Source organism: Bradyrhizobium sp. USDA 4510 (assembly GCF_054059095.1).
Map to the genome: position 1 here is coordinate 5,500,002 of NZ_JBSSBT010000001.1, position 56,291 is coordinate 5,556,292.

General features: G+C 65.6%; 51 protein-coding genes, 1 other RNA gene and 1 pseudogene (1 of these 53 only partly in view). 21 read left to right on the top strand and 32 right to left on the bottom strand.

Annotation, left to right across the window (positions count from 1 at the left end):
• Together ACVMDN_RS25640 and ACVMDN_RS25645 are read right to left on the bottom strand one after the other, a co-directional pair.
• On the bottom strand, positions 1-694 hold the 5' portion of the coding sequence (locus ACVMDN_RS25640; protein ID WP_076824172.1) for a Spy/CpxP family protein refolding chaperone. It extends 686 nt beyond the left edge of the window; 694 of the gene's 1,380 nt are visible here — the first part of the coding sequence; it begins with the start codon at positions 692-694; the stop codon falls past the left edge of the window.
• A gap of 124 nt (positions 695-818) precedes the next feature.
• Entirely contained in the window at positions 819-2,243 is a 1,425-nt protein-coding gene (locus ACVMDN_RS25645) for an FAD-binding oxidoreductase (RefSeq protein ID WP_076824170.1), read from the bottom strand.
• Between the two features lie 160 nt (positions 2,244-2,403).
• On the opposite strand from ACVMDN_RS25645, the gene ACVMDN_RS25650 reads away from it, so the two are divergent.
• Positions 2,404-2,892: a thioesterase family protein gene (locus ACVMDN_RS25650; RefSeq protein WP_028332516.1), complete on the top strand. Its 489-nt coding sequence runs from the start codon at positions 2,404-2,406 to the stop codon at positions 2,890-2,892.
• A gap of 42 nt (positions 2,893-2,934) precedes the next feature.
• Here the strand turns inward: ACVMDN_RS25650 and ACVMDN_RS25655 are convergent, their stop codons facing one another.
• Complete coding sequence (locus tag ACVMDN_RS25655; protein ID WP_016846258.1) at positions 2,935-3,108, bottom strand: DUF1328 domain-containing protein; 174 nt, start codon at positions 3,106-3,108, stop codon at positions 2,935-2,937.
• 292 nt (positions 3,109-3,400) lie between these two features.
• Here ACVMDN_RS25655 and ACVMDN_RS25660 point away from each other — a divergent pair, with 292 nt between their 5' ends.
• The 5 genes from ACVMDN_RS25660 (at position 3,401) to ACVMDN_RS25680 (ending at position 9,314) form a co-directional block, all read left to right on the top strand.
• Positions 3,401-5,992, top strand: a complete 2,592-nt coding sequence (locus ACVMDN_RS25660; RefSeq protein WP_076824168.1) for an ATP-dependent helicase — start codon at positions 3,401-3,403, stop codon at positions 5,990-5,992.
• A 90-nt stretch (positions 5,993-6,082) separates the two neighbouring features.
• Positions 6,083-6,496, top strand: a complete 414-nt coding sequence (locus tag ACVMDN_RS25665) for a hypothetical protein (RefSeq protein WP_057015016.1) — start codon at positions 6,083-6,085, stop codon at positions 6,494-6,496.
• Positions 6,493-7,185: an OmpA family protein gene (locus ACVMDN_RS25670; RefSeq protein WP_076824165.1), complete on the top strand. Its 693-nt coding sequence runs from the start codon at positions 6,493-6,495 to the stop codon at positions 7,183-7,185. The genes ACVMDN_RS25665 and ACVMDN_RS25670 overlap by 4 nt, the downstream gene beginning before the upstream one ends.
• A 447-nt stretch (positions 7,186-7,632) precedes the next feature.
• The gene (locus tag ACVMDN_RS25675) at positions 7,633-8,556 is read left to right on the top strand and encodes an ABC transporter ATP-binding protein (RefSeq protein WP_076824162.1); all 924 of its coding nucleotides are present in this window, start codon (positions 7,633-7,635) and stop codon (positions 8,554-8,556) included.
• Positions 8,553-9,314, top strand: a complete 762-nt coding sequence (locus ACVMDN_RS25680) for an ABC transporter permease (RefSeq protein WP_076824160.1) — start codon at positions 8,553-8,555, stop codon at positions 9,312-9,314. Before ACVMDN_RS25675 ends, ACVMDN_RS25680 begins: the two co-directional genes overlap by 4 nt.
• A gap of 282 nt (positions 9,315-9,596) precedes the next feature.
• On the opposite strand, the gene ACVMDN_RS25685 is transcribed toward ACVMDN_RS25680, so the two are convergent.
• Positions 9,597-9,926, bottom strand: a complete 330-nt coding sequence (locus ACVMDN_RS25685; RefSeq protein ID WP_076824157.1) for a hypothetical protein — start codon at positions 9,924-9,926, stop codon at positions 9,597-9,599.
• Positions 9,927-10,229: 303 nt separating this feature from the next.
• Between ACVMDN_RS25685 and ACVMDN_RS25690 the strand changes: the two genes are divergently transcribed.
• Together ACVMDN_RS25690 and ACVMDN_RS25695 are read left to right on the top strand one after the other, a co-directional pair.
• Positions 10,230-11,024: a L,D-transpeptidase gene (locus ACVMDN_RS25690; protein WP_076824155.1), complete on the top strand. Its 795-nt coding sequence runs from the start codon at positions 10,230-10,232 to the stop codon at positions 11,022-11,024.
• Positions 11,025-11,341: 317 nt separating this feature from the next.
• A complete protein-coding gene (locus ACVMDN_RS25695) occupies positions 11,342-12,190 on the top strand; it encodes an alpha/beta hydrolase (protein WP_244558643.1) in 849 nt (282 codons plus the stop codon).
• Between the two features lie 92 nt (positions 12,191-12,282).
• Here the strand turns inward: ACVMDN_RS25695 and ACVMDN_RS25700 are convergent, their stop codons facing one another.
• On the bottom strand, positions 12,283-12,840 hold the full coding sequence (locus tag ACVMDN_RS25700; RefSeq protein WP_076824153.1) for a DUF308 domain-containing protein: 558 nt from the start codon (positions 12,838-12,840) through the stop codon (positions 12,283-12,285).
• A 134-nt stretch (positions 12,841-12,974) separates the two neighbouring features.
• Here ACVMDN_RS25700 and ACVMDN_RS25705 point away from each other — a divergent pair, with 134 nt between their 5' ends.
• Positions 12,975-13,562, top strand: a complete 588-nt coding sequence (locus ACVMDN_RS25705; RefSeq protein ID WP_141341106.1) for a TetR/AcrR family transcriptional regulator — start codon at positions 12,975-12,977, stop codon at positions 13,560-13,562.
• A 46-nt stretch (positions 13,563-13,608) separates the two neighbouring features.
• On the opposite strand, the gene ACVMDN_RS25710 is transcribed toward ACVMDN_RS25705, so the two are convergent.
• Positions 13,609-15,873, bottom strand: coding sequence for a spermidine synthase (locus ACVMDN_RS25710; RefSeq protein ID WP_076824150.1), 2,265 nt, complete (start codon positions 15,871-15,873; stop codon positions 13,609-13,611).
• 179 nt (positions 15,874-16,052) lie between these two features.
• Between ACVMDN_RS25710 and ACVMDN_RS25715 the strand changes: the two genes are divergently transcribed.
• A complete protein-coding gene (locus ACVMDN_RS25715; RefSeq protein ID WP_456843659.1) occupies positions 16,053-16,625 on the top strand; it encodes an FAD-dependent oxidoreductase in 573 nt (190 codons plus the stop codon).
• Positions 16,564-17,655, top strand: coding sequence for a phytoene desaturase family protein (locus tag ACVMDN_RS25720; protein ID WP_456843693.1), 1,092 nt, complete (start codon positions 16,564-16,566; stop codon positions 17,653-17,655). The genes ACVMDN_RS25715 and ACVMDN_RS25720 overlap by 62 nt, the downstream gene beginning before the upstream one ends.
• A gap of 262 nt (positions 17,656-17,917) precedes the next feature.
• Here ACVMDN_RS25720 and ACVMDN_RS25725 read toward each other — a convergent pair whose 3' ends face one another.
• Positions 17,918-18,082: a Flp family type IVb pilin gene (locus tag ACVMDN_RS25725; RefSeq protein WP_016841571.1), complete on the bottom strand. Its 165-nt coding sequence runs from the start codon at positions 18,080-18,082 to the stop codon at positions 17,918-17,920.
• Between the two features lie 170 nt (positions 18,083-18,252).
• On the opposite strand from ACVMDN_RS25725, the gene ACVMDN_RS25730 reads away from it, so the two are divergent.
• Both ACVMDN_RS25730 and ACVMDN_RS25735 read left to right on the top strand, forming a co-directional pair.
• A complete protein-coding gene (locus tag ACVMDN_RS25730; RefSeq protein WP_076824146.1) occupies positions 18,253-19,137 on the top strand; it encodes a 50S ribosomal protein L11 methyltransferase in 885 nt (294 codons plus the stop codon).
• A complete protein-coding gene (locus tag ACVMDN_RS25735) occupies positions 19,134-19,640 on the top strand; it encodes a hypothetical protein (protein WP_076824235.1) in 507 nt (168 codons plus the stop codon). The genes ACVMDN_RS25730 and ACVMDN_RS25735 overlap by 4 nt, the downstream gene beginning before the upstream one ends.
• 18 nt (positions 19,641-19,658) lie before the next feature.
• On the opposite strand, the gene ACVMDN_RS25740 is transcribed toward ACVMDN_RS25735, so the two are convergent.
• Complete coding sequence (locus ACVMDN_RS25740; protein WP_057015008.1) at positions 19,659-19,844, bottom strand: hypothetical protein; 186 nt, start codon at positions 19,842-19,844, stop codon at positions 19,659-19,661.
• Between the two features lie 190 nt (positions 19,845-20,034).
• Between ACVMDN_RS25740 and ACVMDN_RS25745 the strand changes: the two genes are divergently transcribed.
• Both ACVMDN_RS25745 and ACVMDN_RS25750 read left to right on the top strand, forming a co-directional pair.
• Positions 20,035-21,864: an aminopeptidase P family protein gene (locus ACVMDN_RS25745; RefSeq protein WP_076824144.1), complete on the top strand. Its 1,830-nt coding sequence runs from the start codon at positions 20,035-20,037 to the stop codon at positions 21,862-21,864.
• Between the two features lie 319 nt (positions 21,865-22,183).
• Positions 22,184-23,461, top strand: coding sequence for a multidrug effflux MFS transporter (locus tag ACVMDN_RS25750; protein ID WP_076824142.1), 1,278 nt, complete (start codon positions 22,184-22,186; stop codon positions 23,459-23,461).
• A gap of 95 nt (positions 23,462-23,556) precedes the next feature.
• Here the strand turns inward: ACVMDN_RS25750 and ligA are convergent, their stop codons facing one another.
• On the bottom strand, positions 23,557-25,707 hold the full coding sequence (gene ligA, locus ACVMDN_RS25755) for an NAD-dependent DNA ligase LigA (RefSeq protein ID WP_076824140.1): 2,151 nt from the start codon (positions 25,705-25,707) through the stop codon (positions 23,557-23,559).
• A 124-nt stretch (positions 25,708-25,831) separates the two neighbouring features.
• On the opposite strand from ligA, the gene ACVMDN_RS25760 reads away from it, so the two are divergent.
• Complete coding sequence (locus ACVMDN_RS25760; protein WP_057015104.1) at positions 25,832-26,119, top strand: GIY-YIG nuclease family protein; 288 nt, start codon at positions 25,832-25,834, stop codon at positions 26,117-26,119.
• 95 nt (positions 26,120-26,214) lie between these two features.
• Here the strand turns inward: ACVMDN_RS25760 and recN are convergent, their stop codons facing one another.
• From recN to rsmH, 19 genes and pseudogenes are all read right to left on the bottom strand, one after another.
• The gene (gene recN / locus ACVMDN_RS25765) at positions 26,215-27,888 is read right to left on the bottom strand and encodes a DNA repair protein RecN (protein ID WP_076824138.1); all 1,674 of its coding nucleotides are present in this window, start codon (positions 27,886-27,888) and stop codon (positions 26,215-26,217) included.
• Between the two features lie 13 nt (positions 27,889-27,901).
• The gene (locus ACVMDN_RS25770; RefSeq protein WP_028332540.1) at positions 27,902-28,810 is read right to left on the bottom strand and encodes an outer membrane protein assembly factor BamD; all 909 of its coding nucleotides are present in this window, start codon (positions 28,808-28,810) and stop codon (positions 27,902-27,904) included.
• A gap of 258 nt (positions 28,811-29,068) precedes the next feature.
• The gene (lpxC, locus tag ACVMDN_RS25775) at positions 29,069-30,031 is read right to left on the bottom strand and encodes a UDP-3-O-acyl-N-acetylglucosamine deacetylase (RefSeq protein ID WP_076824136.1); all 963 of its coding nucleotides are present in this window, start codon (positions 30,029-30,031) and stop codon (positions 29,069-29,071) included.
• Between the two features lie 350 nt (positions 30,032-30,381).
• Positions 30,382-32,172, bottom strand: a complete 1,791-nt coding sequence (gene ftsZ, locus ACVMDN_RS25780; protein ID WP_057015002.1) for a cell division protein FtsZ — start codon at positions 32,170-32,172, stop codon at positions 30,382-30,384.
• An 89-nt stretch (positions 32,173-32,261) separates the two neighbouring features.
• Positions 32,262-33,578: a cell division protein FtsA gene (gene ftsA / locus ACVMDN_RS25785; RefSeq protein ID WP_028332543.1), complete on the bottom strand. Its 1,317-nt coding sequence runs from the start codon at positions 33,576-33,578 to the stop codon at positions 32,262-32,264.
• Positions 33,575-34,585 carry a cell division protein FtsQ/DivIB gene (locus ACVMDN_RS25790; protein ID WP_057015001.1) on the bottom strand — a complete coding sequence of 337 codons (1,011 nt, stop codon included), beginning with the start codon at positions 34,583-34,585 and terminating at the stop codon, positions 33,575-33,577. The genes ftsA and ACVMDN_RS25790 overlap by 4 nt, the downstream gene beginning before the upstream one ends.
• A pseudogene (locus ACVMDN_RS25795) lies at positions 34,525-34,819 on the bottom strand (D-alanine--D-alanine ligase); the annotation flags it as partial. The pseudogene ACVMDN_RS25795 and the gene ACVMDN_RS25790, both read right to left, overlap by 61 nt.
• Before the next feature lie 98 nt (positions 34,820-34,917).
• On the bottom strand, positions 34,918-35,904 hold the full coding sequence (locus ACVMDN_RS25800) for a D-alanine--D-alanine ligase family protein (protein WP_057015000.1): 987 nt from the start codon (positions 35,902-35,904) through the stop codon (positions 34,918-34,920).
• 107 nt (positions 35,905-36,011) lie between these two features.
• Positions 36,012-36,932 carry a UDP-N-acetylmuramate dehydrogenase gene (murB, locus tag ACVMDN_RS25805; RefSeq protein WP_076824233.1) on the bottom strand — a complete coding sequence of 307 codons (921 nt, stop codon included), beginning with the start codon at positions 36,930-36,932 and terminating at the stop codon, positions 36,012-36,014.
• Positions 36,933-36,934: 2 nt separating this feature from the next.
• Positions 36,935-38,338: a UDP-N-acetylmuramate--L-alanine ligase gene (murC, locus tag ACVMDN_RS25810; protein WP_076824133.1), complete on the bottom strand. Its 1,404-nt coding sequence runs from the start codon at positions 38,336-38,338 to the stop codon at positions 36,935-36,937.
• Between the two features lie 120 nt (positions 38,339-38,458).
• On the bottom strand, positions 38,459-39,559 hold the full coding sequence (gene murG / locus ACVMDN_RS25815) for an undecaprenyldiphospho-muramoylpentapeptide beta-N-acetylglucosaminyltransferase (protein ID WP_076824131.1): 1,101 nt from the start codon (positions 39,557-39,559) through the stop codon (positions 38,459-38,461).
• A 35-nt stretch (positions 39,560-39,594) separates the two neighbouring features.
• On the bottom strand, positions 39,595-40,746 hold the full coding sequence (gene ftsW, locus ACVMDN_RS25820; protein ID WP_076824129.1) for a putative lipid II flippase FtsW: 1,152 nt from the start codon (positions 40,744-40,746) through the stop codon (positions 39,595-39,597).
• A 247-nt stretch (positions 40,747-40,993) separates the two neighbouring features.
• Positions 40,994-42,394: a UDP-N-acetylmuramoyl-L-alanine--D-glutamate ligase gene (murD, locus tag ACVMDN_RS25825; RefSeq protein WP_076824127.1), complete on the bottom strand. Its 1,401-nt coding sequence runs from the start codon at positions 42,392-42,394 to the stop codon at positions 40,994-40,996.
• Between the two features lie 109 nt (positions 42,395-42,503).
• Positions 42,504-43,610: a phospho-N-acetylmuramoyl-pentapeptide-transferase gene (gene mraY / locus ACVMDN_RS25830; protein ID WP_016846578.1), complete on the bottom strand. Its 1,107-nt coding sequence runs from the start codon at positions 43,608-43,610 to the stop codon at positions 42,504-42,506.
• Between the two features lie 10 nt (positions 43,611-43,620).
• The gene (locus tag ACVMDN_RS25835; protein WP_456834843.1) at positions 43,621-45,054 is read right to left on the bottom strand and encodes a UDP-N-acetylmuramoylalanyl-D-glutamyl-2,6-diaminopimelate--D-alanyl-D-alanine ligase; all 1,434 of its coding nucleotides are present in this window, start codon (positions 45,052-45,054) and stop codon (positions 43,621-43,623) included.
• Positions 45,051-46,508 carry a UDP-N-acetylmuramoyl-L-alanyl-D-glutamate--2,6-diaminopimelate ligase gene (locus ACVMDN_RS25840; protein WP_076824125.1) on the bottom strand — a complete coding sequence of 486 codons (1,458 nt, stop codon included), beginning with the start codon at positions 46,506-46,508 and terminating at the stop codon, positions 45,051-45,053. Before ACVMDN_RS25840 ends, ACVMDN_RS25835 begins: the two co-directional genes overlap by 4 nt.
• Positions 46,509-46,557: 49 nt before the next feature.
• Entirely contained in the window at positions 46,558-48,315 is a 1,758-nt protein-coding gene (locus ACVMDN_RS25845) for a peptidoglycan D,D-transpeptidase FtsI family protein (protein ID WP_050385389.1), read from the bottom strand.
• Between the two features lie 11 nt (positions 48,316-48,326).
• The gene (gene ftsL / locus ACVMDN_RS25850; protein WP_057014992.1) at positions 48,327-48,776 is read right to left on the bottom strand and encodes a cell division protein FtsL; all 450 of its coding nucleotides are present in this window, start codon (positions 48,774-48,776) and stop codon (positions 48,327-48,329) included.
• Between the two features lie 2 nt (positions 48,777-48,778).
• Positions 48,779-49,774, bottom strand: coding sequence for a 16S rRNA (cytosine(1402)-N(4))-methyltransferase RsmH (rsmH, locus tag ACVMDN_RS25855; RefSeq protein ID WP_076824123.1), 996 nt, complete (start codon positions 49,772-49,774; stop codon positions 48,779-48,781).
• Between the two features lie 580 nt (positions 49,775-50,354).
• Here rsmH and ACVMDN_RS25860 point away from each other — a divergent pair.
• On the top strand, positions 50,355-51,221 hold the full coding sequence (locus tag ACVMDN_RS25860; RefSeq protein WP_076824121.1) for an N-acetylmuramoyl-L-alanine amidase: 867 nt from the start codon (positions 50,355-50,357) through the stop codon (positions 51,219-51,221).
• 120 nt (positions 51,222-51,341) lie between these two features.
• Positions 51,342-51,569 carry a hypothetical protein gene (locus ACVMDN_RS25865; RefSeq protein WP_016840052.1) on the top strand — a complete coding sequence of 76 codons (228 nt, stop codon included), beginning with the start codon at positions 51,342-51,344 and terminating at the stop codon, positions 51,567-51,569.
• Positions 51,570-51,649: 80 nt separating this feature from the next.
• On the opposite strand, the gene ACVMDN_RS25870 is transcribed toward ACVMDN_RS25865, so the two are convergent.
• Both ACVMDN_RS25870 and ACVMDN_RS25875 read right to left on the bottom strand, forming a co-directional pair.
• Complete coding sequence (locus ACVMDN_RS25870; protein WP_076824119.1) at positions 51,650-52,885, bottom strand: RNA polymerase sigma factor; 1,236 nt, start codon at positions 52,883-52,885, stop codon at positions 51,650-51,652.
• Between the two features lie 94 nt (positions 52,886-52,979).
• Positions 52,980-53,333 carry a YciI family protein gene (locus ACVMDN_RS25875; RefSeq protein ID WP_057014988.1) on the bottom strand — a complete coding sequence of 118 codons (354 nt, stop codon included), beginning with the start codon at positions 53,331-53,333 and terminating at the stop codon, positions 52,980-52,982.
• Between the two features lie 229 nt (positions 53,334-53,562).
• Between ACVMDN_RS25875 and ACVMDN_RS25880 the strand changes: the two genes are divergently transcribed.
• Entirely contained in the window at positions 53,563-53,718 is a 156-nt protein-coding gene (locus ACVMDN_RS25880; protein ID WP_176937094.1) for a hypothetical protein, read from the top strand.
• 7 nt (positions 53,719-53,725) lie between these two features.
• Positions 53,726-53,926, top strand: coding sequence for a hypothetical protein (locus tag ACVMDN_RS25885; protein WP_057014987.1), 201 nt, complete (start codon positions 53,726-53,728; stop codon positions 53,924-53,926).
• 236 nt (positions 53,927-54,162) lie between these two features.
• On the opposite strand, the gene ACVMDN_RS25890 is transcribed toward ACVMDN_RS25885, so the two are convergent.
• A complete protein-coding gene (locus ACVMDN_RS25890; protein WP_057014986.1) occupies positions 54,163-54,597 on the bottom strand; it encodes a PAS domain S-box protein in 435 nt (144 codons plus the stop codon).
• 105 nt (positions 54,598-54,702) lie between these two features.
• On the bottom strand, positions 54,703-55,602 hold the full coding sequence (locus ACVMDN_RS25895) for a LysR family transcriptional regulator (protein WP_076824117.1): 900 nt from the start codon (positions 55,600-55,602) through the stop codon (positions 54,703-54,705).
• A gap of 146 nt (positions 55,603-55,748) precedes the next feature.
• Here ACVMDN_RS25895 and rnpB point away from each other — a divergent pair.
• Positions 55,749-56,164, top strand: an RNA gene (rnpB, locus tag ACVMDN_RS25900) — RNase P RNA component class A.
• Positions 56,165-56,291 lie beyond the last annotated feature (127 nt).

Genomic DNA, 56,291 nt, shown 5'->3' on the forward strand with positions numbered 1-56,291 from the left:
TGCGCCCACCGCCGCGGTAACGGCGGCCCGTCCGGCGCTCCGGCAGATAGGCCCTGAGATCGTCATACCCATAGGGCCCGAAGATGCCGGCATAGATGTCCGGATAGCCGTAGCCCCAGAATCCGATGTCGTCGCCCCAGATCGCGTAGTCGTAGATGTCGTTGTACGCGAACGGCCAGAACAGCGGGCCGACCCAGCCATAGCCGCCGCCGGGATGCTGCCACCAGCCGTTGGCCACCGCCCCGCCGTGCCAGCCGGCGAGCGCCGCGGCCGCGGCGATCTGCGCACGCGCCGCCGGGTTGCTCAACAGCCGGCCGTTGCGCAATGCGCCGTTGCGCGACAGCGAGCTGAACGCATTGCGCATATGGCCTGGTGCGATTGCGGCATTGCGCATCCGGCCGAAATTGCCACCCCCGCGCGATGCGAAGGCGCCATGGCCGGCGAAGCCTGATCGCGAGATCGCGTGCGAGCGGCCGAACCCGCCATGATGGCCGCCGCCGAAATGCATGTGGCCGAAGCCATGCCCGCCGCGTCCATGGCCACCACCGTGGCCATGGCCACCACCATGCCCATGGCCGCCACCATGTCCTCCGCCATGGCCGCCGCCGTGTCCGCCGCCGCCTCGAGCGATCGCATCGCCCGACAGCGCCATCGCAAGCACCACGACCGCAATTCCGATTGCCCGTCCGATCACGGCGTTCCCTCCGCGCACCGCACATATCGCGGCAACACAAGAGAGACGCCGGGCGGGCAGAAAAGTTCCGCGCGTGACACGCGCCGCGCGCGGGCTCGCGAACGCTGCGCGGCGTGACGACGCCTCAAGCGGCCGGGACGATCTTTCCGGGATTGAAGATGTTTTGCGGGTCGAGGGCCTGCTTCAGCGCCCGCATCGCGTCGAGCGCCTCCGGCCCGAGTTCGGCCTGCAAGTACTTCTGCTTGCCCTGCCCGATGCCGTGCTCGCCGGTGCAGGTGCCGTCCATGGCCTGGGCGCGCTCGACCAGGCGGTGCATGAACTCCTCGCCGCGCGCCATCTCGCCGTTGTCGTTGACGTCGCAGAGCAGCGAGCAGTGGAAGTTGCCGTCGCCGACATGGCCGACGATCGGCGACAGCAGGTTGAGCCGCTGCAGATCCTCCTCGGTCTCGGTGACGCAGTCGGCAAGCCGCGAGATCGGCACGCAGACGTCGGTGGCGACAACGCCGATGCTGTCGCCGGGGCGCAGCGCCTTGACGGACCAGTAAGCATCGTGCCGGGCCTGCCACAGCTTGGTGCGGTCTTCCGGCTTGGTGGTCCAGGTGAAGTCGCCGCCGCCGCATTCGGCGGCGATGTCGCGGAAATTCTTCGACTGCTCGGCAACCTCGACCTCGCTGCCGTGGAATTCCAGCAGCAGCAGCGGCGTCTCCGGCAGCGACAGCTTTGAGTAGCTGTTGCAGGCTTTCACCTGCGCGGCATTGAGCAGCTCGATCCGGGCGACCGGAATGCCGGTCTGGATCGCAAGGATCGTGGCCTGGCAGGCGCCACGCACCGTGTCGAACGAACAGGCCGCCGCCGCGATGGTGTCGGGAATGCCGCGCAGGCGGATGGTCAGTTCGGAGATGATCCCGAGCGTGCCCTCGGCGCCGACGAACAGATGCGTCAGGTCGTAACCGGCCGACGACTTCTTGGCGCGCGTGCCTGTCGTGATGATCTCGCCGTCGCCGCGCACCACCTTCAGCGCCAGCACGTTCTCGCGCATGGTGCCGTAGCGCACCGCGTTGGTGCCAGAGGCACGGGTCGAGGTCATGCCGCCGAGCGAGGCATCGGCGCCGGGATCGATCGGAAAGAACAGGCCCTGGTCGCGCAGATGCTCGTTGAGCGCCTTCCGCGTCACGCCGGGCTGGATTACGCAGTCGAGGTCCTCGGCATGGACCTCGAGCACCTTGTTCATGTCGCGCAGATCGATGCAGATGCCGCCCGCGGGCGCGTTGACCTGCCCCTCGAGCGAGGTTCCGGTGCCGAAGGCGATGACCGGCACGCGATTGGCGGCGCAAATCCGCACCACGTCCTGGATGTCAGCGGTTTCCTGCGCCATCACGACGGCGTCCGGCGGCTGGGTCGGCAGCCATGTGGTGGTATGGGCGTGCTGCTCGCGCACCGCCTGCGACGTGACGAGCCGGTTGCCGAACCGCGCCGCCAGCGCGTCGATCGCGCGCTTCAGGGCCTGCGGATCAGGTCGCGTCACATAGCCCGAAATCGTTGTCGCCACGTCAAATTTCCTCCCACCCTTAGCCGACCGTGGCAAAGCTTGTATAAGGGGTCAAGAGAGCCTGACTTGAAAAAGTGGACGCCGGAGTCACAGAAAAGCTCATGCTCGAACGCCAACGAACCGGGGACGGATCATGACTTCAGCGACTGCCACCAGCGAGATGCCGCTTCCATCGGCCCCGTTCAGATCCTCGGTGATGCAGATCGAGCCGCAATGGATCGACTACAACGGCCATCTCAACATGGCCTACTACAACGTGATGTTCGACCGCGCCATCGACGAGATGTGGCTGCAGCTCGGCATCGGGCCGGACTACATGAAGGCGCGGCACTGCTCGACCTTCACCGCCGAGTGCCACGTCCGCTATCTCCGCGAGATTCATCTCGGCGATCCCGTGCAGGTCCAGGTCTACCTGCTCGGCGCTGACGAGAAGCGGCTGCACACGTTCGAGGAGCTGCGCCATGCCACCGAAGGCTGGCTCTCCGCGACCTCGGAAAATCTCACGCTGCACATCGACATGGAGGCGCGCAAGGTAGCGCCGTTTCCGCCCGATATCCGCGCCCGCGCGCAAGCGATCGTGGACAGCTATGTGGGCGTATCGCGTCCCGAGGGCATCGGCCGCAACGTGGCGATGCCCTCGGCGAAATAACTTGCCGTTTTCAAGCGAAGCGGCCGCCGGTTCGCGGCCTCGCTAGACCCTTGTGCGGCCGCGTACCAATCCGACCACCGCCGACACCAGAAACAGGATGACGGCGATGAAGAAGATCGCCTTGGCGATTTCGACGGAGGCGCCGGCGATGCCGCCAAAGCCCAAAATGCCCGCGATCAGGGCGATGACCAGGAACGTGACGACCCAGCTCAGCATGATCAAAACTCCGCTTCGTTTTCCCTGTTGTTGCTCGGCGCGAACCTCTGCCCGGCGCCGCACCTGTTGAAACAATCCGGCGGGGAAATGCTGGTTCCTGAGCATGAAACCGCGAAATTTTCGCCGATTTCCGGAACCGCGATTGACTGCGGGCTGCTGCCAAAGCGTTCCTGTCGATCGCGATAAAACCTGTCAAAACGGCCGATCAGGCCCTATATGGCCTTCAATCCCTGTTAAGAAGGCTCCCCTTCACCATCCTGCGGTGCCATCGTGGGGCCGAGACGATTCGCCAATGACCGAGCCGAGCAAATTGCCCCATCACGGCGTTCCCGAGCACCAGCCGGCGGCTGGCGGCATCGCCGCGCGTGCGCGGGCGGCGGCCGGTCCGCAATATCTGAACGGCCTCAATCCGGAGCAGCGCGAGGCGGTCGAGACGCTCGACGGTCCGGTGCTGGTGCTTGCCGGCGCCGGCACCGGCAAGACACGCGTCCTGACCACGCGCATCGCGCATATCCTGAGCCAGGGCCGCGCGCGGCCGCATGAGATCCTGTCGGTGACCTTCACCAACAAGGCGGCGCGCGAGATGAAGCTGCGGCTCGGCCAGATGCTCGGCCAGGCGGTCGAGGGCATGCCGTGGCTCGGCACCTTCCACTCGATCGGCGGCCGCATCCTGCGCATCCATGCCGAGCTGGTGCAGCTCAAGTCCAACTTCACGGTGCTCGACGTCGACGACCAGGTGCGGCTGCTGAAGCAATTGCTGCAGGCCGAGAACATCGACGACAAGCGCTGGCCAGCGCGGATGCTGGCCGGCCTGATCGACGGCTGGAAGAACCGCGGCCTGTCGCCGTCGCAGGTGCCGGCGGGCGAAGCGGCCTCGTTCGGCAACGGCAAGGGCGGCAAGATCTACGCGACCTATCAGGAGCGGCTGAAGATCCTCAACGCGGCCGATTTCGGCGACCTGCTGCTCGAGAACATCCGGCTGTTCCGCGAAAATCCGGACGTGCTGCGGCAGTACCAGAGCCGCTTCAAGTTCATCCTGGTCGACGAATATCAGGACACCAACGTCGCGCAGTATCTGTGGCTGCGCCTGCTGTCGCAGGCGCCGTCGCGGCCGGGCCAGCCGCTCTCGGCGGTGATCCCGGGCGAGCTCACCTCGCCCCGCTTGCGGGGAGAGGTCGGCGCGCAAGGCGCGCCGGGTGAGGGGGACTCTCCGCGGACTGAGCTCGAGGATAGAGCCCCTCACCCCGACCCTCTCCCCGTGAAGGACGGGGAGAGGGAGCAGACCGTTCTCAAGAACATCTGCTGCGTCGGCGACGACGACCAGTCGATCTATGGCTGGCGCGGCGCCGAAGTCGACAACATCCTGCGCTTCGAGCACGATTTCCCCGGCGCCAAGGTCATCCGCCTCGAGCGCAACTACCGCTCCACCGGCCACATCCTGGCCGCGGCCTCGCATCTGATCGCGCATAATGAAGGCCGCCTCGGCAAGACGCTGCGCACCGAGGATGTCGACGGCGAGAAGGTCACCGTCACCGGCTCCTGGGATTCGGAAGAGGAAGCGCGCGCGATCGGCGAGGAGCTCGAGGAACTGCAGCGCGCGGGCGAAAACCTCAACGACGTCGCCATCCTGGTGCGCGCCTCGTTCCAGATGCGCGAGTTCGAGGACCGCTTCGTCACGCTCGGCCTGCCCTACCGCGTGATCGGCGGGCCGCGCTTCTATGAGCGCGCCGAAATCCGCGATGCGCTGGCCTACTTGCGCACCATCAATTCACCCGCCGACGATCTCGCCTTCGAGCGCATCGTCAACGTGCCCAAACGGGGGCTCGGCGACGCCACCGTGCAGCTGCTGCATGACCATGCCCGCAAGCGCCGCATTCCGCTGTTCGAGGCGGCGCGCGCCGTGGTCGAGACCGACGAGCTGAAGCCGAAGGCGCGCGGCTCCTTGCGCGATCTCGTCATGCAGTTCGACCGCTGGCGCGCCCAGCGCGAGGTCACCTCGCATACCGAGCTCGCCGAGATCGTGCTCGACGAGAGCGGCTACACCGAGATGTGGCAGAAGGACCGCTCGGCTGATGCCGCGGGCCGGCTGGAGAACCTCAAGGAGCTGGTGCGTTCGATGGAGGAATTCGAGAACCTGCAAGGGTTTCTCGAACATATCTCGCTGGTGATGGACCGCGACGGCGAGGCCGGCGACGAGGCGGTGTCGCTGATGACGCTGCATTCGGCCAAGGGCTTGGAATTCGACAACGTGTTCCTGCCGGGCTGGGAGGAAGGCCTGTTTCCGAGCCAGCGCACGCTGGACGAACAGGGCCGCGCCGGGCTCGAGGAGGAGCGCCGCCTCGCCCATGTCGGGCTGACCCGGGCGCGCCGCCGCGCCAAGATCTATTTCGCCACCAACCGCCGCATCCATGGCACCTGGTCGACCACGATCCCCTCGCGCTTCCTCGACGAGCTGCCGGCGCACAATGTCGAAATCACCGAATCCAAGGGCGGATCGGGCTGGGGCGGCAGCGGCGGCTATGGCGCCTCGCGCTTCGACAACCTCGAATCATTCGGCTCGAGCTATTCGACCCCGGGCTGGCAGCGCGCCCAGGCCAACCGCAACCGCGGCGGCGGGGGCCGTAGCGGCAGCGGCTTCGAGGAGCGGCAATCCTCCTTTTCCTCCGAAAGCTTCAATCGCACCAAGCGCGGCCCTGTCGTGATCGAGGGCGAGCTGGTGGCGAAGTCCACCGGCACAACGTCGGATTTTTCGCTGGACGACCGGGTATTTCACCAGAAATTCGGCTACGGCCATGTGGTGAAGATCGACGGCAACAAGCTGACCATCGCCTTCGAAAAGGCCGGCGAGAAGAAGGTGGTCGACAGCTTTGTGCAACGGGTGTGACATAGCGACCTTTCTTTGGCGACCTTCTTTGGCGGTCTTCTCTGTTGGTAGCCCTTGACCCCAGTTGATTTCATGGGTTGAGATGGATCCATGGTCCGGGGGAGGTTTTTCCTTTTTGTCATCGCGCTCACCGCGCCGTCGCTGGCGGTCGCGGAGACGATGAGCTTTGGCGATTCGGCAGCCCAGCTCGCCAAGGCCTGCGGCGCAGACATCACCGCGAACTGCCGCGGCGTCAATCTCGACTCCAACCGCCTCAAGGAATGCCTGTCGCGCAACCGCGACGTGATCTCGCCGCAGTGCAAGGAGAGCTACTTCTCCACCCTCGATGCGATCCAGAAGCGGATCGCGGCGCGCGTCACCGTTGCGAATGCCTGCACCCGCGAGATCGTCAAGGTCTGCGGCGGCTCGACCAAGGAGACCAGCAAGTCGGTGCCCTGCCTCGTCAGCGCCAAGGGCCTCAGCCGCAATTGCACCCAGGCGATCAATGACGCGGGGTATCAATGATGCGGCTGTCGAGGCGAGGCTTGCGCGATCCTGGCCTTTTGGCCCTGCTGGGCACGCTGGCTTTGCTGGCGATGTCGATTGCGCCAGCGCCGGCGCAGACCGCCATCACACGCGACGACGTCATCGCCAAGCTCAATCATTTTGAGACAGATGCCGAGGTCGATGTCCCTGCGCTGCGCCAGCAGGTGGCCGAACGATCGAAGTCGCGATCGAAGAACGAGCCACCGCCCTCGAAGCGGCCGCCGATCGCTCCCGACCTGACCAAGCTGCCGACGTTTAACGTCGACATCGCGTTCGACGTCGACACGCCGATCGTGCTGCCGGAGTCGTATCAGACGGTCGGGCGGATCGCCGATGCGCTGACGCACTCCTCGCTGCTGCCCTACACCTTCCTGATCGTCGGCCACATCGAATCGACCGGACGACGCGAGAACAATGTGCTGCTGAGCCAGCGGCGCGCCGACGCGATCCGCGACATCCTGGTCAACACCTTCAAGATCACCGCGAAGCGCTTGCAGTCGGTCGGGCTCGGCGAGGAGCAGTTGCTCGACCCGACCAAACCCAACGCGCCGGTCAACAACCAGGTGCAGATCATGCTGGTCGCGAAGGTCGCCGACAGCGCGCCGCCCGCGCACCCTGCCCCGACGGCCGCCGCCAAGAAGCCGGCGAAATCAGCCAAGAAGCACTGATTGGATTGAATATCGGGGCGTCGGAACTGCGTCCCCTCCCGCCCGTATACGATGTCCCCGGGGCGAGCGGCGCCTCCACGATTTCGGAATAATAGAAGATTACCGCTGATTTGCCCGACGGGTCAAGTTGCAATATGCGCCGCCGGCCGCCGGCTCCTTTGCATGGGGTTGTTTTCGATATTTTGGTAGTGCGCCCCTGAGGCGGCAGGCTATCAGCCTCGTTCGAGCCCGGCCTCGATACGTGGACACGTGAGTTGCAGAGGCCGCAAGCGCCGTATGCAATGGCCCTGCCCGCAAGCGGGAGCGGTGCACGCTGCAGAATAAATTTCTCCCTCGCCGACCGATTGCAGAACGGACCGTGCGTTCCTATCTGGGCTGAACCCGCATCACGCGCCTGCCCGGGCCCCAATCCGCGCGCGCCCCCTCCCTCACGCTCACCGACTCTCCATGTCGCCGATCATCTCCGTATCCAATCTTTCGAAAACCTATGGCTCCGGCTTCAAGGCGCTGAAGGGCATCAATCTCGATATCGTCAAAGGCGAGATCTTCGCGCTGCTCGGGCCGAACGGCGCCGGCAAGACCACGCTGATCAGCATCATCTGCGGCATCGCCAATCCGAGCGAGGGCCGCATCACGATCGGCGGGCACGACATCATCGCCGACTATCGCGCGGCGCGGTCGATGATTGGGCTGGTTCCGCAGGAACTGCACACCGACGCGTTCGAGTCGGTGTGGGCGACCGTCAGCTTCAGCCGCGGCCTGTTCGGCAAGCCGAAGAACCCCGCCCATATCGAGAAGGTGCTGCGCGACCTGTCGCTATGGGACAAGAAGGACGACAAGATCATCACGCTGTCCGGCGGCATGAAGCGCCGCGTGATGATCGCCAAGGCGCTGTCGCACGAGCCGCAGATCCTGTTCCTCGACGAGCCGACCGCCGGCGTCGACGTCGAATTGCGCAAGGGCATGTGGGAGGTGGTCCGCACGCTGCAGGCTTCCGGCGTCACCATTATCCTGACCACGCACTACATCGAGGAAGCCGAGGAGATGGCCGACCGCATCGGCATCATCAACAAGGGCGAGATCATCCTGATCGAGGACAAGGCGACCTTGATGCAGAAGCTCGGCAAGAAGGAGCTGACCCTGCAGTTGCAGAACAAGCTCGAGGCCATTCCCGATGTTCTGTCTGCCTACAATCTCGAATTGTCCGACGACGGCCGCACCGTGACCTACGACTACGATACCAAAGGCGACCGCACCGGCATCACCAGCCTGCTCAACGATCTCCGCAATGCCGGCATCCGCATCTCGGACCTCGATACCAAACAAAGCTCCCTCGAAGACATCTTCGTCAGCCTCGTGAGGGCGCCATGAACTACCGCGCAATCCGGGCCATCTACCTGTTCGAAATGGCGCGCACCTGGCGCACGCTGCTGCAGAGCATCGTCTCGCCGGTGGTGTCGACCTCGCTGTACTTTGTGGTGTTCGGCGCCGCGATCGGCTCGCGCATCACCGAGGTCGAGGGCGTCAGCTACGGCACCTTCATCGTGCCGGGGCTCGTGATGCTGTCGGTGCTGACTCAGAGCATCTCCAACGCCTCGTTCGGCATCTACTTCCCGAAATTCGTCGGCACGATCTACGAGATCCTGTCGGCGCCGATCTCCTATTTCGAGATCGTCATCGGCTATGTCGGCGCCGCCGCCACCAAGTCGATCATCCTCGGCCTGATCATCCTGGCGACGGCCGGGCTTTTCGTACCCTTGCATATCCAGCATCCGGTGTGGATGCTGACCTTCCTGGTGCTGACGGCGGTCACCTTCAGCCTGTTCGGCTTCATCATCGGCATCTGGGCCGATGGCTTCGAGAAGCTGCAGATGATCCCGATGCTGGTGGTGACACCGCTGACCTTCCTCGGCGGCAGCTTCTATTCGGTGAACATGCTGCCGTCGGGCTGGCGCACCATTACGCTGCTCAATCCCGTGGTCTATTTGATCTCCGGCTTCCGCTGGAGCTTCTACGAGATCGCCGATGTCAGCGTGCCGCTGAGCCTCGGCATGACCGTGGGATTCCTCGTGGCCTGCATCGCCATCGTGGCGTGGATCTTCAGGACCGGCTACCGGCTGAAGAACTGACTTGCAAGCGAGTCATTCCGGGGCGCGCCTTAGCGCGAACCTCAGATGCGCAATTGCGCATCGGGGAATCTCACGCCGTCACTTCGAGATTCCGGGTTCATGCTTCGCATGCCCCGGAATGACGCTCGCCCGTAGCCCGGATAGAGCGAAGCGCAATCGGGACCCTATCGCCAAGCCTGCAGAACCCGGATTTCGCTTCGCTCCATCCGGGCTACGCGTCTGTCGAACTGCGGCGCAAGATTCCGGGTTCATGCTTCGCATGCCCCGGAATGACAATCCCAATCAATAGCAGTGGAAATGACCGTGGCGGTAATAGCCGCGGCAGCGGTGGCCACGGCGGTAACCGCGATCCGGGATGCCGAACACGCCCTTGACCGCGCCCATGGCGCCACCGACACCGGCGCCGACGGCGCCGCCAACCACGCCGCCCACCGGGCCGGCGACCCGGTTGCCCTCATAGGCGCCCTCATGAGCGCCGCGGACGATGCCTTGGGCATGGCCGGCGTGGGGGACTGCGACCAGCGTCAAAGCGAGGGCTGCGGCCGCAAGCAGGAGCGGCGCGGAGAGGCCGGCTGGGACGACGGCCGCGGTCTTCACCTTGGTGTTGTTCATCTGGATTCCTTGATGCGCGGCGCGAACGCGCCGCCGGGCGGGGATTTGTTAAACGCCCATGCGGCCAAATGGTTGCGCGTCGGAGGCCAACTGGGGCCGTGGTCGCGGCCTGCTCGCGAAAAAGTCAGCTCGCCGTGACAGGCAAGCCCGGCTCCGGCCTTGTTTGCGCCGCGCGCGGGATTAACCATGGCGATTGATCACGGCCTTGGCCCGCCACTGGAACCAAGTTCGGATTCCGTGCATATTGATTGCCGGGGACGGAGAGCCGCGGCTTCGCGAGCAGGCCTGGAGGCCAAAGGTAAAATGCGTTCGTTCCTCATTGCGTTCACGTCCGTGATGCTCTTCACCGCCGGCGCCGCACAGGCCAAGGTCGATATCACCATCGACAAGGACAACCAGCAGATGACCGTCGCGGTCGACGGCGTCGCGCGCTATCACTGGCCGGTCTCGACCGGCATCCCGTCGCGCGAAACGCCGAACGGCAGCTTCCGCGCCTTCCGCATGGAAGAGGATCACTACTCCAAGGAATTCGACGACGCGCCGATGCCGCACTCGATCTTCTTCACCAAGATCGGGCACGCGATTCACGGCACCGACTCGGTGAGCCGCCTCGGCTCGCCGGCCTCGCATGGCTGCGTGCGGCTGTCGCGCGACAACGCAACCACGCTTTACTCCCTGGTCCAGAAGGAAGGCGTGCTCAACACCACCGTGACGCTGACCGGCTCGTCGCAGGTCGCGCTGGCGCGCAATCCGCGTGGGCGCAATGGCACCGCCGTCGCCCGCCGCGCGCCGCAGCAATATGACGAGCAGTACGGCACCGCCGCCGCCGGCGATCCGGTCGTGCTGACGCCGCAGCCGCGAGACTATCCGGCGCAGGCCCGCACCGATGACGGCTACATCTATCCGGCCGACGGCAGCTCGACCGATCGCCGCTATCCTGCACCGCCGTCAAGCCGCCGCGTCTACGATGCGCAGGCCTATGGCCAGCAGCAGCAGTACTACGGCAATCAGGGCTACGCACCGGCGCCGCAGGGCTACTACCAGCCGCGCCCCGCCTATCAGCCGCGCGGCTTCTACGGCAACACCTATCAGGATTAGAGCGTTTTCGAGCGAAGTAGGCGCCGGTTCGCGTGAAGAAAACGCGTCAAAAGAAATCTGCCGCACGCTCTTGATCCGTGACGGCGCCGCAGGCAGGGCGCCGTCAGTTCACGCTCCCCTCACCCGCTTGTGACCGTCGCAAAGGGCGCCCGTCATCGTGCGCCGTGGCCCGTCGTCGCGTCGTCATCTGATTGTAAAACTAGCCCGATATTCGGCGGCACAAGCGCCCGCCTGGCCCCTGGAGGCCGATTCACGCGGCATGCCCGATGAAATCAGGGCGAGAAGCGCGGGTCACGCAGACTAGATCAGAGGTCGACATGAAACGGGGCATCATTGTCCTTTGCCTGTGCATCGTGGCGATGGCCGCTTATTTCACGACGGACAGATGGGCCATCCGTCACACGACGCTGACGTTCCACGACGTTCTGCGCGACGACCGCGACGTCACGGTCGAGGTCGCGGTGCGCCGCGACCGGCAAATGCAGGCGATGGCCGAGATGATCGAGCTGCCGGTCGCGATCCTGAGCCACGGCAACACCGTCAAGAACACCGAGTACTCGTTCCTCACCAATTTGTTCGCGTCGCGCGGCTACCTCGTGGTCAGCATTCAGCATGATCTCGACACCGACGCGCCGATGGTCACCAAGGTCGGCGAGGAATATGTCGGCCGCCGCATGCAGTACAATCGCGGCGTCTTCAACATCATGTATGCGATCGACGAGCTCAAGAAGCTCTACCCGAACGCAAACTATCGCCAGCTGACGTTGATCGGCCATTCCAACGGCGGCGACATCTCGATGTTCTTCGCCAAGCAGCATCCCGACCTGGTGAAGAAGGTCGTCACGCTGGACAATCTGCGCGTCCCCTTCATCGCCGACGGCAGGATAAAGATCCTCTCGTTCCGCTCCAGGGATCCGGTGTTCAAGGCCGATCCGGGCGTCGTGCCCGACGACGAGACCTGTGCGAGACTCGGCATCAAGGTGGTCAGAACCGAATTCCAGCACAACGATCTCAGCGACCGCGGCCCGGACAGCGCGAAATCGTCGATCCAGGCCGGCGTGGAGCAATTCCTCGACGAGGATGCCGGCGAGAGCACGCCGACGATGCCGCTGCTCGCTGCCTCGACGCCCGCCTCCGCGAGTACAGCGCCGCCAGAGAACAAATAGTCGCGTCGCGCTGAAGGCGAGCTGGCGCTCTCCGTCGGACAGCTCTCCGTTCCGATTGAATCGGAACGGAGCTCCAGCTTCTTGCTTTGACTCTAGGCGCGCGCGTGGCGATAGCCGGTGGCAACGAGCCAGATTGCGGAAAGCAGGAAATAGAACGCGCCGAAGCCCGCATAGGGAGCGACGTCGAGAATGGTCGGCGCAACGGTGCCGATGGACTGGCTGATCATGTAGCCGCCGGCGAGTGCCGACTGTGCGCCACTCAGGATCATCGCCCATTGCGCGCCATAATGACGCCAGCGCCTGACGCCGGTGTACAATTGCAGCACGCCCGCGAGGATCGCCCAAACCCCGAACACGGCGAGGACGGCATAGCTGCTGTGGCGGAGCGCCACGATCACGGCGAGCGTCGTGATCGCGCTGACCACGACATTCAGGGCCTGGGATGGGTTGGCCTTCAGGCCGCCATTGACCCGGGCATCAGCCAGATTGGCGATGCCGTCCCACGCCGGGTAGATCACGAGCAGAACCGCGGCAGGGCCGGCTTGACCGCTGAACAGAACGGCGGCGGCGACCCAGGCGACCGAGAAGATGGCGCGCCCGAGATAATAGGATCGCAGCCAGGTGGATTGGGTCGAAAGGTGGCTTTGCATTGACAGGGCTCCTTGTTGTCTTCCTACTAGTAGGTAGTTGATGGATTCCAGTCAATCTGGCGCTCGGACGCCCTGTGCGGAGAGGAAGGCCTTGATTTACCTTTGTAATTTACCTACTGGAAGGTAGGCATGACGTGAACGTGATGACTTCGACTTCTGAAAAAATTCTCGACGTCGCGCAGCCCCTCATCGTCGCGGGGGGCTATAACGGCTTCAGCTATGCCGACATCTCGGATGCCATCGGCATCCGGAAGGCGAGCATCCACCATCACTTCCCGACCAAGGCCGAGCTGGTCTCGGCGCTGGTGGATCGCTACCGGCAGCAGACCGAGCTGGGCCTGAAGTCGCTTCGGGAGCAATTCGCAAGCCCGGCTGACCAACTGCAGGCTTACGTGAACTTCTGGCAGGCGTGCATCGGCGATGCCTCGCTGCCGTTCTGCGTCTGCGCGATGCTTGCCGGCGAGATGCCGATGCTGCCGGACGAGGTCGCATCGCGCGTCCGCGCCCATTTCCATCATCTTGCGGGATGGCTCACCTCGGTGCTGCAGGCCGGCGCGGAACAGCATCTGTTCCGGCTGGACCAGCGGCCGCACGAGGAGGCCCAGATGCTGATGGCATCGGTTCATGGGGCAATGCTCTCGGCGAGGGCTTTCGACGATCCCGGAATGTTTGCCGCGATCGTCAAGCCCCAGTTCGCCAGACTGCTGGTAGCCGATCGCTAGAGAATTATCGCGCGGAAGCCGCCGCGATTGGCTCGGCTTGCAGGTCCTACTGCTCGCCGTCGCGCAGTCGGCGGTACACTGCACCCAGCACGTTCGAATAGTCGTCGGTCCAGACCCGTTGCTTCTCGTCGGCTTCGGTCTCGGTCCAGACATCAGACGATGCGAGCTTGCCGACGTCTTCCTCCTCGCGCGCGGAGACCACGACCGAGGTCGAGAAGATGTACTCGTTGTCGCGGCCGGAATCCTCGCTATAGACCCAGCTCTTCATGTCGTTGGCGTCGGCGATGCCGACCACGACGCTGGCAAGCTCGAGGTGACGGTTGGAGACGTGCATCACGACCGCGCCCTGCGGCGCCAGCTTCTCCTTGTAGATCGCCATCGCCTCCTCGGTCGCGAGATGGATCGGGATCGCGTCCGACGAATAGGCGTCGACGATGATCAGATCGTAGAGGCCGTCCGGCTCCTTGGCGAAGGTCAGCCGCGCGTCGCCGATGACGGGCTTGAGGTTCGGCTCGCAGTTCTGGATGTAGGTGAAGTATTTCGGATCGCGCGCGGTATCGACCATCGACTGGTCGATCTCGAAGAAGCGCCAGTCCTCGCCGGGGGCCGACGCGCAGGTCAGCGTCCCCGAACCGAGCCCGATCACCGCCACTTTCAGCGGCGCGCCCTTGCGCTCGCGGATTGCAGTGATCGCCCGCCCGATGCCGCCATCCTTGTAATAGTAGCTGATCGGTTCGGGCTTTCCGGCGACCGGCGTGCCGTCATCGTTCTTGAACTTCTCGGCGCCATGGATCGTGGTGCCGTGCATCAGCACGTGATACTGCCCGTTCGGCGTCACCACGATCTTGTGCACGCCGAAGAAGCTGCGCACGGTTTCGACGCGGCCGTCGTCGGATGGATAGGCGCGCAGCACCACCAACGCGACCACGACGGTGGCGAAGATCTTCCAGCGATTGGCGTTCAGCGCGAGCGCAAGCAGCGCCGAGAGCACGCCGACCGCGCCGATCACCCAGACCCGGTGCACATCGAACCAGTTGAAGATGTCGCCGGCCGAATAGCTCGGCGCGATCAGCGCCACCGCCAGCACCGCAAGGAACGGCCAGTACCAGGCGCTCCAGCGCGGCAGCCGCTCCGCGCCGCCGGGCGGACGGCATAGCGCCGCGAGCGCCAGCAGGATCGGATATTCGGCGACCCACGAGAAAGTAAAAGGCGCTACAAGCCCCGCGAACAGGCCGCCGACCATGCCGCCGAACGACAGCGCGACGTAGAAGCCGGTGAGATATTTCGCCGCCGGGCGGGTGCGCGCGAGCTCGCCATGACAGGCCATCGCGACGATGAAGAAGCAGAGCTGATGGCCGCCGAGCGTGAGCAGCAGGTTCTGCTCGCCGCCGACCGCAAGCAGGATCACGACGCCGGCAATCGCCAGCGGCTGCGCCCGCAGCATCCATTTGTGCGGCAATAGCGGCCGCGACTGGAACACCAGCACCCAGGTCAAGAGATACAGCGACAGCGGCAGCACCCACAGAAGGGGCGCGGCGGCGACGTCGGTCGAGATATGCGCCGTCACCGCGATCAAGAGGCCGGACGGCACCGCGGCGAGGAAGATCCAGCGCGCCCGCAGCGGCCAGGACGGCGCCGGCGCATTGGCGTCATCGACCTGCATGTCAAGCGCGGCGGCATTGGCCGGCGACCGCAACAGCAGCACGCCGCAACTTGCGATCAGAATAATCAGCAGACCATAACCACCGGTCCAGATCAGATTCTGGATGCGCAACGTGAACATCGGCTCGAGCAGCACCGGATAGGACAATAGCGCGAGGAAGCTGCCGATGTTCGAGGATGCGTAGAGGAAATACGGATCGGGACCATTGGGATGTCCGGTGCGCACGAACCAGGCCTGCAGCAGCGGATTGTTGGCGGCGAGCGCGAAGAACGGCAGGCCGATCGAAACCGCGAACAGGCCGAGCAGCCAGATCGCATAGCCGGACGTCGGCGGCTCGCCCCAGCCGCTCCTGATCGCCAGCGGCAAGGTCAGCAACGCGACGACGAGCAGCACCAGATGCACCACGACCGGCGCAATACGGCCGTTCAGCTTCATCAGGAGATGCGCATAGGCGTAGCCGCCGAGCAGCAGCGACTGGAAGAACACCATCGCCACCGACCACACCGCCGGCGAGCCGCCGAGCCGCGGCAGCACCATCTTGGTGAACAGCGGCTGCACCGAGAACAGCAACAGGGCACTGACGAAGATCGCGGCGGTGTAGACAACCAGCACCAGCCGGTTGCGCGAGGCGGTCGGCTCAGACGTCATGAAAGCTCCGGCATGGACCCGGCGGGCGCCGGAGGCGGACAGTCCGGTGGCACCCCACCGGAGGATTTCAGTTGAGCATACGGCACTATCACGGACAAGAAACGGCGGTCACGCGGACTTGACGACGCGGCGCTGCGGCGCCACAGCACATGCTCTAATCACTGCTTCTTGAAGCGGACATGAACGAAACAGACGTCGTCATCATCGGTGCGGGGCACAACGGCCTCACCTGCGCGGCCTATCTCGCGATGGCCGGGCTGCGCGTGAAGGTCGTGGAACGCCGCAAGGTGGTCGGCGGCGCTGCGGTCACCGAAGAATTTTGCCCGGGCTTCCGCAATTCGGTCGCCGCCTACACGGTGAGCCTGCTCAATCCGCAGATCGTGTCTGACCTGAAACTTGCCGATCACGGCCTCAGGATCGTCGAGCGGCGCGCGCAGAACTTCCTCCCCGCGCCCGACGGCAGCTATTTGCTGACGGGCGAAGGCCGAACCCGGGAGTCGGTCGCAAAGCTCAGCCGCAAGGACGCCGCCCGCAATCGGCGTGTTCTCAGGGGAACTCGAAGCCATCGCCGACGTGCTGCGGCAATTCGTGCTGCGCGCACCGCCGAACCTCGTCGAGGGCTTTGGCATCAGCGCGATCAGCGAGGCCTTCAACGCGCTCGGCACCGCCAACATCCTGCGCCGGCTGTCGATGGATCAGCAGCGCAATCTGCTCGACCTGTTCACGCGATCGGCCGGCGAGATGCTCGATGAGCGTTTCGAGAACGACCTCGTCAAGGCGCTATTCGGCTTCGATGCCATCGTCGGCAATTATGCCAGCCCCTACGCGGCGGGCTCGGCCTATGTGATGCTGCATCATGCGTTCGGCGAGGTGAACGGCAAGAAAGGCGTCTGGGGCCACGCGATCGGCGGCATGGGTGCGATCACCCAGGCGATGGCGCGTGCCGCGCGCAGCCATGGCGTCGAGGTCGAAACCGATGTGGCCGTCCGCGAGGTGATCGTCGAGAAGGAGCGCGCCGTCGGCGTCGTCCTCGACAATGACGAGGCCGTGCGCGCCAAATACGTCGTCTCGAACGTCAATCCGAAGCTGCTGTACACACGCCTGGTGCCGGAAGGCGCATTGGCGCCCGAGTTCCGCGCGCGCATCTCACGATGGCGGAACGGGTCCGGCACGTTCAGGATGAACGTGGCGCTAAATGCCCTGCCCTCGTTCAGCGCGCTGCCCGACCCGGGGGATCACCTCACGGCGGGGATCATCATCGCTCCGAACCTCGGCTACATGGATCGCGCCTGGCACGATGCGCGCGAATTCGGCTGGAGCCGCGCGCCGGTCGTCGAGGTGCTGATCCCCTCGACGCTCGACGACAGCCTGAGCCCGCCGGGCCAGCATGTCGCGAGCCTGTTCTGCCAGCACGTCGCGCCGCAACTGCCCGACGGCAGATCGTGGGACGATCATCGCGAAGAGGTCGCCGATCTGATGATCGCAACCGTCGATCGCTACGCCCCCGGCTTCGCAGGCAGCGTGATCGGCCGCCAGGTCCTGTCGCCTCTCGACCTCGAGCGGCAATTCGGCCTGCTCGGCGGCGACATCTTTCACGGTGCGCTGACACTGAACCAGTTGTTCTCGGCGCGGCCGATGCTCGGCCATGCCGACTATCGCGGACCGCTGAAGGGTCTCTACCATTGCGGTTCCGGCGCTCATCCCGGCGGCGGCGTCACCGGCGCCCCCGGCCACAATGCCGCGCGGGCGATTTTGGCCGACCATCGCGCGCTGTTCTCGTAGACGACACACCGCGCCCGCGGGACAAGCTGTGGACAGGCGTGTTGAGAAGCTGTGGGTCTGCGGTGGGCAGCGGCCTTGTCTCAAGACGGGATAACCGGTGGACGCCGCTGTGGAGCGGCTGTGCGACAGACGCTGACAATCCCGGGACAACGTTGTTGACGTCTTGTCGAGAAGCTGCGCGTGGCTCTGTGGACAACCGGCCAAAAAGAAAACACCGGGCGACAAGTCGCCCGGTGCTTCCCTGAGAACGCCGTTCGAGAAATTACTTCAGCGAGCCGCTGATCGAGTTGAAGGTCCCGCTCAGTGCCGTGCCGACGCCATTCACCGCAGCGATGATCGCGATGGCGATACCGGTCGCGATCAGTCCGTATTCGATGGCGGTCGCGCCGGATTCATTCCGCAAAAACTTAACGATAAAAGCCTTCATTGCAGCCCTGCCCTTGGTTGTGATGCCTTGGAACGAAGGGTGTTCCCAGTTCCGCCGCCGTAGTAGTACGGCAACATCTAAGGTTGTCTGAACCGGGAACCTCTCAATTCTCGCGATATTCGATTGAATCCGGCTTGAAATTTTAACAAAAACCGCGCTACCGGCCTCCGATGACCCCGTCCACACACCGCGCCAGCGTCACCCTTCCTGATGAATCGACCGCAAAGCGCGTGGTAGACGCGCTTTCCGAGCTGTTTTTCGAGGATCAGGCGGCGTTTGCGGCCTTCGAGCGACCGGATGGCCGCTGGGACGTCACCGTCCATTTTGCCGAGCCGCCGGACCAAAATTTACTGCGCGAGCTGGTCGGCCAAGCTGTGCGGCAGGATGTCGCATCTACTTTAGTCTTTGATACCGTGGAGGCCAAGGACTGGGTCAAGGCCAGCCTCGAGGATCTTGTCCCGGTCGCCGCCGGCCGCTTTATCGTCCACGGCCAGCATGACCGGCACCGGATACCCCCCAACAAGCTTGGGATCGAGATCGAGGCGGCGCTGGCCTTCGGCACCGGCCATCACGGCACCACCCGCGGCTGCCTGCTGCTGCTCGACCACGTGCTGAAAGCGTATCAGCCCCGCCGTGTGCTGGATCTCGGCACCGGGACCGGCGTGCTGGCGATCGCCGCCGCCAAGGCGCTGCACGGCAAGGTGCTGGCGAGCGACATCGACCCGCCGTCGGTCGGGGTCGCCGAGGAGAATGCCCGGCTGAACGGCGCAGGCGATCTGGTGGACGTGATCCGCGCCACCGGCTTTGCGTCGCCGCGCTTTGCCGAGGACGGTCCGTTCGACCTGGTGCTCGCGAACATCCTCGCCAATCCGCTGCGGCAGCTGGCCGGCCCGATGGCGCGCCACCTCGCCTCGTCGGCGCAGGTCATTCTCTCCGGCCTGCTGACGCATCAGGCGCCGGCGGTCATCGCCGCCTACCGCGCCCGCGGGCTGGTGCCGCTGCGGCATCTGAAGATCGAGGGTTGGAGCAGCCTGCTGCTGCGCTCCGTGAAGTGACCGCGACCGGCAGACAGTGCGGCGACTGCACGCTCTGCTGCAAGGTGATGGCGATCGAGGAACTGGCCAAGCCCGCCAACACGTGGTGCCCGCATTGCAAACCGGGGCGCGGCTGCCGGATCTATCCGGGGCGGCCTATGGAATGCCGCTCGTTCAGCTGCGTCTGGCTAGCGAACGAGCTGCTGGAGGAGCACTGGAAGCCTTCCAGGTCGAAGCTCGTCCTGACCACGTCGGAAGATGGTCTTGAGGTCAGATGCGATCCGGGCTTCCCCGACGCCTGGCGCAAAGTGCCGTTTTGCAACGAGCTCAGGGAATGGGCGATCTCCGGCGAGACGCTCGACATGACCGTCGTCGTGATCGCCGGCCAGCGCATGACGCTCGTGACGCCCGAGCGCGAATTCGATCTCGGCATCGTCGGCCCCGATGAGCGGATCGTGCGCGAACTCGAGGACGGCAAGGTCGTCAATGTGACCTTGGCGAAGGCGTCCGACCTGGAACGGTAGCCGCGATCCGCGGGTTGTTTATTCGGGCGCTGGCGAATCGCTACGGTTGGTCTCGACCTTGCCCTGACCGGCCGCACGCTTGGCGCGCGCCTCGACAAGGCGGTCCAGCATCTGGACGATGACGCCGCGCTGCTTCTGTTCGACCGGCGCGATCGGGCCGCGGCGGACCGGCGGCGAGATCTTCTCAAACGTGAATGCAGGCATCGTGCATCTCCTCACCGTTGAGTTGAGACACTCCTGGACACTCCCCGTACGCTTAACCGTTGACGTGCAGTGGACATCGTCCGGCCAATTCCACTATGCCATATTCAAGCATAAGTTATGCCAAAAATATGGTCATGCTTGACCGCGCTCGCGCGAAGGTCATGCTTCATCCGAAGAGAGTGCGACGGCGATGTTCGAAGCCCATTTCCAGACGTTCGAAGAGCCTGAAGGCGGCGTGGCGCTGACTGCCCGCTTGAGCGCGCTGCGCGAGGAGCTGGCGCGGCGCAAGCTGACCGGATTCGTGGTTCCGCGCGCAGACCAGCAGCAGAATGAATATGTCGCAGCCTCCGAGGAGCGGCTCGCCTGGCTGACCGGCTTCACTGGATCGGCCGGGCTCGCGATCGTGCTGAGCAAGGAGGCCGCCCTGTTTGTCGACGGCCGCTACACGCTGCAGGCCGGCAAGCAGGTCGACCGCAAGGCCTGGCAGGTCGAGCCGCTGGTCGATCCGCCGCCGGAGCACTGGCTGACCCGGCATCTGGCGGCCGGCGACCGCCTAGGATTTGACCCCTGGCTGCACACTTCTGCGGCAGCCGAACGACTGGCAGCGGCCTGCGCCAAGGCCGGCGCGGAACTGGTCGCCGTCGACAGCAATCCGCTCGATGCGATCTGGCACGAGCGGCCGGCACCGCCGCTCGGTCCGGTCACGATCCACGGCGCGCAGTTTTCCGGGGAGATCGAAGCCGAGAAGCTCAAGCGCATCCGCCTCGAGATCAACAAGCTCGGCGTCGACGCGCTGGTGCTGTCCGACAGCCACGCGGTCGCCTGGACCTTCAACATCCGCGGCGCCGACGTCTCGCATACGCCGCTGCCGCTGTCCTATGCGCTGGTACCGAAGGAAGGCCGGCCGCTGGTGTTCATCGATCAGCGCAAGCTGTCCAACTCGACACGCGACCATCTCGAGCAATCGGCCGATGTCGAGCAGCCCGCGGCGCTGGCGGCAAAACTCACCGAGCTCGCCAAGCGCGGCGCCTCGATCGCGCTCGACAGCGCGACCGCAGCCGACGCCCTGAGCCGCCTGATCGCGGGTGCCGGCGGCAAGCCGGTGCGCGGCAGCGATCCGGTCAGCCTCTTGAAGGCGGTCAAGAACGTCACCGAGATCGAGGGCACGCGCACGGCGCATCAGCGCGACGCGGTGGCGCTGGTGCGTTTCCTCGCCTGGATCGATCGCGAGGCGCCCTCCGGCAGCCTCACCGAGATCGATACCGTCGAGGCGCTGGAGACGTTCCGCCGCCAGACCGGCGCGCTGAAGGACGTCTCCTTCCCGACCATCGCCGGCACCGGGCCGAACGGCGCCATCGTGCACTACCGCGTGACGCGCAAAAGCAACCGCCGGATCGAGCCCGGCGATCTCCTGCTGATCGATTCCGGCGCACAATATGAGGACGGCACCACCGACGTCACCCGCACCATCGCGGTCGGCAAGCCGACCGACGAGATGCGCGACCGCTTCACCCGCGTGCTGCGCGGCCATATCGCCATCGCCCGCGCGATCTTCCCCGACGGCACCACCGGCGCACAGCTCGACACGCTGGCGCGGCAATATCTCTGGCAGGCCGGGATCGATTTCGAGCACGGCACCGGCCACGGCGTCGGCAGCTATCTCAGCGTCCATGAAGGGCCGGCGCGGATTTCCAAGCTCGGCACCACGCCGCTGAAGCGCGGCATGATCCTGTCCAACGAGCCTGGCTACTACAAGACCGACGCCTACGGCATAAGGATCGAGAACCTCGAGCTCGTGATCGGCACCGACATTGCCGGCGCCGAGAAGCCGATCAATGCATTCGAGACGCTGACGCTGGCGCCGATCGATCGCCGTCTGATCGAGGTCGGCATGCTGAGCCCGGACGAGTCAAGCTGGCTCAACGACTACCACGCCCGCGTCGCGCATGTGGTGCGGCCGCATCTCGACGACAACGCCACCAAGCTGTGGCTGGACGAGGCAACGGCGGCGCTGAAGTAGCGGCGCGCCCAGCCATCCGCACACTCGACGTCGTCCCCACTCGGTGTCATCCCCCGCGAAAGCGGGGGATTCAGTACGCTGCGGCCTCTCAATTCAAAGCCGCGGCCTCTCAATTCAAATACGCCTGCCTCTGGAATACCGGGTCCCCCGCTTTCGCGGAGGACGACAGCGGAATTCGCAGCTGACGACGGAGCGTTTATTGCGCGAGACGAAACATCGTCACCGCGTCTCCTGAAATCGCATGGGCGTATGCCGAAACACCCGTATTCCGCGCGGACGGGCACGCTACAGTCTTTCCACAATGCTGGATCGGACCTGAATGCACGGCGTGATGGGCAAGCCGCCCGGCGCGGCCAAAGACAACATCGCGACATCGAAGGTCATGCTGCTGATGCTCGTCGTGATGACGGGCGTGGCGCCGATCTCGCTCTACATGCTGGTGCCGGCGCTGCCGGTGCTGGCGACCACCTTCGGCCGCGACATCTCTATCGCGCAGATGACCGTGTCTCTCTACATGGTCGGCATCGCGCTTTCACAGCTGATCATGGGGCCGCTGTCCGACAGGTTCGGCCGTCGGCCGGTGCTGCTCGCGGGCCTCGGCCTGATGGTCGTGGCCGGCGTCGGCTCGGTGTTCGCCGAGACCCTGCCGCAACTGATCGCGGCGCGCTTCTTCCAGGCGCTCGGCGGCGCCAGCGGCATGGTGATCAGCCGTGCCATCATCCGCGATCTCTATCCGCGCGAGCGGGTCGGCGCCATGATCAGCCTTGTCGTCGCCGCATTGATGATCGCGCAGATGGTGAGCCCTCTGACCGGCGGCCTGCTGGAGACCGCATTCGGCTGGCGCGCGATCCTCTATCTCATCACCGCGGCGTCGCTGATCACCACGATCTTCATCGCGTTGGCGCTGCCGGAAACCCGCCGCGACCGCGCCGAGAGCAGCAGCTTTCGCGGCGACCTCGGCAAGCTGATGACGAGCCGCGCCTTCGTCGGCTATCTATTGTGCCAGGTATTGGCGTCGCAGATCATCTTCGCCTTCGCCGGCGGCGGCCCTTACATCGTGGTGACCCAGATGGGCCGGACCAGCGCCGAGTATGGCGCGTGGTTCGCGATGACGGGGTTCGGCTACTTCGTCGGCAATCTCTTGTGCGTGCGCTTCGCGCCGCGGCACTCGCTGGAGAAATTGATCTGGTTCGGCCTCGCGCTGCAGGTCGGCGGCAGCCTGTTGAACCTGGTCTGGAGTTTTACCGGAGTAAACCAGGCCCCGCTCTGGCTGTTCGGCACCCAGATGATCGTGATGATCGCCAACGCCTTCGTGATGGCCAATTCCGCCGCCGGCGCCATCAGCATCCGGCCCGAGGCCGCCGGCACCGCCTCGGGCGCCATGGGGTTCCTGCAGCAGGGCATCGGCTCGCTGATCTCGCAATTCGGCGCCTATCTCGGCGGCCACTCCACCACGACGCTGCCGCTGACCGCGGCGATCTTCGCGATCTCGATCGCCTGCGCCTGCACCATGATCTTCGTCGTGCCGCGGCGGAAGGTGGTGGTGAGCGAGGAGCTGATCGCGCAGGCCGAGGAGGATGAGCAGGGGATGATGTGAGCAGTTCGTCATTCCGGGGCGATGCGCAGCATCGAACCCGGAATCTCGAGATTCCGGGTTCGCCTCTTCGAGGCGCCCCGGAATGACGGACAACCCTACTCCCCGATCAGCTTCAGCCACTCGTCCTCGGTCAGCACCTGGACGCCGTGCTTCTGCGCTTCGGCAAGCTTCGAGCCGGCGCCCGGCCCCGCGACGACGTAGTCGGTCTTCTTCGACACCGAACCGGCCGCCTTGGCGCCCAGCCGTTCGGCGGTCGCCTTGGCCTCGTCGCGCGTCATCATTTCGAGCGATCCGGTGAACACCACGGTCTTGCCGGCGACCGCCGAATTGCTCTTCGGCTTCTCGGCGTCGATGATCTCGTCGAGCTCTCCGGTCAGCCGCTCGACGATGCCGCGATTGTGGCTCTCGCCGAAATAGTCGGCGATGCTCTTGATCACGGTGTCGCCGATCTGGTCGAGCGCATCCATCTCCGCCATCGCTTCCTCGTCGCCCTTGGCGACCTTGAGGCAGGCATCGTGGAACGCGTCCCAGGAGCCATAGCCGCGCGCCAGTGCCAGCGCGGTGGTCTCGCCGACATGGCGCATGCCGAGCGCGTAGATGAAGCGTTCCAGGCCAATCCTGCGCCGGCTGTCGATCGCGGCGAACAGATTGCGCACCGAGGTCTCGCCGTAGCCTTCGATGTCCTCGAGCTTCAGCTTCGCGTTGCGCTTTTGCAGCGTGAAGATATCAGCCGGCTCCTTGACCCATCCCTCGTCGAAGAAATATTGCAACTGCTTCACGCCGAGACCGTCGATGTCGAAGGCGCGGCGCGACACGAACAGAATGAGGTGTTCGACCTTCTGGAACGGACAGGCGAACTCGCCGGTGCAGCGGGCGCGCGAGCCCTCCTCGCCGGCCGCAGTCTCCTCGCGCACCACGTCGGTGTGCAGCGGGCACGGGCACTTCTTTGGGAAGTGGAATTCCTTCGCGCTCTTCGGCCGCTTGTCGATCACGACGTCGACGACCTGCGGGATCACGTCGCCGGCGCGCTGGATCACCACGGTGTCGCCGATCCTGATGTCGCGTCCCTCGCGCAGCACCTCGCCCTTGTTGCCGATGCCCTTGATGTAGTCCTCATTGTGCAGCGTGACGTTCTGCACGATCACGCCGCCGACACCGACCGGCTCGAGCTTGCCGACCGGCGTGAATGAGCCGGTGCGCCCGACCTGGATCTCGATGTCGCGCAAAACCGTCATGGCGCGCTCGGCCGGGAATTTGTGCGCGATCGCCCAGCGCGGCGTGCGCGACACGAAGCCGAGCCGCTCCTGCCAGTCGATGCGATCGACCTTGTAGACGACGCCGTCGATGTCGTAGTCGAGCTCGGCGCGCTGCTCCTCGATCTTGCGATGGAAGGCGATCAGCTCCTCGACCGAGTGGCACAGCTTGGTCAGCGGATTGGTCTTGAAGCCGCACCGCTCGAACCAGTGGATCATGCCGGTCTGGGTATCCTCCGGCAGCGCGCTCATCTCGCCCCAGGCATAGGCGAAGAAGCCGAGCGGCCGCGAGGCAGTGATTGTGGGATCCTTCTGCCGCAGCGAGCCGGCCGCCGAATTGCGCGGATTGGCGAAGATGGTGTCGCCGGCCGCCTTCTGCCGCTCGTTGAGCGCGAGGAACGCCTTCTTGGTCATATAGACCTCGCCGCGCACCTCGCAAATGTCGGGCACGTTGCGGCCCTTCAGCTTCTGCGGCACGTCCTCGAGCGTGCGGATGTTGGCGGTGACGTCCTCGCCCTCGGCGCCGTCGCCGCGGGTTGCCGCGGTGACGAGTTCGCCGCCCTCGTAGCGCAGCGACATCGAGAGCCCGTCGATCTTCGGCTCGGCCGAGAAATCGATCTTGTCATCCGGCAGCTTGAGGAAGCGCGTGATGCGCCCGACGAAATCGACCACGTCGGCTTCCGCGAACGCGTTGTCGAGCGACAGCATCGGCAGCGAATGACGAACCTTCCTGAAGCGCCCCGACGGCGCGGCGCCGACCTTCTGCGACGGCGATTCCGCGGTGACGAATTCAGGGAAGCGCTTCTCGATCGCATTGTGGCGCTGCCGCAGCGCGTCGTATTCGGCGTCGCTGACGCTCGGCGCGTCGTCCTGATAGTAGCGCTTGTCGTGACCTTCGAGCTCGAGCGCAAGGCGCATCAACTCGACCTTGGCCTGGGCCTTGGTGAGCTTGTCGACGTCGGAGAGTTCTTTCTTTTTTGCTGCTTTAGCCATGCGACGGGCGCGCTATAGTTTTTCGTCATTCCGGGGCGGTCCGTCAGGACCGAACCCGGAATCTCGAGATTCCGGGTTCGATGCTTCGCATCGCCCCGGAATGACTGTGTGGGAAATGGGGCTCATGTCGTACTACGTGTACATTCTAGCAAGTCGACGAGACGGAGCAATCTATGTTGGGATCACCAACGATCTCGTGCGGCGGGTCTACGAACATCGAATGAAGGCCGTCCCAGGCTTCACGTCCAAATACAACATCACGCAGCTGGTTTGGTTCGAAATCTACGACGACCCGATCTCCGCGATATCACGCGAGAAGGAGCTCAAGAAGTGGAAGCGAGCCTGGAAGACGCAATTGATCGAAGCGAGCAATCCGCAGTGGAATGACTTGTACGAGTCGATCTGTACCTGAGGTGGTCATTCCGGGGCATCGCGCAGCGATGAACCCGGAATCTCGAGATTCCGGGTTCGATGCTTCGCATCGCCCCGGAATGACGAGGGGAGAGATTACGCTGTCGCCGCCCGGAGCAGCCGTTCCGCGGCCGCCCTCGCCTCCGCGGTGATCTCGGCGCCGGCCAGCATGCGCGCGATCTCCTCGCGGCGGTGGTCGGCGGCGAGCGCGTTGACGCGGGTGGCGACCCGCTTGCCCTTGTCGAGCGCGTCCTTGGAGATCAGGAGATGCTGGCTGGCGCGGGCCGCAACCTGCGGCGCGTGCGTCACCGCCATCACCTGCACCTTGCCGGCAAGGCGCGCCAGCCGCGAGCCGATTGCATCGGCCACCGCGCCGCCGACGCCGGTGTCGATTTCGTCGAACACCAAGGTCGGCGCCGAGCCGCGATCGGCCAGCACGACCTTCAGCGCCAGCAGGAAGCGCGACAGTTCGCCGCCGGAGGCGACCTTCATCATCGGCCCCGGCTTGGTGCCCGGATTGGTCTGCACCCAGAACTCGACACGGTCGATGCCCTGCGGCCCCGGCGCGGCCGCGTTGCTGTCGACCTGGGTCATGAACTTCGCGCGCTCGAGCTTGAGTGGCGCAAGCTCGGCGTTGACGGCCTTGTTGAGCTTCTCGGCGGCCTTGGTGCGCGCCGCCGACAGTTTGGCGGCAGCTGCCGCATAGCGCTTGTCGGCTTCACCGGCGGCCGCTTCCAGCTTCTTCAGCTGGTCGGCGCCGGCATCGATCAGCGCGACGTCGCCGGCATATTGCGCCGCCAGCGCGGCCAGCAGATCGACCGGCGTCGAATATTTACGCGAGGCCGCGCGCAGCGCGAACAGCCGCTCCTCGATGCGCTCCAGCTCGGCCGGATCGAAATCGGTCGCCGCCAGCGCGGCGTTGAGGTGCTGGTCGGCTTCTTCCAGCGCGTTGATCGCAATATCGATCGCCTTGACCGCGGGCTCGATCAGCGCGGGCGCATTGGCGGCGCGCCGTTCCAGCCGCCGTACCGCCGCCGACAGCGACGCCACCGGCGAATGCGAGCCGCCGATCGCCTCCTGCGCCTCGCGCAGATCGGTTGCGATCTTCTCGCCCTGCATCATGGTGGTGCGGCGACCCGCGAGCTCGGTCTCCTCGCCTTCCTTCGGCGCCAGCGTCTTCAATTCCTGCGAGGCATGGCGCAGATAGTCCGCCTCGCGCGCGGCGCGCTCCATGCCGGCGCGATGCTCGTCGAGATCGGCATTGGCGGTCCGCCTGATATCCCACAGCGCTTCCAGCGCCGCGACGTCCTTCTCGTGTCCGGCGAAGGCGTCGAGCAGCTGGCGATGGGTGGAGGCGTCGACCAGCGCGCGCTCGTCATGCTGACCGTGGATCTCGACCAGCGCGGCACCGACCGCCTTCAGGGTCTGCACACTGATCGCCTGATCGTTGATGAAGGCGCGGGTGCGGCCATCGGCGAGCTGCACGCGGCGCAGGATCATCTCACCGGTGTCGTCGAGGCCGTTCTCGGCCAGGATCCCGGCCGCCGGATGCCCCTTCGGGACGTCGAACATGGCGGTGACCTGCCCCTGTTCGGCGCCGTGGCGCACCAGTCCGGCATCGCCGCGGCCGCCGAGCGCCAGCGCAAAAGCATCGAGCAGGATGGATTTGCCTGCGCCGGTTTCGCCGGTCAGCACCGCGAGGCCACGGGAAAATTCGATATCGAGCCGTTCGATCAGGACGATGTCACGGATCGACAGACGCGCCAGCATGCGAGGACAATTCCTAGCCGAGACCTATCTTCTTGAAGGTCCTGCTGATCCAGGATCCCTGATTCTCGCTCGGCTCGAGACCGCCGGACTTTACTAGATTATATGCGTCCTTGTACCAGCGGCTGTCTGGAAAATTGTGGCCCAGCACCGCGGCCGCGGTCTGCGCCTCGCCGGCGATGCCGATCGCCATGTAGGCCTCGGTGAGGCGGTACAGCGCCTCCTCGACGTGGCGCGTGGTCTGGTACTGCGTGACCACGGTCTTGAAGCGGTTGATCGCGGCGGTGAAGTCGCGCTTGCCCATGTAATAGCGCCCGACCGCCATTTCCTTGCCGGCGAGCTGGTCTCGCGCAGCCTGGATCTTGGACTTGGCCTGGGTGGCGTATTCCGAGGTCGGATATTTGCGGACCACCTCTTCGAGCGCCGCGATCGCCTTCTCGGTGCGGCTCTGGTCGCGCGAGATGTCCGGGATCTGGTCGAAATGCGATGCCGCGATCAGGTACTGGGCGTAGGACGCGTCCGGGCTGCCGGGATGCAGCGTGACGTAGCGGGTGGCAGAGCCGATGCAGCTGTCGTAGTCGCCCGCCTGGTAGAACGAATAGGCCGACATCAAGAGCGACTTGCGCGCCCAGTCGGAATAGGGATGCTGACGGTCGACTTCCTCGAACTTCTTCGAGGCGGCCTTCAGGTCCTTCTTCTCGTTCATCATGTACAAGCCCTCATTGTAGAGCTTGTCCGCGGGCTCATCGACGAACGTGTCGTCCTTGGCCATGAACTTGTCCCACAGCGCGCCGGTGCCGCAGCCGCTGAGCGGCATGGCCAGCACGATCAGCCCCGCCGCAAAACGCAGCGTGCGCGCGGCCTTGGTCAGGCCGGAGACGTCAGAAGAATTGCGTGATTCGAGCGCCATACGCATTGCCGACATGAATTGTAAAACCTGACGCCTTTGATGCGGTTAACGGCGACCCCACTCCACCCATGAACCGCGGTCATGGATGCAATATTTCCAGTGCCTTGACTGCCGTTACTCGCAACCGCAGGCCTGCTTAGCCGAAAAATGACCGTGGACCAACCGAATACGGAGCCATTCCGCCGGGAATAAGGCGACCCGGCGAAGCTCACAGCCTGCTGTGGTTATTACGGAAATTGGGCCCGACCGGCCAGGCGATCAGGACTTGGGCGATCAGGACACGTCCGGGCCATAGGCCGGGGCGACGAGGCCGCCCACGGTGCCTGCACCGGCTTCGACATGGCCACGGGCCGGCCGCCGAGCCGTCTCCGATTCGACCACCCGCCAGGCGCTGCGGTCGGCGAGCAGCGCCTTCAGCACCGCGTTGTTGAGCTTGTGGCCGCCCCGTACCGAACGGTAGCTGCCGAGCAGCGGCAGGCCGGCCAGCGCCAGATCGCCGATCACGTCGAGCACCTTGTGGCGGGCGCATTCGTCGGCGTAGCGCAGGCCCTCGGCGTTGAGCAGACGGGCCTCGTCGAACACCACGGTATTGTCGAAGGACGCGCCGAGCGCGAAGCCTGCACCCCACAGCCGCGCCACGTCGCTCATGCAGCCGAACGTGCGGGCCCGCGCGACCTCGCGGCGGAAACCTTCCGGCGACAGATCGAAGGTGAAGGTCTGGCGACCAATCACCTGGTTGGTGAAATCGATCTCGACTTCGGTGCGGAACCCGCCGGCGAACGGACGCAGTTCGCCAACCGATTCGCCGATCTTGACCTGCACCGGCTTCAAAACCTGGATGAAGCGGCGGACGCCGGGCTGGGTCACAATGCCGGCCTGATCGATCGCCGCGACGAACGCCGCAGCGCTGCCGTCCATGATCGGAACTTCGGCGCCGTCGACTTCGATGGTGGCGTTGTCGACGCCCATGCCGCGCAGCGCCGCGAGCACGTGCTCGGCGGTGGAAACCAGCGGCCCTTCGCGGTCACCCAGCACCGTCGCGAACTCGGTCGCGATCACCGCATCGGCGGTGGCCACGACTTCACGGTCGGAACCGTCGAGACCGGTGCGGACAAAAATAAAACCCGCATCAACAGGTGCAGGTCCCAGGGTGAGACTGACAGGAAGACCGGAATGAACGCCTACGCCAGTCACGGTGGCTTGCGACCGAAGCGTTGTTTGACGGCTGAACTTCATTCGATAATGCCCACTACCCGACTTCACTCAATTCAAGTGGCCAAATTTCCCCAAGGCCGACTCGCTTGAGCTCCCCAAGTCACGGCAGACCATAGTCACGGCCCTAAACCGCGCCAACTCACGCTTCTTTACCGATTGTTACCCCATCTCCGCCGCATTCACGCCCAAGGTAAACCAAACTACGGCAGCGAAAGCGGTCTTCGGCAACGCGCCATCTGACCACCGAAAGAATAATTAATCATTTAAAATCAGTTGCTTGTTCATCCGGCGCGATCGCCTGCCCGCGCCAAGGAAAAGGCCCCGGCGGTTCCCCGCCGAGGCCTTCTTCGTGGCCAAGATTGTAACAAACTTCAGTTTGCCTGCCGGCGCAGGAAGGCCGGGATATCAAGATGGTCGTCGCCCTGTGGCGCTGGGGCAACAGGTGCCTGGCGGCCATGAGCGTCCAGACCCTGCGGCGCAGGGCGCTTTGCATATTCGGATACCGGCGATTCGTTCGCCGAAATCTGCTGGGCGACGCTGCGGGCCGGCTTGCGCTCGGGCAGTGGCGGCATCGTCGGCATGGCCGGACCGGAGCTACGGGCCGCGATCGGCGGCTCGGTCTCTTCGTCGCGGCGGCCGAGGCCGACATTGGCCAGTCGCTGCAGCAGCGACAGGCGGGTCTTCTGCGGGTGTTCCGGTTCGCCGTCACCGCTGGCCTGGCGGATTTCGGCCTGCGCCGGCATCGGCAGATCCTCGAACTTCGGCATCCGCGGAGCACGGACCGGCGACCGTTCCGCCGCCTGCGGGATGAAGGTCTCGGGCGGCATCGGCTCATGCTGCTCGGCCCGGGCGGCCTCGTGGTCCGGGAACAGCGAGGGCTTCTGGGCAATCGGCCGCACGGTGACGTCACCGTAGGAGGCCGGCTGCATCGGCGCCTGGGCGGCCGGCGCGCTGTCGGGAGCAACCGCGGCGGCGATCGCCGCGAGCGCGGCGCGCTCGACGGCCGGACGCTGCTGCTGGCCGGCCGGAGCCGCAATCGGGGCGACCGTCACGCCGGTCGGCGGTTCCAGCTTCTGGGCACGCTCGGCCATGCGCTGATTGTCGGCACGCAGGCGGGCGGTCAGATCGGCCAGCCGGCTCTCCGGCGAACCGCCCGACTGCTGCGCGGCGGGAGCCTGGGCTCGGGAGGCGATCGCGGCCTGCTCGATACCAGTTGCGACCACCGAGACGCGAATGACGCCGTCGAGCGATTCGTCGAAGGTGGCGCCGACGATGATGTTGGCGTCGGCGTCGACTTCTTCGCGGATGCGGGTGGCAGCTTCGTCGACCTCGAACAGGGTCAGGTCCTTGCCGCCCGTGATCGAGATCAAGAGGCCGCGGGCGCCCTTCATCGAGCTGTCGTCGATCAGCGGGTTGGCGATCGCGGCTTCCGCGGCGGTCAGTGCGCGCTTCTCGCCGGTGGCTTCGCCGGTGCCCATCATCGCCTTGCCCATTTCGCGCATCACGGCGCGGACGTCGGCGAAGTCTAGGTTGATCAGACCTTCCTTGACCATCAGGTCGGTGATGCAGGCGACGCCCGAGTACAGCACCTGGTCGGCCATCGCGAAGGCGTCGGCGAAGGTGGTCTTCTCGTTGGCGACCCGGAACAGGTTCTGGTTCGGAATGATCAGCAGCGTGTCGACCACCTTGTGCAGCTCGGCGATGCCGTGCTCGGCGGTGCGCATGCGGCGCTGACCTTCGAAGTGGAACGGCTTGGTCACCACGCCGACGGTGAGGATTCCCATCTCGCGCGCGGCCTTCGCGATCACGGGTGCAGCACCGGTGCCGGTGCCGCCGCCCATGCCGGCGGTGACGAACACCATGTTGGCGCCGGTGAGGTGATCGCGCAGCTCGTCCATGACCTCCTGCGCGGCCGCAGCGCCGACGTCGGGCTGCGAACCGGCGCCGAGGCCCTGGGTGACCTGGGTGCCCATCTGCACGATGCGCTGCGCCTTCGACATGGTCAGCGCCTGCGCGTCGGTGTTGGCGACGACGAAGTCGACGCCCTGCAACCCGGCGGTGATCATGTTGTTGACGGCATTACCACCCGCGCCGCCGACGCCGAAGACGGTGATCCGCGGTTTCAGCTCGCTGATGTCAGGGGGTGTCAGATTGAGTGCCATGGTTGCCTCTCTCGATTATGCGCGCGTTGGTTCGTCCCGGCCGCTGGCCGCCGGAGCTGGTGAAAATGCAGTGAGCCGGGGTGCGGTCATCAGAAGCCCTCGCGAAGCCATCGTCCGACCTTTCCGAAGTAACCGTCTGTCCCTGTCCTGAGCTGCCGCGTGCGCCGCGGTTCGACATGTTCAAGATGTGCGTATTGCGGATAGACCAGGAGGCCCGTCGGCACCGAGAATGAGGCGCCCTTCGCCTCGTTCGGCAGCCGGCCGAAGCCGAGCGGACGGCCGATGCGGACCTGACGGTTCAGGATGCGGGTGGCAAGCTCGACGGTGCCGGTGAGCTGCGAGGCGCCGCCGCTCAACACGACGCGCGCCCTCGGCTCTGCCGCAAAGGGGGAATCCGCGAGCCGGTCACGGACCATTTCGAAAATCTCCTCGGCGCGATGCCGGACAATGTTCGCAATCGTGGCGCGGGACACGATTTGCGGTGTCTCCCGATCATCGCCTGCAGTGGGAACGGACATCAGCTCGCGCGAGTCCGAACCGCCGGTCAGCACCGTGCCGTATAAAGTCTTGATTCGCTCGGCATCCGCAATGCACGCGCCGATGCCGCGCGCAAGGTCCATCGTGATGTGTTGTCCGCCCAGCGCAAATCCGGATGCGTGCACGAGACGTCCGCCGGAGTATGTCGCGATCGTGGTCGATCCCGCACCCATCTCGACAACGGCAGCGCCGAGATCGGCCTCGTCATCGGTCAGCACCGAGAGGCCCGCGACATAGGGGCTCGACGCCATGGCTTCGACGTTGAGATGGCAGCGCTCGACCACCAACATCAGGTTCTTGGCAACCGTCGCGTCCGACGTCACCACGTTCATGTCGACGCCGAACTGGCGCGCCACCATGCCTCGGGGATCGCGGATGCCCTTGACGCCGTCGAGTGCGTAGCCGACCGGCAGCGCGTGCAGCACGGTGCGGCCCGCGCCGGCGGCGTGGCGCATGCCGGCGGACGTGACGCGGCTGATATCGTCCGAGGTCACCGAGCCGCCGCGGATATCGGCCGCGGCCTCGACCAGCTGGCCGTGCTGCCGGCCGCCGGAGACCGACAGCAGGACGGATTCGACACGGACCTTGGCCATGCGCTCGGCCAACGCCACCGCGTGGCGCACCGCCTTCTCGCATTCGGCGAGATCGACCACGGAGCCGGCCTTGACGCCGCGCGACTGGATCTGGCTGTAGCCGATCAATTCGACCGCATGGGTGCGTCCGCGCAGCGCCTCGTTCGGCGGCGATGGCCTCAGCCGCGCGATCATGCAGGCGATCTTGCTGGAGCCGACATCGAGCGAAGCCACCATCGCGGTGCGCTTCTGCATCGGGCGGGTCTTCGGGGTCAGGTTGCGATCGAGGCCGGTCATGCGGAGTCACCGGCCTTCTTCTTGGACTTCTTGTCCTTGAACAGTTCGTCGCGCGCCTTGCCGGCGTCCTCCGACAATTGCACGATCAGCCGATCGGGCAGCCGCATGTCGACGGCGACAATGTCGCGCGAGAACAGCTTCTCGTCCTTGTCGAGCCTGGAGAGCGCAGCGAGCGCGTTGCCGACGTCGTTCTCTGGCAGGCGGACGTCGAGACCGTCCTTGAGGCGCAGGTTCCAGCGCCGCTCGCCGACGAAGATCGCCGCCTTGGTCACCGAACGGACCTGCGGATAACGGTCGAGCAGCGCCAGGAAGTCGTGGGCCCTGACGTCGGCGCCCTTGCCGACCACCAGCGGCAGATTGAGGAAGCGGCGCGAGACGTAGGGCTCGAGCACCGCGCCGTCGGAGGCGATCACCGACAGGCGGCCGTTCTGCTGCCACAGCGCGAAGGCGGTGCGCTCGACGATGTCGATCTGCAGCCGCCCCGGATAGAGCTTCAGGATCGTGGCATCCGCGATCCAGGGATTGGCCTTCAGCTTGGCGCGCACGGTGTCGGCGTCGAGGAACAGCAGCGAGGAGCGGCCGTTGACGCCGCCGATCGCGAGCACCTCGTCCTGGCTTAGCTGCTTGCGGCCGTTGATGCCGACGGTGGTGATGCGGAAGCCGGCGGTATTGGCAAGCGCGTTGCGGGCATCGCTGAGCGCGGTGGTGAATTCCTCGACATGACCACCCTTGACGATGCCAAGGCCCAGGCTGCCGAACAGGATCGCGAGCGTCGCGACCAGCCCGATGCGGCGCGGCAGATAGCGTTCGACCATCAAGATGTAGCGGTTCGGCGGCTCGCGATCGATGATGACTTGCGGCCGCTTGGCGGGACGCCGCCTGCGGCGTGCGAGATGGGCGCCGACATACTCGCGCAGCAGCACCGCCGCTCCAATAGCGGCTGCTCTCAGGTCAGCTTGAGGCCCCAGCGATCGCAGCGATCGGGTGAGGCGTCCTGCACCATCCATTGCACGAGCTCGTCACATGTTGCGCCCGCAAACCCCGCGGGTCCCGGCACAAATCACGTCTCGGCTAGACCGGTGGGATTAGAGTGGCCCCCTGTTCCCTGGTTGCGATCCTCGAAGCGGTAATCCGCGACAGCTCACGCCCCGGCAGCCAAGCGCTACATGCGCCGCCAGCGTTAACCTTCGGGCTTCCTGGTAAACAAAGGGTAAATGACTTCGGCCTGGAGCGTGTTTTGATCAACGCTGTGAGTACTTTGCCGCGAACTCGTTAGCATTTTAGCAACAGCGCCCGGGTTCCGTCCGGCCGACCAGGGCGGGTTCCCCCCGGCCGGGCATTAACTTCGGACGCGGCGGCGGGCCAGCTCGATCTGGTCGGTGAGGAAGTCGGAAAAGGCGATACCCTGTGCTTTCAAGGCCTTAGGGTACAGTGATGCCGCGGTGAGCCCCGGCAGAGTGTTGGTCTCGAGATAGACCGGGCCATTGGCCGAGACGATGAAATCGCTGCGCGAGTAGCCGGTGCAGGACAGCGCGCGGTGCGCCCGCAGCGCATGGTCCATGATCGCGGCGCTGACCTCGGGCGCGAAGCGGCCAGGACAAATCTCCTGGGTCGACTTCAAAAGGTATTTGGCTGTGTAGTCGAAGGTTCCCTCCCCCGGCACGATCTCGATCGGCGGCAGCGCGAACACGGAGCCGTCGGACTGCTCGAGCACGCCGCAGGTCGCCTCCACGCCCGATACGAACGGCTCGATCAGATACTCTTCATGCTTCGCGGCATTGCGGACCGCGACGAGATCCTGCTTCGCGTTGACGAAGATCAGCCCGTAGCTCGATCCGTCCTTGGCCGGTTTTGCGATCAGCTTGCCGTGTTTCGCAAAGGCGTCATCGATCTGTTCGACATTGATGCCCTGCGGCGCGTTGAGGCCCGCGATCGCGGCGAAGCGCTTGGCCGACGGCTTGTCGAACGCCAGATGCGACGATGCCGAGCCGGAGCCGGTGAACGCGACGCCGCGCATCTCGCACATCGCCTGCAACTCGCCATTCTCGGCGCGGCCGCCGTGCAAACCGAACACCAGCACACGCTGCTCGGCGCTCGCCTTGTCGAGCGCCTGGTCGAGTGCGATGCCGCGACCGTCGGGTTTGAAGTCGACCTCGAACGGACGCGTGTGGCCGAGCAGTTTTTCCGACGTCACCGCGTGCACGGTGTCGTCAACATCCCAGAACCAGAGATCCGCGTCGGGCAGCGCGCGGTGCAGCGCCTGCGTGCTCGCCACCGAGACCAGACGCTCCTTGTTGGTGCCGCCGAACAGAATGGTCACCTGCATCTTCTTTGCCTGTCTTCGCTGCTTCCGTCATTCCGGGATGGTCCGAAGCACCAGACCGCACTCTCGAGATTCCGGGTTCGATGCTGCGCATCGCCCCGGAATGACGACTACGATGAATTCCCGATCCGCTTGATTTCCCAGTGTAGCTCAATTCCGCTGCTTTGCTTGACCCGTTCACGCACCGTCTCGCCGAGCGTCTCGATGTCGTGCCCGGTAGCGTTGCCGGTGTTGATCAGGAAATTGCAGTGCATCTCTGACACCTGCGCGCCGCCTATTTTGAGGCCGCGACAGCCGGCGGCATCGATCAGCTTCCAGGCGCTGTTGCCGGGCGGATTCTTGAAGGTCGAGCCGCCGGTCTTCTCGCGGATCGGCTGCGCGGTCTCGCGATGGCTCTGCACCTCGTTCATGCGGGCGCGGATCGCCTCAGCATCGGTGATCGTGCCGCGGAAGCGCGCCGAGGTGAACACGATCGACGGATCGGCGCCGCTGTTGCGATAGACGAACTTCATGTCGGCATTGCCGAACGTATGCTTCGTTCCGTCGCGGCCGATGCCGGTGGCCTCGATCAGCACGTCCTTGGTCTCGCCGCCATTGGCGCCGGCATTCATGCGCAGCGCGCCGCCGACGGTGCCGGGAATGCCGAAGAAGAATTCCATGCCGCCGATGTCAGCCGCCGCAGCCGTCTCGGCGACGCGCTTGTCGAGCGCCGCAGCGCCGGCGATGACGACATCGCCGGCCGCGCTGGTCTCGCCGAACGCGCGCGGCGCGAGCCGGATCACGACGCCGGGCATGCCGCCATCGCGCACGATCAGATTGGAGCCGACGCCGACGACATAGACCGGCAATTCCTGCGGCAGGCGCTTCAGGAAATATGCGAGGTCATCTTCATCTGCCGGCGTGAACAACACCTGTGCCGGGCCGCCGACGCGAAACCAGGTCAACTCGGCCAGCGACTGGTTCGCCAGCAGCCGCCCGCGCAGCTCCGGCATCGCGGCTTTCAGGTCGGGCGTGATGTCGGGGAAGGTCACGATCACCCCAACGCCTTCAATTCGCCGGGCAGCGCGTAGGCCCATTGCGTGATGTTGCCGGCGCCGAGGCAGACGACGAGGTCGCCGGGCTTGGCAAGGCCGTGCACGATCTTCGCGAGCTCGCCCGCGTTCGGCAGCGGCACCACATTGCGATGGCCGTGGGCGCGCAGGCCGGCGGCGAAATGATCACGGTCGACGCCGGCGATCGGCGCCTCGCCGGCCGGATAGACCTCGGCGACCACGACCGCATCGGCGTCGTTGAAGCAGGTGCAGAATTCCTCGAACAGCGATTGCAGGCGGGTGTAGCGATGCGGCTGTACCACGGCGACGATCTTGCCGTTGACGGATTCCCGCGCCGCCTTCAGCACGGCTGCGATCTCGACGGGATGATGACCGTAATCGTCGATCACGGTGATGCCGTTGGTCTCGCCGGTCTTGGTGAAGCGCCGCTTGACGCCGCCGAAGCCGGCCATGGCCTGGCGGATGACGTCGTCGGACACGCCAAGCTCGTGCGCGACCGCGATCGCCGCCGTCGCATTCGATGCGTTGTGGCGCCCCGGCATCGGCAGCATGATATCGGCGATCTCATGGATCGCGCCGGATTTGCGATCGCGGATCGCGACCGAGAATTTCGAGCCGCCCCCCATCGGCGTCAGATCCTTGAGCTGCGCATCGGCCTGCGGGTTCTGGCCGTAGGTGATGATGCGGCGGTCTTCGATCTTGCCGACAAGAGTTTGCACCACGGGGTGATCGGTGCACATCACGGCAAAGCCGTAGAACGGGACGTTCTCGACGAAATTGCGGAACGCGTCCTGGATCGCCTCGAAGGTCTTGAAGTGATCGAGATGCTCGGGGTCGATATTGGTGACGATGACGACATCGGACGGCAGCTTCAGGAAGGTGCCGTCGCTCTCGTCGGCTTCGACCACCATCCAGTCGCCGGCACCGAGCCGCGCGTTGGAGCCATAGGCGTTGATGATGCCGCCATTGATCACGGTCGGATCGAGCCCACCGGCATCGAGCAGGGTCGCCACCATCGTCGTCGTGGTGGTCTTGCCATGGGTGCCGGCGATCGCGACGCAGCTCTTCAGCCGCATCAGCTCCGCCAGCATCTCGGCGCGCCGCACCACCGGAATGCGTCGCGCGCGCGCCGCCATCAGTTCAGGATTGTCGCGCTTGATCGCGGTCGAGACCACGACGACATCGGCGCCATCGACATTCTCGGCGGCGTGGCCGACCGAGACCTTGGCGCCCTTCTTGCGCAAGCGGTCGAGGTTGTAATTGTCCGAAGCATCGGAACCCTGCACGGTGTAGCCGAGATTGATCAGCACTTCGGCGATGCCGCTCATGCCGATGCCGCCGATCCCGACGAAGTGAATGGGTCCGATCTCGCGCGGCAGTCTCATGATGCTAACACCTTCATCGTCTCCGGACTCACCCCGGCAATTCTCCGACTTATGAAAGACTGATATGGCCGGGACAAGCCCGGCCATGGCGTCCCACGGCCGAAATTCCTCGAAAGCGGCCTAAATTCCGGCCACTTTCGCAACCAGATCGGCCAGCCGCTCGGCGGCATCGAGCCGGCCGACGCCGCGCGCGGCTTCCGCCATCGCGGTCAGTTTCGCGGGCTCGGCGGCGAAGGCCGAAATGTCAGCGGCCAGCCGCTCGGACGTGAAGTCGCTCTGCGCGATGCGCAGCGCGCCGCTCGCCTGCGACAGCACGCCGGCATTGGCAAACTGGTCCTGATCGATCGCGCCGGGCAGCGGCACCAGGATCGAGGGCCGGCCGATCGCGGCGAGTTCGGCCACCGTGCCGGCGCCGGAGCGCGAGATCACGAGCTGGCTCGAGGCGAGGCGCGCCGGCAGGTCGGCGAAGAACGGCGCGAGCTCGGCGTTGATCTTGAGCCGGTCGTAGACGGCGCGCACCCGATCCATGTCTTCTTCGCGCACCTGCTGGGTGATGATCAGGCGGCTCCACAGCGCGGGCGCGAGCTGCTCGATCGCCGGCGGCACGATATCGCTCATCACCCGCGCGCCCTGGCTGCCGCCGACGACGAGCAGGCGCAGCGGCCCGTTCGCCTCGGGCGGCGTGTATTTCACCGCAGCGGCCGCAAGGATCGCCGGCCGCATCGGTGTGCCGACCGTGGTGGCCTTGCCGGCCAGCGCGGGATCGCGATCGAGCACGCCGGGCAGCGAGGTCGCGATCGCGTTGACGCGGCCGGACAGGAAACGGTTGGCGCGGCCGAGCACCGCATTGGCGTCATGGATGATGCCGGGAACGCCGAGCAGCCGCGCCGCCATCAGCGGCGGCAAGGTCGGGTAGCCGCCGAAGCCGACCACGGCCGCGGGCTTCAGCCGCCGCACCAGACTGGCGGCGACCAGCGTGCCATAGCCGAGCATCAGCGCGGTCCGCGCCAGCGAGATCGGGTTGCGACTGCGCACGGTCGCGCTCGGCACGAGGTCGATGCTCTCCCGGCCGAACAGGCCGGAATAGCGCAGCGCGCGGCCGTCGGTGGCGAGCCGGACCCGCAGGCCACGCCTGATCAATTCCACGGCGAGCGCTTCGGCCGGGAACAAATGGCCGCCGGTGCCACCGGCCGCCAGCAGAATCAGGGGCGCATTGTCCATGGTTTCCAGATAACCGACACGACCGTCACAGTCACCTACGCGTAGGCGCGCTGAGCGCTGGCGCCTTCCATCGATTCGATCTCGGTGCGCGGCCGCAGCCGCGTCAGCGCCAGCATCATGCCGACGCCATAGGCAAGCGACACGAACGAGGAGCCGCCATAGGAGATGAACGGCAGCGTCATGCCCTTGGCCGGAATCAATTGCAGATTGACCGCCATGTTGATGGTCGCCTGCACGCCGAACAGGATCGCAAGCCCCGAGGCTGCGAAGCGCGAGAACATGTCCTCGGTGGCATAGGCGCGGGTCAGCGTGCGGATCACGATGAAACCGAACAGCGCGACCAGCATCAAGCAGAGGATGATGCCGAACTCCTCCGCCGCGACCGCGAACACGAAGTCGGTGTGGCTGTCCGGCAGGCTGCGCTTGGCGATGCCCTCGCCCGGCCCCAGGCCGAACCAGCCGCCATTCCAGAACGCCTCCATCGCGGTGTCGACCTGGAAGGTGTCGCCGGAGGCGGGATTCATGAAGCGCTTGATGCGGCCGGCGACGTGCGGCACCAGGAGATAGGCGCCGAACAGGCCCGCGCCCGCCGCGCCGGCGAGCCCGAACACCCAGATCATCCGCATGCCCGCGATGAAGAACAGCGCGCCCCACACGGTGAGGATCAGCATGGTCTGACCGAAGTCGGGCTCCATCACCAGCAGCGTGACCAGCGTCAGCAACAGCACCAGCGCCATCGAGGTCGCCGGCATCTCCGGCCGCTTGGTCGATTCCGCAAACAGCCAGGCCGCGACGATGACGAAAGAGGGTTTTGCGGCTTCGGAGGCCTGGATGTTGACGCCGAGCAGCGTGATCCAGCGCCGCGAGCCCTTGACCTCGGGGCCGAGCAGCAGCGTCAGCACGATCAGCGCGATCGAGACCGCGAACACGATCAGCGCGGTGCGCCGGATCTGCCGCGGCGTCATGAACGAGACGCCGATCAGCACCATCAGCGACGGCACCAGGAACATGACGTGGCGGTTGAAGAAGTGGAACGGATCGAGCCCGATCCGGGTCGCCACCGGCGGGCTCGCCGCCAGCGACAGGATGACGCCGGCCAGCATCAACGCGGCGATCGCCACAAGCAGCAGCTTGTCGACGGTCCACCACCAGTCCGAGAACGGGGTGCGTTGGTCACGGGCGAGCATGGGCGTCCCCAGATGGCAGAGATAACGTCCATTCGTGGCGCAGGATGGTTTCCAAGGGGTTAACGGGTCGGGTAACTTTTGAGGGAGGTGGTTGAGCCCTCATCCAGACGTCATCCTGGCGAAAGCCAGGACGACGATGAGATGGTTCTCGCGCGATACGACGCACCGTCACTGCGTACTTCATCTCGGTGTCATCGCCCGGCACCGAACGGCGGATTACGCTGTGCCAATCCGCCCTACGTGATCGTCACACCACCGGCTCAACGCCGGGCAGCGCCTGCACGATGTCGCGGAAGGCGGCACCGCGGATTTCGAAATTGCGGTACTGGTCGAACGAGGCGCAGGCCGGCGACAGCAGCACGACGGCTTCCGCGAGCCCCGACGCCTCGGCATCGCGCGCGGCGCTGGCGATCGCGACGTCGAGCGTGCCGGACATGTCGTGCGGGACGCGCTCGCCGAGCGTGCCGGAGAATTCGGCCGCCGCCTCGCCGATCAGATAGGCCTTGCGGATGCGCGGGAAATATTCGGTCAGGGTGGTGATGCCGCCGGCCTTCGGCTTGCCGCCGGCGATCCAGTAGATGTCGGCAAACGACGACAGCGCATGCGCGGCCGCATCCGCATTGGTGCCCTTGGAGTCGTTGACGAACAGCACGTTGCCGCGGCGGCCGACCTGCTCCATGCGATGCGCGAGACCCGGGAAGCTGCGCAGGCCGTTCTGCAACACGTCGGTCGCGATCCCCATCGCCAGCGCGCAGGCCGAGGCGCAGGCGGCGTTCTGCGCATTGTGCAGGCCGCGCAGCGAGCCGATGCCGCCTAACCGCGCGATCTCGCTGCGCGCCGCGCCCGAGGCACGCACGATGGTCTCGTGCTCGACATAGAGGCCGTCGGGCAGCGGGTTCTTTACCGAGATGCGCACCACGCGCTTGCCGGCGCGATCGAGCCGGTCGGCGATGTTGCGGCACCAGATGTCGTCGACGCCTGTTATCGCGGTGCCGCCGGCCTGCACGCCGGCGACCAGCCGCTCCTTGACCGCGGCGTAATGCTCGAGCGTGCCGTGGCGGTCGATGTGATCCTCGCTGATGTTGATCAGGATGCCGACCGACGGATCGAGCGACGGTGCGAGGTCGATCTGGTAGGACGACATCTCGATCACATGGACACGACCCATGCGCGGCGGCTCCAGCGACAGGATCGCGGTGCCGATATTGCCGCCCATCTGGGTGTCGTAGCCGGCGACATCAATCAGATGCGCGATCAGCGCCGTGGTGGTCGATTTGCCGTTGGTGCCTGTGATGGCGACGAACGGCGCGTTCGGCGCGTGGCGGCGCCGCTCGCGGCAGAACAGTTCGACATCGCCGATCACCTCGCACCCCGCCTCGCGCGCCTTCAGCACGCTCCAGTGCGGCGCCGGATGGGTCAGCGGCGCGCCGGGGGTCAGGATCAGCGCGGCGAAATTCGCCCATGACACGCTGCGCAGATCGGCGGTGGTGAAGCCGGCCTGCGCCGCCTTGGCGACGTTGTCGGCATTGTCGTCGGCGGCGATCACCTCGGCGCCGCCGGCCTTCAGCGCCTGGCAGCTCGCGAGCCCGGAGCCGCCGAGCCCGAACACCGCGACCGTCTTGCCGGAGAAGGAGGTGACCGGGATCATGTCTATCTCCCTGTCATTCCGGAAACCGCGCAGCGGTTATCCGGAATCTCGAGATTCCGGGTTCTCGCTGCGCGAGCCCCGGAATGACAGTCAATGGGATGCGAAGCCATCAGCGCAGCTTCAGCGTCGACAGGCCGGCGAGCGCCAGCATCACCGAGATGATCCAGAATCGGATCACGATCTGCGGCTCGGTCCAGCCCTTCTGCTCGAAATGATGGTGCAGCGGCGCCATCCGGAACACGCGCTTGCCGGTGAGCTTGAACGAGGTGACCTGGACGATGACCGAGACCGCCTCCAGCACGAACAGGCCGCCGATCACGGCGAGCACGATCTCGTGCTTCACCGCAACCGCCGTCGCGCCGAGCATGCCGCCGAGCGCCAGCGAACCGGTGTCGCCCATGAAGATCGAGGCCGGCGGCGCGTTGAACCAGAGGAAGCCGAGGCCTGCGCCGAGCACCGCGCCGCACAGCACCGCCAGTTCGCCGGTGCCGGCGACGTAATTGATCTGCAGGTAATCCGAGAACACCGCGTTGCCGGTCAGGTACGAGATCATGCCGAAGCTTGCGGCGGCAATCATCACGGGCACGATGGCAAGACCGTCGAGACCGTCGGTGAGATTCACCGCATTGCCGGCGCCGACCATCACGAAGGCGCCGAAGATCACGAAGAACCAGCCGAAATTGATCACGAGGTCCTTGAAGAACGGAATCACGAGCGAGGTCGACGACACGTCGCGCCCGAGCCGGACCAGCGCGTAGGTGGCGGCAAGCCCGATCGCGGCCTCGATCAGCAGCCGCAGCTTGCCGGCGAAGCCGCTGTGCGACTGCTTTGTGACCTTCAAATAATCGTCATAGAAGCCGACGAAGCCGAAGCCGAGCGTCACCGCCAGCACGATCCAGACATAGGGATTGAGCGGGTTGGCCCAGAGCAGCGTCGACACCACGAGCCCGGACAGGATCATCAACCCGCCCATGGTGGGCGTGCCCTTCTTGGAGATCAGATGCGACTGCGGACCATCGGTGCGGATCGGCTGGCCCTTGCCCTGCCGCAGCCGCAGATGATCGATGATCCAGGGCCCGAACAGGAACACGAACAATGCGCCGGTCACCATCGCGCCGCCGGTGCGGAAGGTGATGTAGCGGAACACGTTCAAAGCGCTGCGGAACGCCCCAAACCCCGGAACGGTGTTGGACAGTTCGATCAACCAGTAGAACATTCGAGGAGTCCTATACCGCTTCTTCGTGCGCGGCCTTGTCGGGGAAGCGTTTTTCCAGCGCGCTGACAATCAGCTTCATCTTCGATCCCAGCGAGCCCTTCACCATGATCACGTCACCGGCACGGACCGCGGCGACCGCCTGCGCTTCGAGCGCCGCCGAGCTCTCGGCATAGCCTCCCCGCTTGCCGGTGGAAAGGGCATCCCACAGATTCCGCATCAACGGACCACAACAATATACGAGGTCGATGCGGTTGGCGGTCACGGCCTCCTTGAGGCCGCGGTGCAGTTCGGGCCCGGTCGGCCCGAGCTCGAGCATGTCGCCGAGCACGGCGATGCGCCGGCCATGCGGCCCGGTCTGGGCCTGACCGAGCACGTTGAGCGCGGCGCCCATCGAAGCCGGGTTGGCGTTGTAGCTCTCGTCGATCAGCATCGCCTCGCCATGGCCGACCTCGAGGGTGCGGCGGAGGCCGCGGCCGGTCGGCGCCTCGAGCTGCGACAGCGACAGCGCCGCGCGCGCGATATCGGCGCCGAGTAGCGAGGCGCCGGCAAGCACCGCGAGCGAGTTCATCGCCATGTGCCGGCCGGGCATGCCGATCTTGTAGGTGATGTCGTGATCCAGAATATCCGCATGCACCGCCGAGCAGGTCGCGTGCAGCGACAGGTCGAGCAGCCGCGCCTCGGCACGCTTGTCGGCGCCGAACGAGACGATGCGCGAGATGCCGGCCTGCTTGGCCTGCTTTTGCAGCCGCGCGAATTGCCCGTTGTCGCGGTTGAGCACGACCGCGCCATCGGGCTCGAGCCCTGCGAAGATCTCCGCCTTGGCGTCGGCGATCGCCTCGATGCCGGCGAAGAATTCCAGATGCACCGGCTCGATCGTGGTGATGATTGCGACGTGCGGGCGCACCATCTTCACCAGCGGCGTGATCTCGCCGGCATGGTTCATGCCGATCTCGAACACCGCAAAGCGCGTGCTGGCCGGGCAGCGCGCCAGCGACAGCGGCACGCCCCAGTGATTGTTGAACGACGCCACCGACGCATGGGTCTCGCCCTGCGCCGACAGCACGCGGCGCAGCGCCTCTTTGGTCGAGGTCTTGCCGACCGAGCCGGTTACCGCGACGATCTGCGCGTTGAGCCGCGCGCGCGAGGCATGCGCGAGCTCGACAAGACCGGCGAGCACGTCGTCGACCACCAGCAGCGGCGCATCAGCGGGAAACTTTGCCCGTTGCGCGGTCTCGACCACCGCGAGCCCGGCGCCGGCCTTCAGCGCCGCCTCGACGAAGGCATGGCCGTCATGGACGTCGCCCTTGATCGCGAAATACGCCTCGCCGGGCGCGATGGTGCGGCTGTCGATCGAGAGACCGCTGACGCCGTCCGGCAGCGCGCCTTGCGTGGCGGCGCGCATCGCCGTCGCCATCGCATCCGAGGTCCACAACATCGTGCTCATGCGCCCTCCGCAGCCAGTGCACTGGCGACCGCCTCATGATCGCTGAACGGCAGCGTCGTGTTGCCGACGATCTGCCCGACCTCGTGGCCCTTGCCGGCAACGACCAGCGCATCGCCCGGCGCGAGGCCGGCAATGCCGGCGCGGATCGCCGCGGCGCGGTCGCCGATCTCGCGCGCGCCCTTCGCCGTCGCCATGATCGCGGCGCGGATCGCCTCCGGCTTCTCGCTGCGCGGATTGTCGTCGGTGACGATGACCTGATCGGCATTCTCGGCCGCGATCGCGCCCATGATCGGACGCTTGCCGGCGTCGCGGTCGCCGCCGGCGCCGAAGATCACGACCAGCTTGCGCCTGGCATAGGGCCGCAGCGCCTGCAGCGCCTTGGCGAGTGCGTCGGGCTTGTGGGCGTAATCGACGAAGATCGGCGCGCCATTGTGCTCGCCGACGAATTCCAGCCGACCCTTGGCGCCTTCGAGATGTTCGAGGCAGCCGAACACGTCATCGGCGGCGCTGCCGGTGCCGATCGCGAGCCCGGCCGCGACCAGCGCGTTCTCGATCTGGAATTCGCCGACCAGCGGCAGCCGGATCGCATATTTGCGCCCGCGGTGCTCGATCGCGAGCTTCTGTGCAAAGCCTTCGATGACAGCATCGGTGAGCCTGATGCCATCGCCTGCATCGGCGTTGCGCCCGACCGCGATGATGCGCAGGCCGCGCGCGCGCGCCGCATCGATCACCTGCCCTGAGCAATCATGATCGGCCGAGACCACCGCGACGCCGCCTGGCGCGACCAGATCGCGGAACAGCCGGAGTTTTGCATTGAGGTAATGCGCGACGTCGGGATGATAATCCATGTGGTCGCGCGACAGATTGGTGAAGCCGCCGGCTGCGATGCGCACGCCGTCGAGACGATACTGATCGAGGCCGTGCGAGGACGCCTCGAACGCCAGATGCGTGACGCCGTCGCTCGCGATCTCGTCGAGCTGGCGATGCAGCGCGATCGGATCCGGCGTGGTCAGCGAGCCGTAGACCGTGCGCTTGTCCGAGACGAGGCCGATAGTGCCGATGCTGGCGGAGGAATGACCGAGCCGCTGCCAGATCTGGCGCGTGAACGCTGCGACCGAGGTCTTGCCGCTGGTGCCGGTCACCGCCGCGATCGTCGCCGGCTGGCGGGAAAAGAATTTGGCCGCGGCGAGCGCCAGCGCGCGGCGCGGATTCGGCGTGATGACGAAGGGGGCGCGCGCGTGACCTTGCGGCAGATGGTCGCTGGCGACCGCGACCGCGCCGGCGGCAATCGCCGCATCGACGAAGCGCGCACCGTCGGTCCTGCTGCCGGCCAGCGCGAAGAACAGGTCGCCCGGCTTCACCGCGCGGCTGTCGACCGCAAGCCCTCCGACAATGAGCGAGGAGGCACTCGGATCGATCGTGGCATCATCGCTGAAGAGGTCGCGAAGTCTCATGATCTTCCAGTCTGGCCGGCGCCGTTCTGGCGCCGCGTGAGTATACGCCTTACTGGGTTGTTCTGGATGCCGCAAGAATAAGGCGGTCGGACGGCGGCAGGTCGAATCGCGGTTCAACGCCCAAAAGCGGCGCAATTCGGGCGATCACATTGCCGCCGGTCGGCACCGCATTCCAGCCCGAGGTGATGAACCCGTAGGTTTCCTTCAGGGGCTGCGGCTCGTCGAGCATGATAAGCAGCTGGTATTTCGGATTGTCGGCGGGCAGGATCGCGGTGAATGCGTTGAGCACGCGCTTCTTGGCGTAGCGGCCGTTGATCACCTTCTCCGCGGTGCCGGTCTTGCCGCCGATATAGTAGCCCTTGACGTCGGCCTTCTTCGCGGTGCCGATCTCGGCATTGAGCCGCATCAGATAGCGCATCTTGTCCGAGGTCTCGGGCTTGATGACGCGCTTGGCGAGCGCCATCGCCTCCTGCTCGGTGCGCTTCAGGAAGGTCGGCGGGATCAGGTAGCCGCCATTGACCAGCGCGTCGATGCCCATCACCGCCTGCAGCGGCGCCACCGCGATGCCGTGACCGAACGAGATGGTGACGGTGTTCAGTTCGCCCCATTTCTTCGGCACGATCGGCGAGGCGCTCTCCGGCAATTCGGTGCGCAGCCGCTCGAGCTGGCCCATCTTGCGCAGGAACGCCTTGTGCGCGTCGACGCCCATCGCCAGCGCAATGCGCCCGGCGCCGATGTTGGAGGAATAGTAGAACACCTCCTTCATGTTGATCATGCGGCCCATGTTGTGATCGTCATGGATCGCGAACTTGCCGTAGTGCAGCGGGCCACGCGCATCCCACATCGAGTTGAGGTCGAACCGGCCGCTATCCAGCGCCATCGCCAGCGTGAACGCCTTGAAGGTCGAGCCCATCTCGTAGACGCCGGTGGTCAGGCGGTTGATGCGATCGGGATCGTGCGCCTCCTTCGGATTGTTCGGATCGAAATCCGGCAGCGACACCATCGCCACGATCTCGCCGGTGCGCACGTTGGAGACGAGGCCGGAGGCGGCCTTGGCCTTGAACTTCTCCTTCGCCTTGAGCAGTTCGTCGCGCAGCGCGTGCTCGACGCGCAGGTCGACCGATAGCTCCACCGGCTTCTGCAGCCGGTCGGTGGCGAAGCCCGCGCGATGCAGATCGGCCAGACCGTTGCTGTCCAGCCACTTCTCCATGCCGGCGATGCCCTGGTTGTCGATGTTGACGAGGCCGATCAGATGGGCGACCTCGTTGCCGGTCGGATAGACTCGCTTGTTCTCGCGCAGGAAGCCGACGCCGGGAAGGCCGAGGCGATGGATGTCGCTCTGCTGCTTCGGCGTGATCTCGCGCTTCAGCCAGACGAAGCCCTTGCGCGACGACAGGCGGTCACGCACCTCGCTGGTGTCGAGATCGGGCAAGGCTCCGGTCAAGAGCTCGATCGCCTCGTCCTTGTCGATCAGGCGGCGCGGCTCGGCGAACAGGCTCGGCGCCTTGACGTCGGTGGCGAGGATTTCGCCGTTGCGGTCGGTGATGTCGGGCCTCGCGGTCGCGATGGCGTCCTGCGAGGCGGTGCGGCGCGCGCCATGGCTGTCGGCGCCGACGGCGAACAACACGAGACGTCCGGCCAGCACGCAATACACCGCGGCGAAAGCGAGGATGGCAAGACCAACGCGCGCGCGCGCCTTGGCGGCGCGGTCGACATTGCTGCCATACAGCAGCGTGCGGATCAGCCGCTGGTTCCAGGGCTCGGCGGGTTTCACGGCCGGTGTGTTGGCGGGTGCCGGATCGGTCATGGCTGGTCCCGTCATTGCTGGTCTCCCCCGCCCTGCCCGGAGTCGTCGAGCGCGGGCTGGTCGGCGGCCGGCTGGTCGGTCGCCGCCTTGTCGATCGATCCGGTGGTGCTGTCGGGCGCCGCGGCGGCCTCGATGGTGTCGATCATCGCGCCGATCGGATCGCGCGAACCGGGCCGCGTGAAGCTCGGCGGCCGCTCCGGCAGGTTCTTCAGGGAATCGTACTGGTTGGCGTTGACCGGCTTCAGCGGCAGATGGCGCTCGGCGAGGCCCTGCAGCCGGAGCGGCGCATCGAGCTTGGCCCATTCGGCGCGCAACGCGGCGATCGCATTGCGCTGCTCGCGGATCTCGGCATTGAGCTGCAGCACGCGTTCGACGCGCGCGGTCGATTCCATCTTGATGCGATAGACATACGACGCCGCGAAGATCAGCATGCCGATGACGAGGAGATGGAGAAGGCGCATCGTCACCCTCCCCGCTTCAGGTCGGACAGGCGGGGCCATGACGGCAGGTCGTCGTCGGCGTGCACCGGCGCCGCGGTGCGCTCGGCGGCACGCAGCTTGGCCGATCGCGCGCGCGGATTGGCGGCAAGCTCGGCCTCACCGGGCGTCACCGGACGCTTGGTCAGGATCTGAAAGCTCGGCGCCGCTTGCGCCATTTCGGGCAAATGCCGCGAGCCGGCGGAGACCTTGCCGCGCAGGCTGAGGAAATTCTTGACGATGCGGTCTTCCAGCGAATGGAACGAAACCACGACGAGCCGGCCGCCCGGCTTCAGCACGCGCTCGGCCGCTGCGAGCGCCTCGTGCAGTTCATCGAGCTCCTCATTGACGAAGATGCGCAGCGCCTGAAAGGTCCGCGTCGCCGGATGGATCTCGTTCGGCTTGGCGCGCACGACCTTCGCGACGATATCGGCAAGCGCGTCGGTCGTCGTGATCGGCGCGTCCTTGCGCGCGGCGACGATGGCGCGGGCGACGCCGCGCGAATGCCGCTCCTCGCCGAAGATATAGATGATGTCGGCGAGCTGTTTCTCGGAAGCCGACGCGACCACGTCGGCCGCGGTCGGGCCGCTCTGGGCCATCCGCATGTCGAGCGGACCGCCGAGCCGGAATGAGAAGCCGCGTTCGGCCTGGTCGAGCTGCATCGAGGAGACGCCGACATCCATCACGACGCCGTCGACCTTATCCACCCCGTGCGACGCGCAGACCTCGGCGAGGTTGGAGAAGCGGTCCTCGACCAGCGTCAGCCGACCGCCCGCGCCGTCGACCAGATCGAAGCCGCCGGTTATCGCGGTGCGGTCGCGGTCGATGCCGATCACGCGGGTCTCGGCGACATCGAGGATCGCCCGGCTGTAGCCGCCGGCACCGAAGGTGGCGTCGACATAAATGCCGCCGGCGCGCGGAGCGAGATGCGCGACCGCCTCGCGGCCCAGCACCGAAATGTGACGCGGCGCACGCTCGCTCATGCGCCGCTCCCGGGCGGGGCCGCGTAACTGGCATGCAAGCTGGGTGCGCGCCGACTCATTGCGCCTCGAATCCTCGCGCCCAGAGCCTTCTTCGTTCCGATTGGATCGGAACGGGGCTCTGGATTCCTGTCTTGACGCGTTTTCTTCACGCGAACCGGTATCCACTTCGCTCGAAAACGCGTGAAAAAGCCGCTGCGTGACGCCAGCGCCAACTCCCGTTCTCGGCCGCAAATCCTGATATCCGACCGGAATTGGGAGGGTTTCCATGGGATTTCGCGCAAACAGCGGGGCTCAGCGTCCTTTGGCCGTCCCCCGAAACCGGTTCGGCACTTCACCTCTCAGTAACGGCACTTAACGTTAAGAAAACGTTGATGATCGGTTAGCGGAATCGCGCGGCTTTGATCCGCATTCGAGTGATACGCTGGCGACCCGCTCCGGGCACAATGGCGCAGCGCATCATGCGGATCGTGGAACCGGCAGGGGTCGATTGCGCGGCCCGCACGGTAAAGGAATAGTAAACGCCTATTTGTTTATCCATATGTCAAAATGCTTTCTCCTGGTTCGGGTTTGAGTGATTCGTATGGCTTCAAGTTCGTCTTCGTCCGGCAACGCTGATTCGAAGCGTCAGCGCGCCCTCCCTGTTCCAAAGGGGGTGGCGGACGCGAAGACGTTCACGCCGGATTCCTCGATCGCCTCCGACGTGATCCCGTCGGCGAACTTCGGCGATCGCGCCAATGGCCGGCAACCCGACATGATCGTGCTGCACTACACCGGCATGCCCGACGTCGAGGGTGCGATCACCCAGCTGTGCACGGCCGGCACCGAGGTCTCGGCGCACTACATCGTGCTCGAGGACGGCCGCATCGTGCAGTGCGTGCCGGAGAGCAAGCGCGCCTGGCACGCCGGCGTGTCCGCGTGGGCTGGCGATGACGACATCAACTCCTGCTCGATCGGCGTCGAGATCGTCAATCGCGGCCACGATTGGGGCTATCCGGATTTTCCGCTGCGCCAGATCGCGGCTGTCATCGCGCTGTGCCGCGGCATCATGCTTCGCCGCAAGGTGGTCCCGCATCGCGTGCTCGGCCATTCCGACGTGGCACCGGCGCGCAAGAAGGATCCCGGCGAGAAATTCCCGTGGCACTCGCTGGCCAATTCCGGCGTCGGGCACTGGGTGCAGCCGGCGCCGATCGTGCGCGGCGACGCGCTGCAGCTCGGTGCGATCAGCGACAGCGTCTCCAACATGCAGGCCGCGTTCCGGCGCTACGGCTACAACATCCCGACCAACGGCAAGTTCGACGGCCCGACCATGGAGGTCGTCACCGCCTTCCAGCGCCACTTCCGCCCGGAGCGCATCGACGGGATCGCCGACCGTTCCACCATGGCCACACTGCACGCGCTGCTCGAGAGCCTGCCGCCGGATGCGGCGACGGTGGTCGCGTCGAGCTAGGCTCGCCTCCGTCCGTCGTCGCGAGGAGCGGTGCATTTACCGGCCAAGTGTGCGTGCACGTTGGAACTTTTCGGCATGAGCGGTCTTTGTAGGTGGGGCGGTCCGAGTGGAGATTCGTCCATGTTCAAAGCACTGATCGCAGGAGCCGCCGCCGTCGGCCTCATTGTCGCTCCGGCAGCCGCTGGCGCTATGTCGACCCAAAGCAAGACCATGTCGTCGACCCATCACAAGACCCAGAAGGTCCATCACGCGCAGAAGAAGATGGCACCCGGCACCACGACCGGCATGTCGAAGGGGACGACGACCGGGCAATCGAGCACCGGCGCCAAGGCAAAGACAGGGTACTGAGCACGCTCAACGCCTCACGGCGCGCTGACCATCGTGGATGAATGGCGCGCCGTCACTGGCCACGCAAGAGATGGGGTGCGTCACCCCATCTCGGCGATGCGCCGCGCATAGAGCCGGCGCAGCGGTTCGAGTTGCGTGGCTGCCGTTGCGGCGAGATAGGCCTGCCGCGCTTCATCCTTGCGGCCGAGGCGGCGCAGCAGGTCGGCGCGCACCGCGGGCAGCTGGTCATATCCCTTCAAAGTGCCGCGCGCGTCCAGCGCGTCGATCAGGTCGAGCGCGCGCGCCGGACCATCGACCATCGACACCGCGGCGGCGTGATTGAGCTCGATCACCGGCGACGGGCTGATGCGCAGCAGCACCTCGTAAAGACCGGCGATCTGCGGCCAGTCGGTGTCCTTGTAACTCGGCGCCCGCGCGTGCAGCGCGGCGATCGCCGCCTGCACGGCGTAGGACTGCGGCCGGCCCGGCATCCGCAGCGCCTCCTCGACCAGTTCGAGGCCTTCGGCGATCTGCTGGAAATCCCACAGCGAACGGTCCTGCTCCTCGAGCAGCACGATATCGCCGCCGGCGGTCTGGCGGCCGGCGCGGCGCGCATCATGCAGCAGCATCAGCGCCAACAGCCCCTTGATCTCGCCGCGCGCCGGTATCAGCGCATCGATCAGCCGCGCCAGCCGGATCGCCTCGCGGGCAAGATCGGGCCGCATCAGATCCTCGCCGGCGGTCGCCGCATAACCTTCGGTGAAGACGAGGTAGATCACCGCGAGCACGCCGGTGAGGCGCGGCTCCAGCGCCTCACGCTCCGGCACCTCATAGGGAATGCCGGCGAGTTTTATCTTTTGCTTGGCGCGCAAGAGGCGCTGCGCCATGGCGTCCTCGCTCACCAGGAAGGCGCGCGCGACCTCGACCGTCGTCAGCCCGCACACCGTGCGCAAGGTCAGCGCGACCTGGACCTCCGCCGCAAACGACGGATGGCAGCAGGTGAAGATCAGCCGCAGCATGTCGTCGTCAAGCGTTGCATCGGCCGGCTCGGGCGAGGACTCTGCATCGAGCAGGATCTGATGCGTCAGTTCCTGCTGCTTGCCGCGAAACGTCGCCGCGCGGCGAACGCGGTCGATCGCCTTGTTGCGGCCGACATTGACCAGCCAGGCACGCGGATTGGAGGGGAATTCGCCGATCGGCCAGCGCTGCAGCGCCACGGCAAAAGCATCCTGAAGCGCATCTTCGGCCAGGTCGAAATCGCCGACGAGACGGATCAGCGTTGCGAGCGCCCGGCCCGCCTCGTCGCGAAACACTTTTTCGATCTGGCTGGGGGTCATGGTCTCACCGTCATTCCGGGGCGATGCGAAGCATCGAACCCGGAATCTCGAGGTTCCGGGTTCGCGCTTCGCACGCCCCGGAACGACGAAACCATCACTTGTCGTAGATCATCACCGGCCTGACTTCGATCGAGCCGGTCTTGGCGCCGGGAATCCGCGCCGCGAGGCCGAGCGCCGTGTCGAGATCCTTGGCATCGACCAGATAATAGCCGCCGAGTTGTTCGCGGGTTTCCGCAAACGGCCCGTCGGTTGTCAGCGTCTTGCCGTCGCGCACCCGAACGGTGGTCGCGGTCGACACCGGCTGCAGCCCGTCACCCGCCTTGAAGTGTCCGCTCTGGATGATGGACTGGGTGTAGACGCCATATTCCGCCGACAGGGCCTTGCGGTCGTCGGCATTCATGCGGCCATATTCCGCGTCGCTCCGGTAGATCAGCAACAGATATTGCATCTTGAGAACTCCTCTTGATCGGCTGGATCGCCGACACCCAGTCGAACGGGCGACACGCAGGACGACATCGTCAGGATAAATTATTTTGGCCGCCCGGCGTGAATGTCTCACCGGCCCGGCGGGCCGCAGAGCCAGCTTATATCGGATAATCCGATAGTAATCCCCAATATTATTCGTTTGTTAAATTCATGGCAGCGCGTAGCCTTCGGATGCCCGGAGGACTTTCGCCATGACACCACTGCCGCAGACAGCCACACGCCTTTCCCGGCTCCTGCTGTCGATGCTGTACCGAATCCTGCGCAGCCGGATCGTGGCGAAACCGCGCCACCACGCCAGTCAGGTCGCCTCGAACATCGCCGCGGGCGGCAATCCGCTCGGCGTGTGAGCAGGCAATGCAACGGGGCATCACGCGCCTGAAGGCGTTGCGTCAGCTGATCGCCGACGAAGGGCTGACCATCGCGATCCTTGCGGCGGTAGCCGCAGCGACGGTGATCGCATTTGGTTTCGGTGCGGAAGCCGACATCGTGGCCTCGATGCTGGTCATCGGCCTTGTGACCGCGCTGGCGGAGACCCGCCTGCGATCGGGAAAGTAGCTCCAGCGGCCGTGATCGGCTCCGGAGGGGATGACCGAGAACCTGGCATTTGCTTGTAGCCTTATCCGCGTCACTGCGAGCCACCGGGTCGCGCGAACGCGCGCCCGATGACAGGCTTCGCGAAGCTATCCATCTGTCGCATGTGCGGAGCGATGGATTGCTTCGTCGCTTCAGCGCAAAATTGCTTCGCAATTTTGTCGCGAGCTCCTCGCAATGACGGCATGGCTTCCCAGCCTTTACGACGATGTCGCGGCCTGCTGCGCGGCGCGGCGCCGCAACTCCTTGAGCTCCTCGAAACGCTTGGTCACGTCGCGCATCACCGCGACGGTGCCGGCGACCTTGTGCGCCGCATCGTGCAGCATCTCGATGGTGAATTCGACGGAGATGCGCGTCCCGTGCCTGGTCAGCGCCGGCACCGACAGCAGATCGCCCTGACCGTAACGGCTCGTCCCGGTCGCCATCGTGTGCCGGAAGCCGGCCCAGTGACGCGCGCGCAGATTCTCCGGAATGATCAAATCGAGCGATTGTCCGATCGCCTCCTCGGCGCTGAAGCCGAACATCCTGACCGCGCCGGGATTCCACAAGCTGATACGGCCTTCGACATCGGTCGCAACGATCGCGTCGGAGGCTCCCTTGAGCAACGCGTCTCCCACTTCTGCCGCAATATCCATCGTTTGACCTCCTGCTGATCCCGATCCTGCTGTGAACGCGGACGTTTGCGCTGACAAGCGAAGAAAGCCGATGGAATCGATCGGAGATGCCGATAGAAATCGCGGTCAGCGCCGCCGCCGCGCGGCAGGCCTGGACCGCGGCAGGTCCGCGCTCGCATTAACCTGCGACGCGGCAAGCCGATGCATGGTCTCGACCGCGCGCGCCAGATGATCGTCCTGGCTGTCAGCCGGATAGGCGACATAGGCGGGCATCGCAAAGCCAGGTGCGCCGGCGACGGCGTGCAGCCGCCGCGCCTTCAGGAGCGGCTCCACGATACGACGCGCGAAGAAGCCAGAGCCGCCATTCTCCAAAAGATGCTGCAATCCGAGCCAGCCGATATTCACCGTCAGCGCGGGGCCGGCGAAATTCGGAAACAGCGTGGCGTGACGCGCGTAGAATTCGGGGCCCCAATCGACATAGACATAGCGCGGTCCCGGCTCCGGTGCGCTTTTCGGATCGGTCGACACCAGGATGAGCTGCTCCTCGAACAGCTGCTCGACCTTGAGGCCAGGGCGACTCTGCGGCGTGTACATCACGCCGATGTCGATGCGTCCCTCGACCAGCCCCTGCATCAGCTCGGGCTCGAGCGCGCTCTCGGCGCGGATCGAGATGTCGGGATGCGCCCGCGTCATCAGCGGCAGCCAGCGCAGCAGATACTCTTCCCAAAGTCCGATGCGGCCGCCGACCACCAGCGTCGCGGAAAATCCCTTGGGGATTCCTACATCATGGCGCGCCTGCTCGACGGTGCGGACCAGCACCGAGGCGTGGCGCTGAAACTGCCGGCCGGCCGGCGTCAACTTGGTGCCGGCCTTGTTGCGCACGAACAGCACGCAGCCGAGCTGCTGCTCGAGCGTGTGGATGCGGGTGCTGACGGTCGACTGGCTGACATGCAGCCGCTCCGCCGCGGTGATGAAGTTGCCGGCGCTCACCACCGTCAGGAACGTCCGGGCCAGTTCGGTATCCATGGCGCCTCGACCTTTGGATCGATCAAATCGATATCAAAGGCCCCTCCTCTGCGAATGTCAAAATCGAGGACCCGCCGGGCGCCGGGCCAGGGGTTAACCATCGCAATCGCTTGACGCGGGCGGCCAAAGCCCGCATGCGTAACCCGTCAGTCGGCCGGACGGCCGCTCCCGCAAGCGCCGAAAGGCCGCGGGGGAGGAAAGTCCGGGCTCCATCGACATGCGGTGCCGGATAACATCCGGCGGGGGCGACCCCAGGGAAAGTGCCACAGAGAACGAACCGCTCCCTCCTCGGAGGAAGTAAAGGGTGAAAAGGTGCGGTAAGAGCGCACCGCGTTTCCGGCAACGGAGATGGCATGGCAAACCACACCGGGAGCAAAACCGAATAGGGACGGCAACGCGGTTAGTTCGCGCACGCGCGATAACACCGCAGGGCGATGTCAGGCCCGCTGTCCGGGTAGGTTGCCCGAGGCAAGGTGCAAACCTTGTCCCAGAGGAATGGCCGTCGCGTACCATTCGCGAGAATGGTGCCCTACAGAACCCGGCTTACAGGCCGGCTGATATTCTAAAGCGTTTTCGAGCGAAGTGGATTTCCGGTTCGCGTGAAGAAAACGCGTCTTGAAGATGGACCATGAGGGGCTCGGCGCGACACGCCGGGCCCCTCGCCATTTTCAGATCAGCATCGTTCCAGC

Excerpts from the sequence above, each read along its gene's own strand:
- ACVMDN_RS25660 (WP_076824168.1), top strand. The coding sequence starts at position 3,401 with ATGACCGAGCCGAGCAAATTGCCCCATCACGGCGTTCCCGAGCACCAG.
- ACVMDN_RS25875 (WP_057014988.1), bottom strand. The coding sequence starts at position 53,333 with ATGCAATATCTGTTGCTGATCTACCGGAGCGACGCGGAATATGGCCGC.
- ACVMDN_RS25860 (WP_076824121.1), top strand. The coding sequence starts at position 50,355 with ATGGCTTCAAGTTCGTCTTCGTCCGGCAACGCTGATTCGAAGCGTCAG.
- ACVMDN_RS25750 (WP_076824142.1), top strand. The coding sequence starts at position 22,184 with ATGCACGGCGTGATGGGCAAGCCGCCCGGCGCGGCCAAAGACAACATC.
- ACVMDN_RS25685 (WP_076824157.1), bottom strand. The coding sequence starts at position 9,926 with ATGAACAACACCAAGGTGAAGACCGCGGCCGTCGTCCCAGCCGGCCTC.
- ligA (WP_076824140.1), bottom strand. The coding sequence starts at position 25,707 with ATGGCTAAAGCAGCAAAAAAGAAAGAACTCTCCGACGTCGACAAGCTC.
- ACVMDN_RS25760 (WP_057015104.1), top strand. The coding sequence starts at position 25,832 with ATGTCGTACTACGTGTACATTCTAGCAAGTCGACGAGACGGAGCAATC.
- ACVMDN_RS25680 (WP_076824160.1), top strand. The coding sequence starts at position 8,553 with ATGAACTACCGCGCAATCCGGGCCATCTACCTGTTCGAAATGGCGCGC.
- ACVMDN_RS25890 (WP_057014986.1), bottom strand. The coding sequence starts at position 54,597 with ATGGATATTGCGGCAGAAGTGGGAGACGCGTTGCTCAAGGGAGCCTCC.
- ACVMDN_RS25880 (WP_176937094.1), top strand. The coding sequence starts at position 53,563 with ATGACACCACTGCCGCAGACAGCCACACGCCTTTCCCGGCTCCTGCTG.
- ACVMDN_RS25670 (WP_076824165.1), top strand. The coding sequence starts at position 6,493 with ATGATGCGGCTGTCGAGGCGAGGCTTGCGCGATCCTGGCCTTTTGGCC.
- ACVMDN_RS25715 (WP_456843659.1), top strand. The coding sequence starts at position 16,053 with ATGAACGAAACAGACGTCGTCATCATCGGTGCGGGGCACAACGGCCTC.
- ACVMDN_RS25700 (WP_076824153.1), bottom strand. The coding sequence starts at position 12,840 with ATGCAAAGCCACCTTTCGACCCAATCCACCTGGCTGCGATCCTATTAT.
- ACVMDN_RS25865 (WP_016840052.1), top strand. The coding sequence starts at position 51,342 with ATGTTCAAAGCACTGATCGCAGGAGCCGCCGCCGTCGGCCTCATTGTC.
- ACVMDN_RS25665 (WP_057015016.1), top strand. The coding sequence starts at position 6,083 with ATGGTCCGGGGGAGGTTTTTCCTTTTTGTCATCGCGCTCACCGCGCCG.
- mraY (WP_016846578.1), bottom strand. The coding sequence starts at position 43,610 with ATGTTCTACTGGTTGATCGAACTGTCCAACACCGTTCCGGGGTTTGGG.
- ACVMDN_RS25845 (WP_050385389.1), bottom strand. The coding sequence starts at position 48,315 with ATGACCGATCCGGCACCCGCCAACACACCGGCCGTGAAACCCGCCGAG.
- ACVMDN_RS25720 (WP_456843693.1), top strand. The coding sequence starts at position 16,564 with ATGGATCAGCAGCGCAATCTGCTCGACCTGTTCACGCGATCGGCCGGC.
- ACVMDN_RS25710 (WP_076824150.1), bottom strand. The coding sequence starts at position 15,873 with ATGACGTCTGAGCCGACCGCCTCGCGCAACCGGCTGGTGCTGGTTGTC.
- ACVMDN_RS25885 (WP_057014987.1), top strand. The coding sequence starts at position 53,726 with ATGCAACGGGGCATCACGCGCCTGAAGGCGTTGCGTCAGCTGATCGCC.
- murG (WP_076824131.1), bottom strand. The coding sequence starts at position 39,559 with ATGGACAATGCGCCCCTGATTCTGCTGGCGGCCGGTGGCACCGGCGGC.
- murC (WP_076824133.1), bottom strand. The coding sequence starts at position 38,338 with ATGAGACTGCCGCGCGAGATCGGACCCATTCACTTCGTCGGGATCGGC.
- ACVMDN_RS25770 (WP_028332540.1), bottom strand. The coding sequence starts at position 28,810 with ATGTCGGCAATGCGTATGGCGCTCGAATCACGCAATTCTTCTGACGTC.
- ACVMDN_RS25840 (WP_076824125.1), bottom strand. The coding sequence starts at position 46,508 with ATGAGACTTCGCGACCTCTTCAGCGATGATGCCACGATCGATCCGAGT.
- ACVMDN_RS25895 (WP_076824117.1), bottom strand. The coding sequence starts at position 55,602 with ATGGATACCGAACTGGCCCGGACGTTCCTGACGGTGGTGAGCGCCGGC.
- ACVMDN_RS25675 (WP_076824162.1), top strand. The coding sequence starts at position 7,633 with ATGTCGCCGATCATCTCCGTATCCAATCTTTCGAAAACCTATGGCTCC.
- ACVMDN_RS25695 (WP_244558643.1), top strand. The coding sequence starts at position 11,342 with ATGAAACGGGGCATCATTGTCCTTTGCCTGTGCATCGTGGCGATGGCC.
- ftsA (WP_028332543.1), bottom strand. The coding sequence starts at position 33,578 with ATGACCGGCCTCGATCGCAACCTGACCCCGAAGACCCGCCCGATGCAG.
- ACVMDN_RS25870 (WP_076824119.1), bottom strand. The coding sequence starts at position 52,885 with ATGACCCCCAGCCAGATCGAAAAAGTGTTTCGCGACGAGGCGGGCCGG.
- ftsL (WP_057014992.1), bottom strand. The coding sequence starts at position 48,776 with ATGCGCCTTCTCCATCTCCTCGTCATCGGCATGCTGATCTTCGCGGCG.
- recN (WP_076824138.1), bottom strand. The coding sequence starts at position 27,888 with ATGCTGGCGCGTCTGTCGATCCGTGACATCGTCCTGATCGAACGGCTC.
- ACVMDN_RS25690 (WP_076824155.1), top strand. The coding sequence starts at position 10,230 with ATGCGTTCGTTCCTCATTGCGTTCACGTCCGTGATGCTCTTCACCGCC.
- ACVMDN_RS25730 (WP_076824146.1), top strand. The coding sequence starts at position 18,253 with ATGACCCCGTCCACACACCGCGCCAGCGTCACCCTTCCTGATGAATCG.
- ACVMDN_RS25835 (WP_456834843.1), bottom strand. The coding sequence starts at position 45,054 with ATGAGCACGATGTTGTGGACCTCGGATGCGATGGCGACGGCGATGCGC.
- ftsZ (WP_057015002.1), bottom strand. The coding sequence starts at position 32,172 with ATGGCACTCAATCTGACACCCCCTGACATCAGCGAGCTGAAACCGCGG.
- ftsW (WP_076824129.1), bottom strand. The coding sequence starts at position 40,746 with ATGCTCGCCCGTGACCAACGCACCCCGTTCTCGGACTGGTGGTGGACC.
- ACVMDN_RS25745 (WP_076824144.1), top strand. The coding sequence starts at position 20,035 with ATGTTCGAAGCCCATTTCCAGACGTTCGAAGAGCCTGAAGGCGGCGTG.
- ACVMDN_RS25725 (WP_016841571.1), bottom strand. The coding sequence starts at position 18,082 with ATGAAGGCTTTTATCGTTAAGTTTTTGCGGAATGAATCCGGCGCGACC.
- rsmH (WP_076824123.1), bottom strand. The coding sequence starts at position 49,774 with ATGAGCGAGCGTGCGCCGCGTCACATTTCGGTGCTGGGCCGCGAGGCG.
- ACVMDN_RS25790 (WP_057015001.1), bottom strand. The coding sequence starts at position 34,585 with ATGGATGGTGCAGGACGCCTCACCCGATCGCTGCGATCGCTGGGGCCT.
- ACVMDN_RS25655 (WP_016846258.1), bottom strand. The coding sequence starts at position 3,108 with ATGCTGAGCTGGGTCGTCACGTTCCTGGTCATCGCCCTGATCGCGGGC.
- ACVMDN_RS25650 (WP_028332516.1), top strand. The coding sequence starts at position 2,404 with ATGCCGCTTCCATCGGCCCCGTTCAGATCCTCGGTGATGCAGATCGAG.
- ACVMDN_RS25800 (WP_057015000.1), bottom strand. The coding sequence starts at position 35,904 with ATGCAGGTGACCATTCTGTTCGGCGGCACCAACAAGGAGCGTCTGGTC.
- ACVMDN_RS25740 (WP_057015008.1), bottom strand. The coding sequence starts at position 19,844 with ATGCCTGCATTCACGTTTGAGAAGATCTCGCCGCCGGTCCGCCGCGGC.
- lpxC (WP_076824136.1), bottom strand. The coding sequence starts at position 30,031 with ATGAAGTTCAGCCGTCAAACAACGCTTCGGTCGCAAGCCACCGTGACT.
- murD (WP_076824127.1), bottom strand. The coding sequence starts at position 42,394 with ATGATCCCGGTCACCTCCTTCTCCGGCAAGACGGTCGCGGTGTTCGGG.